The sequence below is a fragment of the Vibrio sp. 10N.222.54.A3 genome, from assembly GCF_041474095.1.
GTDB classification, from domain to species: domain Bacteria; phylum Pseudomonadota; class Gammaproteobacteria; order Enterobacterales; family Vibrionaceae; genus Vibrio; species Vibrio crassostreae_C.
In genome coordinates this window covers 1-57671 of sequence record NZ_JBFRTN010000008.1, presented here as the reverse complement: position 1 = coordinate 57671, position 57671 = coordinate 1, and the positions used below count along the sequence as shown (strand labels likewise).

The window sequence follows — 57671 nt, the reverse complement described above, 5'->3', positions numbered from 1 at the left end:
TGTCATACTGCTCCTTGGTTTATTGATTGGCTTTGACCGCATGTATAGCCTTTGACTGTATAACCTTATGGTTCGACAACCTTAGCGAGACCTCTGCTCCGCCATTTATCCGTTGAATTAGATTCCCTATCACGTTCGTCCCTCACTGTAGGGAATGACGACTACTTTTATTAAGTTAATAATCTCACGACTCCGTCATTCCGCCATTCTGTTGCTTTAGAGGCGAGGAACGAAGTATCTGGAATCCGCTTTTAGTCTCTTCGCATCTCGCTTACTCGAATCCCGCAACTGCTCTTCAAATTATTCGAAGACTTAGCTTTTGGTCCTCCCCCTTGAACACCGGACTATTGTGAGTGGTGATGTTAATAAAAGGGGGAGTTAGAGGGGGTTGCTAGCTAATGCCTAACCAACCCCTCCCAGCCTCCCCTTATATTGATATTTTCTGCCAAGTAACAGTCGTGATAAAGGGGAGGAGCTAAAAGCACCACTCTCACTTTATTTTCCTCACTTTTCGAATCCCGCATCTGCTCTTAAGCTTTTATCTTCAAAACAGGACACGCCTTATTCACGCCCCAATCCTTATGCCCCTTAACATTCTCATCTGAAATCAAAAACTGCTCTTGCAGTGCAGCCATCAAACCAAACAGTGCCTTGCGCTGCGCAAGTGTGAAGTTATCTTCTGGTTGCAGCTCGGCATTACAACCGCCAACCAAACAAACCCCAATATTGCCCTTGTTGTGTCCTTTCACATGCGCGCCAGTTTGCGACAGCGGCCTGCCCAATTGGACATCCCCATTGCGACGAATAACAAAGTGATACCCCACATCGCGCCAGCCTTTCTTTTTATGCCATCGACGAATCTCGGCTACGCCTACATCTTGCTGTGGCGGCGTGGCGCTGCAATGCACAGTAATAAAGGAATATGGCGGGCAATGAGGTAAGCGGAGTAAAACCGAAACCAGGCTGAATGAATAGGATGCTGAAGGTAAACAAGGATCTAACGAAGGGATAAGCTCCATCTTGCTAGCCTGCTCTTCCGAATCAATTCGTTCTTTGGTGTCAGCCCGCTCTGGCAAAACAGACGCTTCTAACGGCTGATTTGGAACTCGATCAGTTGCTGGTGGAGTGTTTGACAAAATAAATCCTCGTGTTGTTGTAAATAGACGATTAAAGACGTTGATAGCGATTCTTTTAAATCAGGGTGCAATGCGATGTGTTGTCGCAGACTGGTGGCTACGGTTTTTGCATAGCCGGGGTGGTGGCTGACATAACGTAAATACATCACGTAATAACCCAGAGGCTGCTTACGCCGTGCTCGGCTGATCATCCAACAAATATCGTCATAGCTGGGGGTGTCACCGCATTCATCCTCATTAAAATAACAACCTTCCAAATGGCTTTCTTTATAACCGTTAACTTCATAGCTCAGTACTTGGCCAAACCCATCACTATCACTAAAAAATAACGGCTGACGTGATTGAGTGAGGGAGTTAGCACGGCACTCGATGCTCGCCATACCGGGTTGATACGCTGAAATAAAAAGAGAAACTATCGCCTTCATTAAGCACCTTATTGCTGCATGGGGAGGGCAATGTACTTCAACGTTCTTGATTGGGGTTGGCGGGAATAACACGAAAACAGAGGAATACAGAAAAATGAGAGGTGCTTCGAAAAGCCATTGCTTAATAAGGTTGATGTTGCATATCTATCCGAGGCGATTAACCAAACATCTTTTCTTACAACTTATCTCATGGGCCTTTCGCCCCTAAAGCGCCAAAAAGTGTTGTTAATGCTTCTGTATATCAATGGATTTCTATACGAATGACTAATTAACAAGGAGCGTTAACCATGTGTGTTTCTCTAATTCTTTCTTTCATCCCATTAAAAACTGGCTCGCCCATCAGCAAGTTGGTGTTATTAAAATTGGCCGATAACGCCGATGCGCGCGGCGTGTGTTTTCCTTCCCTCAATTACTTGGCGCAATATTGCGAAGTGTCGGTAAGAACCGTGAAACGACACGTTAACGAGCTCGAAAAACAAGGGTTTGTGAAGCGGATAAAGCGCTTTGATGATTCAGGACGCCAGCGCAGCAACATATATCAGCTGCGCCTTCCCAGCTACAGCCACATTCAGCAGACCGATCTAGCCCAAGCGAATCAAGAGAACACGAATGTAGAACAAACAGATTTACCGTCAGCTTCGTCGGAATATCCACAGAAGACAGAACATGCGAAGAAAACCGACCATTCAGACACTCCCCTGGGTGACTCAAGATCCAACACGGAGAGTGATCATCCGGCACACATAATCTTTCATAAAGAACATAAAACAGAGTTGATCTTGAAAAACGGAAGTTCAGACGCCGCCGATGTTCTTGCTCCCCCAAGCGGTTCTGAACAACATGAGATCTCGACACCTAAAACCAACGTCACAAACCCCATAAGCCAACAGAATGAAGCCGTGATTCACCTGCTCACCAAAGAGGGCAGCGCGCCGATTTATCATGAGTTCACCACCATATTAGAGCGCACCTAACCAAAGTTAGATGTGCTGCAAGAACTGCATGCCATGCAAGCCTGGCTGTACATCAACCCCGATAAGCGCAAACCCTTTGAGCACATTGGTCACTTTGTGAATGGCTGGCTAAGAAGAAGCGCCCAAGCCAAAGCGAAGCGAGACTCATCGCCAGTCTTTAAGCAGGCTAGAGCGGCTAAGCAAACAAAAGCGGCTAAACCAGCAAGGGCTTCTGCTTCTACATCGACCAAGGAAGCTAAAACCCAACCGGCAGCCAAGCCCATGGTTCACAAACAACCCACGCCCGTCTCTCAGGCCCTAGCGGATTACCAAGCCAAAAGCACCACCAACCCGTTCGAAGCACGTATCAAGGCCCTAGTTCAATCCAAATCGCCCGGCACGGATTCTAAAAAGTGACCATTCAATTTTTCACAGACGAAGCGCTTGTTCACACAGCCAAAGTTATTAAAAAAATAGCTTAGAAAACCAAGATCTTAGGAAACCAAAAGGCTAGGGAAGACCAAGCGCGAATACAGACAAAAAACGTCAAGATACAAAAGTAGAATTAGGGAGAGGGCAAATGGACGATATCAGCCTAAAAAAACTGACAACGGAAGAAAAAGTCACCATTTTAGAAAAAGAGATAGCGCGAGTAGAAGGGCGCATTGGCGAGTTCTTGAAACTGCTTGTTACCCATTACCCACAAGGGCTAACACGTACTGAGATTAAAGCGTTATTGGCGGTAAACAACAACCCAAGCTTCGTCTCGCTGTACAGAAACGGCAATATTTTCATTGATATAGAAAAGCGCTACTGCGACGCAGCACAAGAAAACCGCTACCACATAGGCACTCAGTACCTGCAAGACGTACAATGCTCTCGCTGGTTGAATGCGTGGTGAGTTGTTTGTCATGCCAGAGTCAATTTCAAACTGGTTAATATGCACTTACTTTGCTAGAATGCCCCGCATATTTAAAACCGTATGAAAAACGCATAAAGCGAACAAATTGTCACTATTGCCTTTAGGAGCCAAACCTAAGGGCGGTAGCGTACCCAAATGCGACTGGCTAGCAAGTTTAAAAGTGCGGTAAGCCGAAAGGTTGAAAGCCGTTTTGGCGGCCTATTGGGGCGGTTTTTAGAAAGTCAGCAAAATCTAGGTTTTATAAGGGATTGTCGAGAATAGACTGTCTCAAAATGAATAAAAAGTGTCTCAGTTTGTTTTATACAACTGAGGCATTTTTGTGAGTAAATGACTCACAAAATTAGAATTAAAATATATTAGGAATAGATATGACGTCCATGTTTGAAAATACCAAAGTAGCTATAATTGGCTTGGGTTATGTTGGCTTGCCGCTTGCTGTAGAGTTTGGTAAAAAAATGCCAACGTTAGGCTTTGATATCAACCAATCTCGTGTTGATGAGCTTAAAAGTGGTTCAGATTTTACGCTTGAATGCTCAGAAGAAGAGCTTAAAGAAGCTGAGCTTCTTACATACACGGCAGACCTTAATGAACTTAAAGAAGCCAATGTTTACATTGTTACAGTGCCTACACCAATTGACGAGCATAAGCAGCCTGATCTAACCCCATTGATCAAAGCATCAGAAGCTTTGGGCTCGATTGTAAGTAAGGGCGATGTTCTGATCTATGAATCTACGGTTTATCCTGGCGCTACCGAAGAGACGTGTTTACCTGTTGTAGAGCGTGTTTCAGGTTTAACGTTTAATAAAGATTTCTTTGCTGGTTATTCTCCAGAGCGTATTAACCCGGGTGACAAAGAACATCGGGTGACAAATATCTTAAAGGTCACAAGTGGCTCGAACGATGAGATTGCCGAATTTGTTGATCAACTTTACAAAACCATCATTACAGCAGGCACTCATAAAGCTTCAAGCATCAAAGTAGCAGAAGCGGCAAAGGTAATAGAGAACACTCAACGCGATGTAAACATTGCATTGATTAATGAACTTTCAATTATCTTCAATAAGCTAAATATTGACACCTTAGAAGTATTAGAAGCTGCTGGCACTAAATGGAACTTTTTACCGTTCCGTCCGGGTTTAGTTGGTGGTCACTGTATCGGTGTTGACCCATATTACCTAACACACAAAGCACAGACTGTTGGTTATCATCCTGAAATGATCCTAGCTGGTCGTCGTCTAAACGATGGCATGGGCAAGTATGTTGTGTCTGAATTGGTGAAGAAAATGCTCAAACAACGTATCCATGTTGAAGGAGCAAACGTATTAGTGATGGGGCTTACTTTTAAAGAAAACTGCCCAGATCTACGTAATACGAAAGTGGTTGATATTGTCGCTGAACTAAAAGAGTACAACATCAATGTCGATGTTGTTGATCCTTGGTGTTCAAACGAAGAAGCACAGCATGAGTACGGCTTATCGTTAACCCAGCCAAAATCCAACCATTACGATGCCATCATCATGGCGGTAGGCCACAATGAGTTTAAGCAAATGGGTGCGGCAGAAATTCATGCATTAGGTAAAGAGGCTCACGTACTTTACGACTTGAAATACGTATTGGATAAATCAGATGTAGACATGCGTTTATAGGTTGGTTGATGGGAGGGGAGATGTCTGTTATTTAACAGAATGATTATCCCTCCTTACCTCCTTAAGCACTGAAGTACTGAATCGTTAGTAAAGAGACATCATGACTAAATTCGAACAAATTAAAAGTGAACTTGTTGCCGCTCCCAAAACCTGGTTAGTAACCGGTGTTGCCGGCTTTATTGGCTCCAACCTTCTAGAAACATTATTAAAACTAAACCAAAAAGTGGTTGGTTTAGATAACTTTGCAACCGGCCATCAGCGTAACCTAGATGAAGTAAAAGGCTTAGTTGAGGTTAACCAGTGGGATAATTTTACCTTCATAGAGGGTGATATTCGCAATTATGAAGCCTGTCAGGATGCTGTCAAAGGCGTAGATTACGTTTTACACCAAGCGGCATTAGGCAGTGTGCCCCGTTCTATTGCTGATCCTATTACTACTAATGCAGCGAATATCACGGGTTTTCTTAATATGCTCACTGCTGCCAAAGAAGAGCAAGTAAAAAGCTTTACCTATGCGGCGAGTAGCTCGACTTATGGCGACCACCCAGCGCTGCCTAAGGTTGAAGACAATATCGGTAACCCACTATCTCCTTACGCAGTAACCAAGTATGTCAATGAGCTTTATGCGAATGTGTTTGCTCGTACTTATGGGTTTAAAACTATAGGGTTGCGCTACTTTAACGTATTTGGTCCTCGTCAAGATCCAAACGGTGCTTACGCAGCGGTGATTCCAAAGTGGACGGCATCAATGATTGAAGGCGAGGAGGTATTTATCAATGGTGATGGCGAAACCAGTCGTGATTTTTGTTTCATCGATAATACGGTTCAAATGAATATTCTGGCAGCTACTGCGGAAGATTCTGCCAAGGATGAGGTGTATAACGTGGCACTGGGTGACAGAACCACCCTAAACGAGCTTTATGCTTCAATTCAAAATGCGCTTAATGGGTTAGGGTTTAGTTTAGAGTCAGCTCCAACCTATCGCGATTTCCGTGCGGGTGATGTAAGGCACTCGCAAGCAAATATTGTAAAAGCGCATGACAAGCTCGGCTATGTTCCAGCGTTTCGTATCCAAGATGGTATCAATAAGGCGATGCCTTGGTACAAACAATTTATAGGCTAACAGAATGAAAATACTGGTTACTGGCGGTGCTGGCTTTATAGGTTCTGCTGTGGTTCGACATATTATCGAGAATACACAAGATAGCGTTGTGAATGTCGATTGTTTAACGTATGCAGGGAACTTAGAGTCACTCGTCACTATTGATAAAAATGACCGTTATGCATTCGAACAGGTAGATATTTGTAATCGTTCAGAACTAGATCGAGTATTCAACGAGCACAAGCCTAGCGCCGTGATGCACCTTGCTGCAGAGTCGCATGTCGACCGCTCAATCACAGGCCCGGCCGCGTTCATCGAAACTAATGTTGTCGGCACTTATACATTGTTAGAAGCGACGAGAGCTTATTGGAATAACTTAGATATAGAGGCTAAGGGGTCGTTTCGTTTCCATCATATATCAACAGATGAAGTCTATGGTGATTTACCGCATCCGGATGAAGTAGAAAATGCTACAAAGTTGCCATTATTTACTGAAGAAACTTCATACGAGCCTTCAAGCCCATACTCAGCCTCAAAGGCAAGTTCGGATCACTTAGTGCGTGCATGGCTTCGTACTTACGGATTACCAACAATGGTAACCAACTGCTCAAATAATTACGGGCCATATCATTTTCCTGAAAAGCTAATCCCATTAGTGATTTTAAATGCATTAGAAGGAAAAAAGTTGCCAATTTACGGTAAAGGCGATCAAATCCGTGATTGGTTGTATGTAGAAGATCACGCTCGCGCACTATACAAGGTAGTGACTCAAGGTAAAGTAGGCGAAACCTATAACATCGGTGGCCACAACGAAAAGCAAAACCTCGAAGTCGTGAATACGATTTGCGACATCCTAGATACGTTAGTACCGAAAGGTTCGGCGTATGCAGAACAAATCACTTACGTTCAAGATCGCCCTGGCCACGACCGACGTTACGCGATTGACTCAAGTAAAATGCAGCGTGAACTTGATTGGGTACCAGAAGAAACCTTCGAAACAGGCCTTAAAAAGACCGTTCAATGGTATTTAGACAATTCAACTTGGTGTCAAAATGTACAAGACGGATCATACCAACGTGAACGCTTAGGTGTTCATGTACCTCAAGGTGGTAAAAACGAATGAAAGGAATTGTTTTAGCGGGTGGTTCAGGTACTCGATTATATCCATTGACTCGCGGGGTCTCAAAACAGCTATTGCCTATCTATGATAAGCCAATGGTGTTTTACCCAATCTCGACACTCATGCTTGCGGGTATCAAAGATATTTTGATTATCACTACACCTGAAGATAATGCTGGCTTTCAACGCTTACTGGGTGATGGTTCTGATTTTGGTATTAATCTAGAGTATGCAATTCAACCAAGCCCTGATGGTTTAGCTCAAGCATTTTTGATTGGTGAAGAGTTCATCGGTGATGACAATGTCTGTTTGGTTCTAGGCGATAACATTTTTTACGGGCAATCTTTCTCTCAAACTCTAAAAAATGCAGCGAAGCGCGAGAGTGGAGCGACGGTATTTGGTTATCAAGTCAAAGAGCCGGAGCGTTTCGGCGTCGTTGAATTTGATGAGAATAATAAAGCGATGTCTATTGAAGAGAAGCCAGAATCACCAAAATCCAACTACGCGGTAACAGGGTTGTATTTTTATGACAATCGTGTTGTGGAAATGGCGAAACAAGTGAAACCTTCACATCGTGGTGAGCTAGAAATTACCACGCTGAACGAAATGTACCTTAACGATGATTCTCTAAACGTTGAGTTATTGGGTCGTGGCTTTGCGTGGTTAGATACCGGAACACATGAAAGCCTTCATGAAGCCTCTTCATTTGTGCAAACGATTGAAAATGTACAAGGTTTAAAAGTAGCCTGTTTGGAAGAAATTGCATGGCGCAATGATTGGTTAAGTGACGAGCAAGTGTTGACTCTAGCTAAACCGATGATGAAAAATGATTATGGTCAATATCTCACTCGTTTAGTCAATGATAAACAAGGTATAAAGTAATGCGTGCATTAATCACAGGTTGTCATGGTCAAGTTGGTTCATGTCTTACTCAAAAGCTTAGTGAACGTAAAAATACAGTTGTGCTAGCTCTTGATAAGGAGCAACTCGATATAACAAATAACGATGCTGTTTTTGCAGCAGTTGAAGTATTTCAACCCACGGTGATTATTAATGCTGCAGCGCATACTGCTGTTGATAAAGCAGAAGAACAAATTGAGTTATCGTATGCAATAAATAGAGATGGTCCAAAATACCTTGCTGAAGCTGCTCAGAAAATGAATGCTGCGATACTACACATCTCAACGGACTACGTTTTTGAAGGCAATAAAATTGGCGATTACCTAGAGACTGATGTAACAAATCCACAAGGTGTTTACGGTGCCAGTAAACTTGCTGGTGAAACGGAAGTGGTGAAAGCATGTGAAAAGCACGTCATTATTCGCACCGCATGGGTATTTGGAGAAAATGGCAATAACTTCGTGAAAACCATGCTGCGTTTAGGTGAAAACAGAGACGCCTTGAGTATTGTCGGTGATCAGTTTGGTGGGCCTACATATGCGGGTGATATTGCGGATACATTGATTCAAATCGCGAAGCGCATTACTCAGGGAGATACGGTGGATTACGGTGTTTATCATTACTCAGGTTTGCCTCATGTGAGTTGGTTTGACTTTGCTGATGCCATTTTTGATGTTGCGGTTGAGCAAGGAGTGCTGGCGAAGAAGCCTAGCTTAACAAGCATTACTACCGACCAATACCCAACCCCTGCCAAGCGGCCAAGTAACTCTCGATTGAGCAACGAGAAAATCATCCGAAATTTCTCTATTGAAGCTGGTGATTGGAAGGCGGCATTAAACAATATTCAAGCGTATACAGGATCATAAAATGAAAGTAATCGACACTAGCATTCCTGATGTGAAAATTATAGAACCAACCGTATTTGGTGATGAGCGTGGTTTTTTTATGGAAACTTGGAATCAAAAGCAGTTTGAAGAATTGGTAACCGGCAAGCCAACACTGTTTGTTCAAGACAACCATTCAAAATCGAAGAAAGGCATTCTACGCGGTCTGCATTTTCAAACCAAAAACACGCAAGGTAAATTGGTTCGTGTGGTTTCTGGCAAAGTGTTTGATGTAGCGGTCGATATTCGTAAAGATTCGCCAACTTACGGGCAATGGGTGGGCGAATATCTATCAGCAGAAAATAAACGTCAATTGTGGGTTCCTGAAGGCTTTGCTCATGGTTTTTATGTGACAAGTGATGAGGCAGAGTTTGTTTATAAATGTACAAACTATTATGACCCAATAACTGAAGTATCAATAAAGTGGGATGATGAAGATGTTGGGATTAGATGGCCACTGGTTGAAACTCCAAAATTATCTGAAAAAGATAACAAAGCTATTTTATTGAAACAGTTAAGATTTTAAATTTAGTAAATGTTAATTTAAAAGCTAGCCATTATTACATTTATTTAGATTATTTAGTGGTGAAATTGTCAAACCTTATTTAAGTATTATGGGTAATCTAGCCCTAAAAATGTGGAAATATGAATTTATTATTTAGAATTACAAACTCTTTAAAGATTAGGTATCACGCGTTAGCATTTAAATTTAGATATCGAATAAAAAGGATTTTGTCTAAAAGTTATATTGGTTCATTGAATTTTTCAAAATGTGAGGTAATTACACCTATCAAATGGAAGTACCATGATGAAACGTGGACACATGTCGAAAATAGGTGGTCTAATCGAAATAAAATTATTTCAGGGGATTACGTCGATGTAACTGATGAGCCACAGGAGATGTCAACTGAAATAACATTTTCTAACAACGATATTATTATCGAGGGCGGGAAACCATCGTCCGATAAATGGATATATTTGTATGTAACCGAAGATGAATTTAAGTTGACAAATTATAGTCTAACTACAAAATTAACTTTTAAAAGCTTCTTTAAAGAGTTTCAAGTAGATTTCAGATATAAAGATTTATATAATAGGTTTAGATATAGAATTCAAGATGGTTTTCTATATTTTGATATAGTATATCTAGGAGTATTTTACGCTTCATTGAGCAAGGTGAAGTTGGATCTCGAATTAGGAGTTGAATATTCTTTAGAAGTGGTCGTGAAAGACGATGTTTACGAGTGTTATATAGATAATAAACTACTATCAACAGACCATGGGTGTGGATTTATAAATAAAGGTGGGATCGCAATTATTTTATGGGAGGATGATGGTAAGACAACAATGAACATGTGTTTAAATGAAATAGAAATTACAGAATTAAAGAAAGTTGAGGAAATAATCTAAATGTTAATTGAAATTCACGGTGCCGGCTTCAAAAATAAAGGTGCGGAGTTGATGCTTATTGCAACAATGGAAAAAATAAGACAAGACATTCCAAACGCTGAGTTTTGTATTAATCCAAGTGTTTACGATGACAAACCAGGTTGTGAAAAGTATGGAATATACGAATTTGTCAAAGCTCCAGAACCAAGAGGTGGTCGTCTTTTTTCTCCTAGGTTTGACTTGAATAAATTATTATCCGTATTTTTTAATAAAGATAAATTAAAAAGAAAAGGTTATGTACGTTATCAAGATGTCGATGCGTTAGTAGATGTTTCGGGCGTTAGATTTGGTGATAAGGCTCCTATCATTTCGGGTCATAACTTTTTGAAGCTGGCAAAATACTATCGAAATCGAGGTAAGCCTGTTTTTTTATTACCTCAGATGTTTGGCCCTTTTGACACCGAATTGCAAAGGAAAATAGTGGGTGAGTTAGAGTGTTTAGGTGTAAATTTTATAGCTAGAGATAATGAGTCATTTAAATATCTTGATAAGTTGGTTACCAATAAATTATTGATAAGCGAGGCTCCAGATATAACTATTGCATTAAGAGGGAAATCAAACAATGCCACTCTGCCAACCGAAGATTATGGTTGTATCGTCCCTAATGTTAGGATGTTGGATAGAGGGGATGATAGGTGGAAAATTATTTATCAATCAAGGTTGTTAATGGCAGCTGAAGAGATGCTAAAGGTTGGGATAACACCTTCTATTATTCTGCACAGTGTTGATGGCTCAGAAGATCTACCATTTGCAAAAGAAATAGAAAGTAGATTGAAAGATAAGTGTATTATTAAACATGGGGACGACCCATTGGAGTTAAAAGAGTACATTTCTAAAAGTAAATTATTAGTTGGTTCTCGCTATCATAGTATTGTAAGTGCTTTGTCAAGTGGAGTACCTACTGTAGTTATGGGGTGGGCGCATAAATATGACACAATTTTGGATGATTTTGGTGTACCTCATTTAATACATAGAGCCAATGATACCGAAAAAGATTATAAAATATTATTAGATGAAGTGTTAAAAGTTGAAAGCAGAAATGATTTAATAAAAGTAATATCGCAGCGTAGAGATGAGCTATCGTCAAAGAGTGATCTTATGTGGAAAAAAGTAACAAATTGCTTTAAAGAATAGTTTCGGTTGTCTATGAAATGAAAAATTTATTATGGTTAATTTTAGAAAAAGGTTATTATTTATTTGTTTCTTTGTTTTCTAACTTATTGATTGCAAGATATCTTGGAGTCTCTGACTTCGGGTTAATTAGTTTATCTATGGCTATCATTTCGGTATTTAACCCTTTAGTTTATTTAGGGTTAAATAGTATAGTTGTTAAGGAGTTGGTTGAAAAACCGGCATTAAAAGACAGTATATTGTGTACTGTTTTTTTAATGAAGTTATCTGCTTCATTATTCGTATTAATGTTAGGTTTCTTGCTACTTCCTCTAGTATATGAAAAAGAGGTAGTTAGTATATTAAATATACTAATGTTTAGCCTCGTATTTGATACTTTTTTAATTATTTCATTTTTCTTCATTTCGAAAGAACAGTCAAAGTATTATACATATAGCTCAATGATCGCTTATACACTAGGATTTGTTTTTAAAGTATGTGTCATTTGGTTAGATAAAGGTTTGACATTTCTCATATATGGGATGATATTACAGAATATTTTGCTCTCGCTATCATTGTTTTGTTTTTATTCATTTAGAGAAAGATTTTATTTTTTTTCAAAATTTAAATTGTCTTTGGCCTTGAAGTTTATTAAAAAATCTTGGCCTTTGGCGTTGTCTTCTTTGGTAGCTGTGATCTATTTAAAAATGGATCAAATAATGATTGGGGTTTTTCTAAATGAAGCTCAGTTAGGTTTGTACTCTTCTGCAGTAAAAATATCTGAGGTCTGGTACATCCTCCCTACAGTAGCAGCTACAGCATTCCTTCCTCGATTGGTCAATTATAAAAAAGTAAGTCAAAATAAATATAATAATATAAAATTTGACTTGTATAGAGCTTCGTTTTATTTGGCTATAGTGATAAGCTTTATTGTGTACTATTTTTCAAATGAAATTATAGTTTCTTTATATGGTGTAGAGTTTTCTTCAGCCTCTCATGTTTTACTTATTCACATTTGGGCATGTCCGTTTGTCTATCTAGGAGCTATATTCTCTAAAGTGTTAATAGTGGAAGGCCAAGTCAAATTTACCCTAGTGAGAGATCTAGGAGGTGCATTATTAAATATATTTCTGAACTATTTGTTTATTCCTAAATTTGGTATTGAAGGGGCAGCTATGGCTACAGTAGTATCTTATTTCTTCTGCTTTATTATATTACCATTTTTATGGGGACGGACTTACTCTCTCGCAAAGGAGATGATTTTGGCACTCAACCCATTTCTATTTTTATTAGATAGTGATAAATAGGGAAAAGTATGTGCATAAATAAAAAAAGAATTGCTATATTAGATACTTCAGTGGCACCTACAGGTGCTTTTAATAGTGCATTGGTTTTATATGACTCTTTGAAGTTACAGTATCCTATTGTTATTTTTGTTCCAAATGACTCAGTTATTTTAGAACAAGAACATAGCTGCTATAGCTTTGGTTCTTATTCGTACCCAAGGGTGAAAAAAAACCTTAAATCAGTTTTGACATATCTACCTATGTCACTGTACGCAGCTTATAAGCTTAGTAAGCAATTGAAGGGTTATGACCTTGTTATTTTAAATGATTTTAATAATTTGACAGGATACCTTTTAAAGATATTTCGTCCTTCAATGAAAATTATCACTTTCTTTCGATTGATAACTTCTAAGGCACCTCGGTTATTAACACTGGTTTATTTGTCACTTTGTAGGTTATTTTCAAATCGAAACGTAGCCATTTCAAAATCAGTGGCAAAAGAGCTAACGTCTTTAAAAAATCTTAGATTAATATATAATTCTCTACCTTGTGATATTAATCATAGTATTTCATTTTTTTCTAAAAAAGACAACTCTCAATTAAAAATGGTATATATTGGGAACTATATGCCAGGAAAAGGGCAGAAAGAGGCTTTGGAGGCTTTTTTACAAATAAAAAATACGAACGCAACACTAAGTTTTTATGGTGGAGATATGGGGTTAAGAAAAAATAAGGATTTTAAAGATTCTTTAGTTAAATTAGCTGGTGACAAACTTGATAGGACTGTTTTTTTTAACGGTTTCATGGAAAAACCTTATGTGGAGCTATTAGGTTATAACGTCTTATTAAATTTCTCAAGATCGGAATCTTTCTCTAGAACATGTTTAGAAGGGTCATTTTCGAAGTTGGCTGTTATTGCTACTAAATGTGGGGGGCCAGAAGAAATAGTTGAGGATAAAGTTACAGGATTGCTTGTCGACGTAGGTGATATAACGAAAATGAAAGAGTCTATGCAGATTTTTATTGATGATCCAGACTTAGCAAAGCAGTATGGAATTAATGGGAATAGTCGTGTTAATAAATTATTTTCTTATTCTGTTTTTAGTGAAAACGTACATAAACTAATTCTAAGTTTGCATTGATATTATGATGAAATTATTACTTCTTTCAAAATACTCTCGTATGGGAGCTAGTTCTAGATTACGTACAATGCAATATATCAAGTTTCTTGAAAAGTCTGGGTTTGATATTGAGCAACAAGCACTCTTTAATGATGATTATCTTACTAGGGTTTATACAAAAAAAAAAATACCAAAGAAACTATTGTTAAGGTGTTTTTTACTTCGTTTAGTTACGTTGTTCCGTCTTTATAAGTATGACGTTGTTTGGATTGAATACGAATTGATACCATATTTCCCACCATGGTTTGAAAGGCTCTTAAAACTAATCGGTGTCAAGTTCGTTGTCGACTATGATGATGCTATATTCCATAATTACGATCTATCCTCAAATTCGCTTATCCGTACCTTGCTTGGTGACAAAATTGACAGAGTCATGGAATACGCAACAGCGGTGGTTGTTGGCAATGACTATCTTGCTGATCGTGCTCGTGTTGCTGGGGCAAAGAGCATTGTGACTATACCTACAGTTATCGACTTGCGTCGCTACCCTAAAATGCCGGTTTATAAAAATGATAATTTGGTCATTGGTTGGATCGGCTCGCCAGCTACACAAAACTATATAGTTCGATTCAATAGTGTATTTAGTGAGTTATCAAAAAAACATGACTTTACACTTAGACTTGTCGGAGCAAGCAAAGATATAGTGGAACACCTTATTGATATTAATGTTGAAGTTCTATCATGGAAAGAAGATAGTGAAGTCGATTATATACGTAGTTTTGACATAGGTATCATGCCGTTAAATGATGGACCTTGGGAAAAAGGTAAGTGTGGTTATAAATTGATTCAATACATGGCTTGTAGTGTTCCTGTGGTTGCTTCACCTGTAGGTATTAACTCGACCATAGTCGCAGATAATAATTGTGGACTTTTAGCAAATACACATTCTCAATTTGTATCTTCTTTGGATAACCTCTTAAGAGATGAAAAACAGCGTTCAACTATGGGAAAAGCAGGTCGGAAGGCTGTAGAGGAACACTATTCTGTTCAGGCGCAATTGGATGTGCTTATTTCCCTTTTCGATTCAATTTCAAGTAGTGATAAATAATCATGTGTGGTTTTACTGGTTTTATCTCTTTTTCACAGCATTTGTGCGCAGAATTAGAGACGACAATTAATAATATGAATAATAGTCTTTATCACCGCGGTCCAGACAGTGATGGAGTATGGGTTGATGCTAATGTCGGCTTAGCCTTAGGGCATCGCCGTTTGGCGATTCAGGATTTATCGCCTTCTGGACATCAACCTATGGATGCAAGGTCCGGACGTTATGTGATGGTGTTTAATGGTGAAGTTTATAACCACCTTGAGTTGCGTAAAGAGCTCGGCAGTATTGAATGGCATGGACATTCTGATACCGAAACTATCCTCGCTTGTATCGACAGGTGGGGGTTTGTTGATACTCTTAAAAAACTAACCGGTATGTTTGCTATTGTGCTTTGGGATAAAAAAGAGCAAAAGATTCATTTAGCCCGCGACCGGATGGGTGAGAAACCTCTTTATTATGCTATTCATAATAATGTTCTTATATTTGGCTCTGAACTGAAAGCACTTAAGCAACACCCAAGTTTTAACGCGGATATTGATAGAGATAGCCTTTGTTTGTATATGCGCCATAACTGCATTCCAGCACCGTACTCAATTTATAAAAATACATTTAAACTGATGCCTGCAAGCTATCTTACTATCTATTGCAATTGGCAGATGAAAACCGATACCTACTGGTCTGCAACAGATGTAGTTAATAAAAATAGTGAACAAGCTTTTACGGGTAGTCCAGAGGAAGCAGTGAAAACTCTGACCGATAAGCTATCTAAAGCGGTTAAACAACAAGCTATTTCTGATGTGCCGTTAGGCGCTTTTTTATCTGGTGGTATTGATTCCACAAGTATTGTTGCGCTAATGCAAAACCAGACACAAGGGCAGGTTAAGACTTTTACTATGGGTTTTGATAGTAAAGCCTACAATGAGGCCGAGCATGCCAAAGTGGTTGCTAAACATTTAGGTACTGATCATACCGAGATGTATGTAACACCAAAGGATGCGATGGATGTTATACCATCACTGCATGAGATCTATGACGAACCCTTTGCTGATTCTTCTCAAATTCCAACTTTTTTAGTATCGAAGCTTACTAAGTCTAAGGTAACGGTGGCTTTGTCAGGGGATGGTGGTGACGAGCTATTTGCAGGTTATAACAGACATAAGCTTGCACATACCATGTGGCCAAAAGTGACCAAACTGCCAGGATTTGCCAGAAATATTGCTGCAAAAGGTATTAAAGCATTCAGTCCATCACAACTTGATATGCTAAACCATGCTTTACCACCCAGTTACAAGATGCGCCTTTTAGGGGACAAATTTCATAAAGCTGCAAATGTTATCGGTGCACACGATGAAGCTGGTTTGTACTTAAACTTAGTATCGCAATGGAAAAAACCTGAAAATGTGGTGTTAGGTTCTAAAGAGCCTTCAACTATCATTACATCCAATCAGCTGAGTGATTCTTTGAATACCTCTCATAGAATGATGGCTTTAGATATGATGACTTACATGCCTGATGATATCCTAACTAAAGTGGATAGAGCATCCATGGCAGTATCATTAGAAACTCGAGTACCAATGCTAGATCATAATGTCGTTGAGTTTGCTTGGTCTCTACCTTTAGCAATTAAATTGAAGGATGGAGTTGGTAAATGGCCACTTAGGCAGATGCTGTACCAATATGTACCCAAAAAATTAATAGAAAGACCAAAAATGGGCTTTGGAATACCCTTAGATGAATGGTTGCGTGGCCCATTGAGAGAATGGGCAGAAGAGCTGTTACATCCAGAGCGTTTAAACAAAGAAGGTTATTTCAATCAGAAATTAGTTACTGAGGCATGGTGTTCTCATCTATCGGGTAAAGCAACCTACACTCAGGAACTTTGGTGTGTACTGATGTTTCAACAGTGGCTTAGTGAGGTCTAAATTTGATATTAGTTGATAGTCATTGGGATATATATTCTGCATTTATATTCTTTCTAGCTTCCATTTTTTTTATAGGCTACTTATCAAGAAAAATTGGACTTGGAGACAAGCTAGGGCTTATGTTGTATTGCTATCATACAATTTTTAGTTGTGTTTATTTTGGATATGTGTCGACCTTTGGCGGTGATGCTGCTCAATATATAATACCGGGTAGCGTCTTTCATGGAAGAGAATTTGCTTTAGGGACTATCGCTCTTGTGCACTTTTGTGAATTACTTCAGGAAATTGGTTTTTCAAATTTAGGAATTTGGTTATTATTTAATTCATTTGGAAGTATTGGGTTAGTTTATATTGCTAGTGTGCTGATGGATGTGGCGAATCGAGGTCATTTATCCAGAAATTTAGTATTAGTATTTATATTTTTACCATCTGTGAGTTTCTGGTCTGCGGGAGTAGGAAAGGACGCTATATCCTTTATGGCAATTGGGTTAGCCCTTTACGCAGCTTTGAACTTTGTAAAACGTATTCCATTACTTATATTAGCTATAGCTTTTATGCTACTTGTGCGGCCTCATATGGCGGGAATGATGGTTATTGCTGTGGTTATCTCGGTAGCGCTATCTAAACAAATTAACTTTATTCCTAGGTTGATAGTTGGTGCTATTGGTTTGGGGGTGGCAGCAATTATGATTCCATTTGCACTTAATTATGCAGGTGTGAGCGAGGATGCATCAAATCTAGGCGAGTATATTGATGCTAGAGCTAACTCTAACCAAGATGGTGGCAGTTCACTGGATATTGCTTCGTTGCCACTACCGTTGCAAATGTTTACGTATTTATTCAGGCCATTGCCTTTCGAGGTGCGCTCAATTACACAGTTGTTAGCTTCAATCGATAACATGGTGCTTTTATACCTTTGCTATGTAGCTTTTAAAGCTAGAGCTATAGTAAGAAATTTAACGCTTCCTGGTAATCGTGTATTTATGTGGTGGTATGTATTGATTGCTTGGGTATTACTATCCATGACTACAGCTAACCTTGGCATTGCTATGCGTCAAAAATGGATGTTTGCGCCAATATTAATATTTTTATTAATTTCTATCATTGCCGCATCAGAGAGCAAAAATAAATAATGAAAAAATTTGCATTAATAGCCAGTTACCCTGGCTCAATATTAACCTTCCGTGGTGCGCTTATTACAGCAATTCAAAATCAGGGTTATCAAGTACATGTGCTGTGCCCCGATGCTTCATCCGAACTTAGATTTGAGCTTGAAGCTAATGAGGTAGTAGTACACAACGTACCATTGCAGCGCACAGGCTTAAACCCAGTAAGTGACTTTAAGACTATTATTACCATGGTCAAACTACTTAAGGAAATTAAGCCAGAATATGCCTTAGGTTACACTATTAAACCGGTTATTTACGGATCGTTTTCTGCCAAGTTGGCAGGTGTTAATCATATAGGCTCGCTGATTACTGGCTTAGGATATGCATTTACTGGTGAAGCAGCAGGTAAGCGTAAAGTTATACAGTCTATTTTGCATAAGTTATATAAACTAGCGCTTAGCTTTAACAGCACCATCTTCTTTCAAAATGGAGATGATAAAGCGTTATTTCAAAAACTTAATCTACTACCAAAATCATTAGATCCTATCGTTGTGAATGGTTCGGGTATCAATGTTGAAAAGTTTGTATCGGTCCCGCAACCAGATCAATGTGATTTTCTTTTGATAGCAAGGCTCCTAGGTGATAAAGGCGTTCGTGAGTACGCTGCAGCAGCAAAAAAACTAAAAGCTTCTCACCCCGATTTGACTTGTCGGCTGGTTGGGTGGATTGATGAAAATCCCGATGCGATTAGCCAAGTTGAACTTGATGAGTGGACTTCTGAAGGTTACATTGAGTTCTTAGGGAAACTTAGTGACGTTCAAGAAGCCATCGAGCAAACTTCTGTATATGTTCTACCATCTTATCGTGAAGGTACACCGCGCACAGTGCTAGAAGCGATGGCAATGGCAAGACCAATTATTACAACAGATGCTCCCGGATGCAAAGAAACGGTGGTCGATGGTGTGAATGGTTACTTTGTTCCAGTAAAAGACAGCGATAAGCTTTATCAGCGAATGGTTGAGCTGGTAGAAAGTAAGGTTCTGGTAAAAAAAATGGGCGAAGCTTCACGAAAAATGGCGGAAGAAAAGTTTGATGTGCATAAGGTGAACGATACAATGCTATATGGGTTAGGTATTAAATAATGAAACGATTAATCGATTTTTTATCTTCTTTTATTGCACTGGTTTTGTTATCGCCTATAGTGATTTTAGTCGCTTGGAAGATTCGTAAAAACCTTGGCTCCCCAGTTCTGTTTCGCCAAACTCGCCCAGGGTTGAACGGAAAGCCATTTGAAATGGTGAAGTTTCGCAGCATGAAAGATGCGGTGGATCAACAGGGCAACCCGTTACCTGATGACGAGCGTATGACGCCATTTGGTGATAAGTTACGCTCAAGTAGCCTAGATGAATTACCCGGTCTTTGGAACGTTTTGAAGGGAGACATGAGTTTAGTCGGCCCTCGTCCTTTATTAGTGCAATATCTGCCCCTTTATAACAAAGAGCAAGCTCGCCGCCATGATGTTCGCCCCGGGATAACGGGTTGGGCGCAAATTAACGGGCGCAATGCAATCAGTTGGGAAGAAAAGTTTGAATTTGACGTTTGGTATGTTGATAACCGTACCCTTTGGCTAGATATTAAAATTCTTTTCCTAACGGTAAAAAAAGTCTTCGTTAAAGAGGGGATATCAGCAGAAGGCCATGTCACCATAGAACCTTTCACTGGTTCACAGCATCAGGGTAATAACCAGTCATGAAAAGCTGCGCCATTTTAGGGGCGAGTGGGCATGGAAAAGTAATCGCTGAGATAGCCGAACTTAACGGCTATAAGAATATTGTATTTTTTGATGATCGTTGGCCAAGCTTAAAATCCGTTGAAAATTGGTCTGTGTCTGGTGATACAAGTACGCTTATTTCTAACGTGAAAGAGTATGACCTGACTGTTGTCGCGATCGGTCACAATGCGACTCGCTGTTCCAAACAGCGTGAATTGACTTCTGCGGGAGCAAACTTTGGTGTACTTGTTCACCCAAGTGCAGTAATAAGCAAGTACGCCAATATTGGCAAAGGTTCGGTTGTTATGGCGAATGCGGTCGTGAACCCTTTTAGTCATATTGGTGTGGGCTGCATTATTAATACTGGCTCGACTGTTGATCATGACTGCAAGCTAGCTGAAGGTGTACATGTTAGCCCTGGAGTCAACTTGGCGGGTGGCGTTGAAGTTGGCAAAAATACTTGGATCGGAATCGGAAGCCAAGTTAAACAACTTGTTGTTATTGGATGTGATACCGTCGTTGGCGCAGGTTCAACGGTTATCAATAATGTTCCAAATTTTAAAACCGTCGTGGGCTCTCCAGCTCATGCGCTTATCAAATCATAAAAATTAAAACTGATTAGGTGACATCGTGCTTAATACATCATTTTCCCCATGGCCTTCGTTTACTCAAAAAGAAGCGGACGCCGTAAGTAAGGTTGTACTTTCAAATAAAGTTAACTATTGGACGGGTCAAGAAGGTCGTGAATTCGAAAAAGAGTTTGCGGCTTGGGTTGGCTGTGAATATGCAGTGGCTCTGGGTAACGGTACGCTAGCGTTAGATGTCGCATTAAAGGCATTCGGGGTTGGTCAAGGTGATGAAGTAATCACCACATCGCGAACCTTCTTGGCATCGGCTTCCTCTATTGTAACTGCAGGCGCGACGCCTGTTTTTGCGGATGTCGATTTGAACAGCCAAAACATTACGGCTGAGTCTATTGAGGCGGTATTAACACCAAAAACCAAAGTTGTGATTGTTGTTCACCTTGCAGGCATGCCAGCCGAGATGGATGCAATTATGGCGCTTTCTGAAAAGCATGGTTTAAAGGTTATTGAAGATTGTGCTCAAGCGCATGGTGCGAAATACAAAGGTCGCAGTGTCGGTACTATTGGCCATATTGGTGCTTGGTCCTTCTGCCAAGACAAGATCATGACTACAGGTGGCGAAGGCGGTATGGTAACCACTAACGATAAAGATCTATGGTCGTTTATGTGGTCTTATAAGGATCATGGTAAAAGCTTTGATGCTATTTACAACCGCGAGCACCCACCAGGCTTCCGTTGGCTACATGAAAGCTTTGGTACCAACTGGCGCATGACAGAAATGCAAGCGGTACTTGGTCGTATACAAATTCAACGCATGGCTGAATGGACGCAAAAGCGTCAAGCAAACGCAGCTGTGTTTGAAGCGGCGATTGCTGATCTTACTATTGTTCGCAGTGTCGATATTCCGGAATACATTGAACATGCCGAATATAAGCATTATATGTTTATTCGGCCTGAGCATTTAAAACCAGGTTGGACTCGCGATAAAATTGTTGATGCGATTGTTGAACGCGGTGTCCCTGCATATCAAGGCAGTTGTTCTGAGGTTTACCTTGAAAAAGCATTTGATGGCACAAGTTACAGGCCTGAAACACCGTTAAAGAATGCAGTAGAGTTAGGTGAAACTAGCTTAATGTTTCTAGTGCACCCAACCTTAACGCAGAGCGAGATTGAGAAAACGGCGGAAGTGCTTCGTGCTGTTTTACTTGAAGCGCAAGCTTAATAGCTTTCATGAGTAAAAAGGTTTTTTCTTTTGGTATTTTTGATCTCAACATTATTGGCTTATTTGTTTGAGTTTCCAATACATGAGATGCCAGTTAGTTTAAAATCCTTTCTTAGATAGACCAAAAATGCCCCAATAAGTTAAAGTTGTCGAACTGTTGGGGTGTTTAGGTCAGTAACAAATTTAAGCTCGAAGTAAATGTTTGGGTTGGAGTTTGCACACTCTCCTTGTAAACCCTAACCATGTTCAATACATCCACTAATGCAGTCTCTGTGGTTTATTAAATACCAACAAATAAGAATAACTTTATGCAACGTCTAAACTTCATATGGCACCTTTCTCGTTTTAAAAAGCGGGTTATCAGTGTTTCTATTGATGCTTTACTCATTATATTTGCTCTGCACATTGCGCTGTGGACAAGGCTAGGCGATTTCCAGTTTTTGAATGATGGCGACAACTTATTACTGACAGGCTTAACAGTAATAATGACGGTGCTTATATTTACTAAATTAGGGCTTTATCGCGCAGTACTTAGGTACCTTACCTTTCAAGCGCTGTTTGTGGTAACGGCAGGCGCAATATTGTCGGCAATCTCTTTGGCTCTGTTTGCGTATTATCTGCAAGAACCAGTCCCTCGTACGGTGCCTATTATTTACGGTGCTTATTTAGCTTTGTTATGTGGCGGCTCTCGTTTGGTGGTTCGCAATCTTGTCGCGACGACGTCGAAAGATTCACGTCAAGAAGTATTAATTTATGGTGCGGGCTCAGGCGGTCGACAATTGGCTGTCGCGTTAAGAGCGTCTGAAAACTATCGAGTACGCGCGTTTATTGATGAAGATAAAACGCTCACCAATACGATGATTTTGGGTTTGCCCGTTATTGTATTAGACAAAGCGGAAAGGTTGATTGAGAAGCACGATGTTTCTAAAATCTTGCTCGCGATCCCCAGTGCTTCTCGTGCTCGCCGTAAGCAAGTATTGGATTTACTGGCGCAGCTGCCCGTTGAGATTCAAACCGTTCCTGAAATGGCGGATATTGTGTCAGGTAAAGCAAAGATTGATGAGCTTACCGATGTACCTATCGAAGATTTGCTTGGTCGTGATGCAGTTGCACCTCAGCAAGCTCTGATGGAAGCCAACATCAAAGGCAAAGTGGTGATGGTGACCGGTGCTGGCGGCTCTATTGGTTCTGAACTTTGTCGTCAGATCCTTAAACAACAACCTAAAACATTAGTGTTGTTTGAAGTGTCTGAATTTGGCTTGTACCAAATTGATCGTGAGCTTTCTTTAGTTAAAGAAACCAAAGGTTATGATGTTGAAATCGTTCCACTGTTAGGCTCGGTGCAGCGTTCGCATCGCTTGTTAACCTCAATGCAGTCTTTTGGTGTCCAAACGGTTTATCATGCCGCGGCTTATAAACACGTTCCTCTCGTCGAGTACAACGTTGTCGAAGGCGTGCGTAATAATGTTTACGGGACTTACTATACGGCTAAAGCGGCGATTGAAGCGGGTGTTGAATCATTTGTGCTTATCTCGACAGACAAAGCGGTACGCCCAACTAACGTGATGGGGACAACCAAGCGTATGGCGGAATTAGGCCTGCAAGCTTTGGCTGAGCAAGAGAATCAAAAAGAGCACGGCACACGTTTCTGTATGGTTCGCTTTGGTAATGTACTTGGCTCTTCTGGCTCGGTTATTCCTCTGTTTAAAAGGCAGATTAAAGCCGGTGGCCCACTTACTGTTACCCACCGCGATATTACCCGTTTCTTTATGACCATCCCTGAAGCGGCGCAGCTGGTTATTCAGGCGGGCGCTATGGGTAAAGGCGGTGATGTGTTTGTTCTTGATATGGGCGAATCGGTCAAAATCACAGACCTTGCAGCAAACTTGATCAACCTTTCAGGCCTTTCTGTTAAGAATGAAGAGAACCCTCATGGTGATATTGAAATCCAGTTCTCCGGCCTGCGCCCTGGTGAGAAGCTCTATGAAGAGTTATTGATTGGCGATAATGTATCCCCAACCGCTCATGAGCGAATCATGACGGCACAAGAAGTGTTCTTACCGATTAATGAATATGACACGCTACTTGAATCTTTGGATTTTGCTTGTCATAACCTACAACATGATGCGATTCGCCAGCTTCTTCTCGATGCACCAACCGGGTTTAAGCCGACAGATGGGGTAGGGGATTTGGTTTGGAATGCTGCTCAGAACCAAGAAGAGCTCCTTCTAGAGCCTAGAGCCTAGAACCGATATTGGGTTCGGTTATTTGAATTATGACCTTCCGTTAGCGTGTTTTTTACACAATTCTTGCGAAGGTGTTCTGTTTATTGTCCATAATTACTATGAGCTTTAATAGCGATATGAGGCAGTAATCATGATAATAGATATTTCATCTAATCAAGAAATTGAAGAAAGTTTGGATCAAATATTGTGGGATGATTTTAGCTTTCAATATGTTACCAACAAAACCACAGTGATAGAGCAACCAGCAGTGCATGATCTAAAATCACAGGACGATGATGAAGAGCATGACACTGAGATTAATCTTCTAAACTGAAGAGCCGCGAGGCTACCGTTGTTCCGCTTTTTCAATATGGATGGTGGGGATATAAGTATTCATATCCCTACTTTACTCCCTTCTAAAATGACGCTTTTTTTCACATTCGATCATCCTACCTGCGCCCTTTCTTGATCTTCCACTACAGTTTTGACTGTAAACTGTAGTAAAATTACGCTAATTTGTTTTTATACCGATTTATTTTGAATTGAACGAGGTCAGTCCTATGTCAGCTAAGAAGCCAATGGCTCTAGTGATCCTTGACGGTTACGGTTACCGTGAAGACAACCAAGACAACGCTATCGCGAACGCTAAGACTCCAGTTTTAGACGGTCTTATTGCTAACCAACCTAACACGCTAATCTCGGCTTCTGGCTTAGATGTAGGCCTACCTGATGGCCAAATGGGTAACTCTGAAGTGGGTCACACCAACATTGGTGCGGGTCGCGTGGTATACCAAGATCTTACTCGTATTACTAAGTCAATTTCAGATGGTGAGTTCGGCCAAACTGAAACGCTAGTGAACGCTATCGATAAAGCGGTGAAAGCTGAGAAAGCGGTTCACATCATGGGCCTTATGTCTCCAGGTGGCGTTCACTCTCATGAAGATCACATCTACGCAGCTGTTGAAATGGCAGCAGAGCGTGGCGCAGAGAAAATCTACCTGCATGCATTCCTAGACGGCCGTGATACGCCGCCACGCAGCGCAGAAAACACACTAGCACGCTTCCAAGAACTGTTCGCTAAGCTAGGCAAAGGCCGTGTGGCTTCGCTTATTGGTCGTTACTACGCAATGGACCGTGATAACAACTGGGATCGCGTTCAAGAGTCTTACGACCTGCTGACTCAAGCAAAAGCAGAGTTCACATTCGACACTGCTGTGGCTGGTCTAGAAGCAGCTTACGCTCGTGACGAAAACGATGAGTTCGTTAAAGCGACTGAAATCAAAGCTGAAGGCGAAGAGTCTGCCGCTATCGTTGATGGCGATGCGGTAATCTTCATGAACTACCGTGCTGACCGTGCTCGTGAAATTACACGTGCATTCGTTCCTGATTTCGATGGTTTTGCTCGTAACGTATTCCCAGCGATCGATTTCGTGATGCTGACTCAATACGCAGCAGACATTCCACTTCTATGTGCATTCCCACCGGCTTCTCTAGAGAACACTTACGGTGAATGGCTATCGAAGGAAGGTAAGACGCAGCTACGTATCTCTGAAACAGAGAAATACGCGCACGTTACTTTCTTCTTCAATGGCGGTATCGAAGACGAGTTCGAAGGCGAAGAGCGTCAACTTGTTGCTTCTCCAAAAGTAGCAACTTACGACCTACAGCCAGAAATGAGCGCACCAGAGCTAACTGAAAAGTTGGTTGCAGCAATCAAAGGCGGCAAATACGATGCTATCGTGTGTAACTTCCCTAACTGTGACATGGTTGGCCACACTGGCGTTTACGATGCAGCGGTTAAAGCGGTAGAGTCGCTAGACGAATGTCTGGGTAAAGTAGTTGAAGCAATCAAAGAAGCCGATGGCCAACTGCTTATCACTGCTGACCACGGTAACGCGGAAATGATGGTAAACCCAGAAACGGGCGGCATCCACACTGCACACACTAACCTACCAGTTCCACTTATCTACGTGGGCAGCAAAGACGTTGAGTTCAAAGAGGGCGGTAAGCTGTCTGACTTAGCGCCAACGATGCTTTCTTTATCTGGTATCGCAATCCCGGCTGAGATGTCAGGTGATATTTTAGTTAAGTAGTCACTTAACTTTCATCGAATACTAGAACGGCTGCACGCGAGTGTGGCCGTTTTTTTGTATCTGGAATTTGAGTATAGATGCGAGATACGAGTAAACGGGATTCGAAGAGCCTTAAGAGCAGATGGGTGGTATGGGTAAACGAGATGCGAAGAGCTTAAGGGCTGGTGCATGATGCGAGTAAAAGGGGTTCGAAGAGCTTTAAGGGCAGGTGCGGGATGCGAGTAAACGGAATTCGAAGAGCTTAAGGCAGGTATTGGGTGAGAAAAACATGCAGGATACAGGTAGGGGAGAACATAAGGGCACGACCTTAAACAAAAGACGAAAAGAACAGTCTTGATGAATATCGAAAGAGTGACATTTCTTGAATGATTAGGTAGCTTAAGGCTCATACTATACTTGTCTTTTACCTTATATTTAGGCTGTTTATATGAACTCAAACCCAGACCGTTGGAAGCAACGACTGCAAAACTTAATGAAAGCGCAGCAAAGGCTTGAGAGAGCGTGCTCACAAGATAGCTACAATGAGTTAGAGCTCGCTGGGTTAGTACAAACTTTTGAATTTTCTTTCGAACTGACATGGAAGACCCTTAAAGACTTACTTGAGTTTGAAGGGTTTGATGTGGCTTCGCCGAGGAGCGTTTTTCGTACGGCCTTAGAAGCTAAGCACCTGTCTTCGGAGCAGTGTGAGATTATGCTTGAAGCACTCATAAAACGAAATTTATTGTCCCACACCTATGATGAGGAAAATGTCCTTGAAGCTCAGTCACTGATCTTAGAGTCATTTTCACCAGTGATAGGGCAAGTCACACTCTATTTAAAGCTTAAATGTGATCAAGAGGGTCAATGCGAACAAGAGGTTAAATGTGATCGATAGTTATTTGGTTAAACCAGACTCGGTCGGCCTTAAGCCTCATCAGTATCAGCTGATTGAGGATATTGTTTTGAATCATGCTTTAGTCATTCATGCCTGGGTATTCGGTTCTAGAGCCCTTGGAACTTATAAAGATAACTCCGACATCGATATTGTTATCGAGGGGCATGGGATTTCGTTAAGTGTCGTCGCAGGCTTGCAAGATCGTTTAGAACAGTCGTCGCTTCCATTCAAGGTTGACTTGCTCGTTAAGCATAGAATTACATCAAGCGAGTTACTTGCCCATATTGACACTTATGGGATTAAACTAAAGTAACCGAACGTATTATTATCAGCGTAACGGTGATGTTGATTCTTGAACCGATTGTTTACGTTTTGCCAGTTTATCTCGAATCTGAGTACCTGAATTGACTCGGTCATGTTTTTTATCATCAATAGAAAACGATAATAGTTTCATTAGCGCTATAGCTCCATCTCTACGCTTTCGATCTTCATAAGATTCAATCGTATCAGTGGACATTACCATCACCTCTTTGTATGAAATTTTAAATATAGACTATATGTTGTCTGGTGATAATGGCGCTTCTTGATGGCGAAATTTTATATTATTGATCTAGTGAGATAAGGTTTACTTCTTTTTATTTAAGATCGAACGCTCAAAATCTAACAACCACTCTTTGCGATTCATACCGCCGGTGTAGCCGGTTAATGTTCCATTCGCGCCGATGACTCTATGGCAAGGCACAACAATACTAAATGGGTTCTTGCCATTTGCACCACCCACAGCTCTTACTGCTTTTGGGTTATCCATTATTTTCGCTTGTTCACCGTAACTGATGGTTTCGCCATAAGGAATGGTTGTTAAAGCTTGCCAAGCTACTTTTTGAAAGTCAGTGCCTTTTATCGCTCTTAATGGCAAATCGAATTCTATTCGATGACCTGCGAAGTACTCATCTAACTGTTTCGCTGCCAGTTGGCAAAGGTCATCTGGATTGCTAATCATTAGCTCTTCGTGATTTACATGGTCAATTTCAATAAGCGACACACCATTGCTAACAATGATCATCTTGCCAATTGGTGCGTCATAGAACATTTTGTAAGTGGTGTCTTCCATGTCATCTTCCTTTTTTTAGTCTTTTTCTGCTCTCAAGCTCTTCGAATCTCGTAACTGCTCTTAAGCTCTTAAATCTTTTCGCATCCCGGTTACTCGCATCTCGTATCTGCTCTTATATCTTTTCGCATCCCGTATCTGCTCTTATATCTTTTCGTATCCCGCATCTGCTTTACCCCTTACACGAAGCGCAAACAAGTACCCTGAAATACCGCCGACAATGTTCCCCAAGGCTAAGCCTATAAACAGCCCTTCGACACCATCAATTTGGCTGCCTATCCAAGCGAATGGCAAGGTAAAGACAAACAAACGCATGAAGCTCCATTGAAAGGCTTTGAGTGGTTGATGCATGGCATTCATGCCGCTGATCAACATCATCACAATACCTTGGAATCCATAGCTAAAGGGCACGACTAACAGGTAATGCCACAATATGCCTCGGACGGATTCTTCTTGAGAGAACAGGGCAGCCAAAGGAATGCTCAACGGCACCATCATTAAGAAAATCAAACCTTGGAACATCACAGCAAAACGCATACTCAGAAACAGTGCCTTAAAACTGCGTTGTGGGTTGTTTGCGCCAAAGTTCTGCGCCATGAAAGGCGTAAGCGCCGAAGTAAGAGACATCAACACAATGATAAGAATGGACTCGATACGTTGCGCTGCGCCATACGCCGCCACAGCTTCAGTCCCTTGTTTGGCCAGCATCATCATGATGATAGCGCCGGCAAGTGGGTTCAGAGCGTTAGACAAAGCCGCTGGGGTGCCTATTTTTAAGATCTGTCGCCAGTCACTGACGATGTTTGTCAGCTTAGGCGGCGCAAGCAGTTTTTCTCGCACCATCAATACGTAGAGTGAGCCACACAACGCACCAAACCAACTGAAACCACTGGCAATCGCAGCGCCTTGAATCCCCAGTTCAGGGAAAGGCCCATACCCGAAGATAAGTAGCGGATCTAAAACGCCATTGATAAGGCCAGCCAGTAGCATAATCTTGGCGGGTGTTTTCGTATCACCGGTCGCTCGAATCGCGCTGTTGCCTGCCATGGGGATGACCAACAATGGGATCGCGAGATACCACACCGACATGTATTCCGATATCAGCGGCAGCAACTCTTGCTTTGCTCCTAGCAGGGTAAACATAGGTTCTAAGGCGATAATACCTAATGTAGACGCGCAGCCGACCAGAAGCAGAGCCAGCAATAAGCCATGACAGGTAAAGCGTGCTGCATTTTGTGCGCTGCCTTGGCCAAGCAATCGACCGATACATGTCGATAAGCCAATGCCAATCCCCATGGTGATGCAGTTAATCGCAAAGGTAACTGGAAAGGTAAAGCTCACTGCTGCAAGTGCTTGTGTGCCGAGCAGTGAGATAAAGAAGGTATCGACCAAGTTAAACATCAAGATCGCCACCATACCGAATATGGTCGGTATGGTCATGGTACGCAATGTACTCTCAATTGGGGCAGTTAATAGCCCGTGCTTATCTTGCATGCAAAACGCCGATAGAAACCAAAAGCGTAGGATAAACAGATGCGGGATACGAGTAAACGAAAAGCAGGGAAAGATGAGGGGTGAGAATCTGCACTTTAGCTCACAATTTTTTCGTTCCCCCCTTGGGATCTTTCACATTGTCCCCAACATATTGTTTGACCCACGCTAATCGTGGCAACTATCAAAATTTAAATGGAAATTATCAGGAGATAAGACCGATGAATATCCGTCCTCTACATGACCGAGTTATCGTTGAGCGCCAAGAAGTTGAATCTAAATCTGCTGGTGGCATCGTTCTAACTGGTTCTGCCGCAGAAAAATCGACTCGCGGTATCATTCTAGCTGTCGGCAAAGGCCGCATTCTAGAAAACGGTTCAGTGCAACCGTTGGACGTAAAAGTTGGCGATACCGTTATCTTTGCTGAAGGTTACGGCACGAAAACTGAAAAAATCGACGGCAAAGAAGTTCTGATTATGTCTGAAAACGACATCATGGCGATCGTCGAGTAATCTATTTTTCATTTAACTCTCAGTAAAAGTTATCAGAGCCAGTATTGGATGATTCATATCGTCATTCCAGAAATGAGGAACGAATTATCTGGAATCTAAACAGAGTGCGATTTGAGTAGATTCTGAATCACGTTCGTCCCTCACTGTTCAGAATGACGCGATAACGCTGAGACGCCCCGAAACAAAGAATTTGAAAGGAAATTAAGATGGCTGCTAAAGACGTTAAATTTGGTAATGACGCACGTATTAAAATGCTAGAAGGTGTAAACGTTCTGGCTGACGCAGTAAAAGTAACGCTAGGTCCTAAAGGCCGTAACGTTGTTTTAGACAAATCATTTGGCGCACCGACTATCACTAAAGATGGTGTTTCAGTTGCACGTGAAATCGAACTTGAAGACAAGTTCCAAAACATGGGCGCGCAAATGGTTAAAGAAGTGGCTTCGCAAGCGAATGACGCGGCGGGCGACGGTACGACTACAGCAACAGTTCTTGCTCAAGCAATCATCACTGAAGGCTTAAAAGCCGTTGCTGCTGGCATGAACCCAATGGATCTTAAGCGCGGTATCGACAAAGCAGTTATCGCTGCAGTTGAAGAGCTAAAAGGCCTTTCTGTTCCATGTGCAGATACAAAAGCTATCGCGCAAGTAGGTACTATCTCTGCGAACTCTGATTCGACAGTAGGTAACATCATTGCTGAAGCGATGGAAAAAGTAGGTCGTGATGGCGTAATCACGGTTGAAGAAGGTCAGGCTCTACAAGACGAGCTAGACGTAGTTGAAGGTATGCAGTTCGACCGTGGTTACCTATCTCCTTACTTCATCAACAACCAAGAAGCGGGTTCTGTTGATCTAGAAAGCCCATTCATTCTTCTTATCGACAAGAAAGTTTCGAACATCCGTGAACTTCTTCCGACTCTAGAAGCAGTTGCTAAGGCATCTCGTCCACTTCTTATCATCGCTGAAGATGTAGAAGGCGAAGCGCTTGCAACTCTAGTTGTGAACAACATGCGTGGCATCGTTAAAGTGGCTGCTGTTAAAGCGCCTGGTTTCGGTGACCGTCGTAAGTCTATGCTGCAAGACATCGCTATCCTAACTGGCGGTACGGTTATCTCTGAAGAGATCGGCCTAGACCTAGAGAAAGTAACGCTAGAAGACCTAGGTCAAGCTAAGCGTGTAACTATCACTAAAGAAAACTCAACCATCATCGATGGCGCGGGCGAAGAAACAATGATCCAAGGTCGTGTTTCTCAAATCCGTCAACAAATCGAAGATGCAACGTCTGACTACGACAAAGAGAAACTTCAAGAGCGCGTAGCTAAGCTAGCTGGCGGTGTTGCAGTAATCAAAGTAGGCGCTGCAACTGAAGTTGAGATGAAAGAGAAGAAAGACCGCGTTGAAGATGCACTTCACGCAACTCGCGCTGCCGTTGAAGAAGGTGTGGTTGCTGGTGGTGGTGTTGCACTTATCCGCGCTGCATCTAAAGTTGCTGGCCTTGAAGGCGACAACGAAGAGCAAAACGTCGGTATCCGTGTTGCACTACGTGCAATGGAAGCGCCTATCCGTCAAATCACGAAGAACGCAGGTGATGAAGAATCTGTTGTTGCTAACAACGTTCGTGCTGGCGAAGGTAACTACGGTTACAACGCGGCGACTGGCGAATACGGCGACATGATTGCAATGGGTATCCTAGATCCAACTAAGGTAACTCGCTCTGCACTTCAGTTCGCAGCGTCAGTTGCTGGTCTTATGATCACAACAGAAGCGATGATCACTGATAAGCCACAAGATTCTGGCCCTGCAATGCCTGATATGGGTGGCATGGGCGGTATGGGTGGCATGGGCGGCATGATGTAATCATCCCCCTTTCTCTATAGCAGAGAAAGTCACACATAAGCTTTAGAAAACGGAGACTTCGGTCTCCGTTTTTTTGCTCTTAAGCCTTATTTATTCGCATCCCGTATCTGTATTTCAGCTTCACCATCACTCTTTTTTTCCAAAGCTCCTTGGTCAGCCTGCCTTGTGCGTAAACTGTTGTTCATCAATTTTTTGCAGCATCATGTCACGCTTAAATGGTTTTGGAAGATAATCGTTCATTCCACACTCGAAGCAACGTTTAATATCATCATCGAGCACGGATGCCGTTAAAGCGAGGATATGTGTTGCCTGAAGTTGCAGGTTTTCTTCATAGCGCCTGATTCGCTCTGTTGCCTCAAAGCCATCTACATTCGGCATCATGCAGTCCATCAAGATAAGGCCGATGTCTTGATGATGCTCTTTATATAAATCAATCGCTTCTTGTCCATCATTGGCAACCCAATATTCAATCCCTAACTTATCTAAATTGATACATACCACCTTCTGATTTACGCGGTTATCTTCAACTATGAGGACTTTTTGACGTACAGTCGCTTCTATCGGCTCAGGTTGATGTTGAGGGGGTTGTGGCTGTGACCTTTCAAGCACGGAGTTCAACATGCTACTTAAGCGGGAACCGAGCATAGGAAGAGTCACATAGCCTGAGATAAAATGACACTCACTCATAGGATCACTAAGATTATCTTTCACTATGATGATTTTCACCTCTGGTGCTAAGCGATGCAGTGTTTTGGCTTGGTTAATATCTTCCATCAAAGCGATCTCTGGGAGGTCAGTTGCCGCCAAGTTTGTTTCGATTGATTTTAGTTGTGGTGAGTAACCAAGGCGGAACAAGTCATCGAGTAAAAGTTTCGATGGCGCATCTGAATAATAGACAACGGTTTGTTTACGATTTTTATGTTCAGAATGATCTGATGGCACTACGGTTAATTGGAAATGAAAGCAACTGCCCACGTCCTTCTCTGACTCAACGTTTATCGAGCCTCCCATCATTTCCACCATACGTGACGAAATACTAAGCCCTAATCCGGTCCCCGCAATATTGGAGGTGATGTTGGTATCTTCTTGGCAAAACGCTTTGAAAATGTGCTCTTGTTGGTCTGCTGCGATACCAATACCCGTATCTCGAACAGAAAACTCGACCACACACTCTGTTTCCAATGATGGAAGCCGTTTAGCGGTGAATACGATAGAGCCTTGTTCTGTAAATTTGATCGCATTTGAGGCTAAATTCATCAACACTTGGCGAATTTTATTCCCATCAACATGAATGTACTCTGGGAGCTCGCCATCAATTTCAACTTCCAACTTAATCTGCTTTTGATAAGCTTTAGAAGAAATCAGAGTCACGCTATCAAACAGCAGCTCTCTTAAGTCTGTCGTATGTGGATTAATTTCCAGTTTACCCGATTCAATTTTGGACAGATCGAGAACATCGTTGATCAACATAAGTAAGGTTTGAGAAGAGGTATAGATAGTCCCAAGGCCGTCTTTCTGTTCTGCGGATAGTTTGGTTTCTGCCAGTATTTCTGACATACCAATCACGCCATTAAGCGGTGTCCGTATCTCATGAGACATATTGGCAAGAAAGGCACTTTTTGCACGGTTTGCTTGTCGTGCTTTCTCTTGTGAAACAATCAATTGAGTTTCAAGTTGACTGGCACGCCACACAACATAAAGCAGCACCAGTAACGTCACCCCTCCTAATGCGGCTGTCGATAAGTAGCTGTACGACTTTATCTGCGTCAGGCTCTCTGCGATCTGCTTGGGTGTTTCGGTGAAAAGTAAGTTGAGCTCATCTTCAACATGATAAATACTGCTGGTGAGTTCTCCTTTGAGGCCGCTATCAGAGCTGTACCCGACACTCTTTAACCCTCGCTGCAATCGCCAAAAGTGGCGTTTAAAATTATTAAACGAAGCTAATGCACTGATCGTTCGGGAATTCTGTTCTATTTCATCTTGGATTTTGAATAATGAATCGACAATCTTATCTAATGTTGTCTGATCAAAATCGGTAAAGAACTGATACATGAGATCTTGTGTTTCTAAAGTCAATTCTTCAAGCTGCACATTATTGGATTCATGTACGAAGCGCTCAAGTGTCAACGCTGCATTTTTTAGTTTCTCAATGAGCCCAATTTGGTCCCTCTTGCCATGTATGCTGACTAACTCAAGGGCTAATAATGTAAAGGCGGTGTGGTACTCGTCGAGATACTCGACAACTTTGGCATAATTAAAAGAAATATTGAGGTCGCTTCGTACGATTTTCCCATCGATCTCAGCCAGCTTTTCGATCAGCTGACTTCGCTTTATATTGAGTTGTTCTTGAATCTCTGGTTGCCTTGTGGAAACAAACTGCTGCTCTTGTCGTCTGACAGAGAGCATAACGCTATAAGCTTCAGAAAGACTGAGCTGGAGATTAATCATGTCCTGCTCTTTGTTCTTCAGAGCATGGCTAACATAGATATAGAGGCCTAAAAATAACACGATAGCCAAAAAACCACGCGAAATAATCGCTTTAATGGTCTGTTTATTCGTAGGTTCCTTAACCATGCTATTCCCGCTGTTTCATATCGTTCTATTCCTATATTAGAATTTAGTTTATTTTCAGAATTTTACGAACATTAGTTTTTGAATACCTGAGGTCTGTTGAGCTTTTATCAATAAATTTTTTAGGATGACATCGCTTTAGATGCGGCAATAAGTGTGTGGGCTATAAGCTTGTGAAACATGTTGATTTTCTCGCCTAGATTTTTGTTTGGAATAATAAGCGTTAGAGCGGAGGTTTCGGTCTCTGTTTTTTTTGCTTTTCGCATCTCGTTCACTCGAATCCCGCATCTGCTCTTAACCATTGCTCTTTATGATTTAGCGGCTTATATTCAACAGTACAGTTATTACATTGATTTAACATGGGTAGCTGTTGAATAAAGGACAATAAATGCTTGATTAAAAATGGATTAATCAAGTGAACAATAAGTCAGTGGAGACTCCCCAATGAAAAAACTACTTTCAGTACTTGCTGTGTCGGCAGCAGTAATGGCACCGGCAGCATTTGCTTCTTCGCCTGTTATGTTTTCAACGTTTAACGGTTTCAACGCACCTGATTCAGATGCGGTTGGCGGTGTGCGTTTGGCTCTGCTTCACGGACAAGTAAACGACCTTAAAGGTGTCGATCTTGCCGTTGTTGGTATGTCTGAGACGCAAACGACCACAGGTGTGAACCTTGGTATTTTGGGTGCATCAAAAGTGAACCAAGAAATGACCGGTGCATCTCTGGGTTTCTTCAACTGGAATACGGGTAAAACAACCGGTGTTAACCTTGGTGCTGTGAACATTACTAATGATGTGAAAGGCGCGAACGTGAGTTTTGTAAACTACTCAGAAGGTAACACTATGGTTGATGTTGGTGCAGCGAACCTTTCAGAAGTGTCTACGGTTCAGGTTGGTATCTTCAACAAAACCAACAAAATCGAAGGCGTACAAGTTGGTCTGATCAACTGTGCTGACAACGGTTTCTTCCCGTGCTTCCCGATTGTAAACTTTGCTAAGTAAGGCTTAGTGTTACTATAGTGATTCATAACGCCTAAGTGCATCTGACTTAGGCGTTATTGCAACTCAACATTTTCTTATAGATATCCAAACGCCCCTCCAAAATAGATAAGCATATTGTTTTATATTTTCTATTGCAGTATTTTTACTTATGAGTACAATGTGCGATAAATTCCTAATGATGATTTATATGCTTTGATTAACCACCATACCGTCGATTTTAAAAAGGCTTTCTTAGGCCTGACCGCCAGTTTTTTAGTAGTTTTGAGCTTGTTGCTCGTTGATTCAGCGGAAGAATCAGATAAACAGTATGGAATGGAAAACCAAGGCGTAACACGCTCTTTAGCGGAGCTCACACAGATCATAAATGCGCTTGAGTACAACATCACTGCGCTTTATCCACTGCATGGGGATACCTACGTATTCTCGCATGACAAAAAGATCGAGGGTGAGACGTGTTACTTCACCAGTGAGGAGCAACATGCCCCTCGTTTTGATTTTATGTTCTCTGGCCCTCGCGAGATGTGCAACCCGGAATCGGACCTTTATACCGAAGCGGGCAAGCGCCTGTTCATCGCGCCGACCATGGCTTATTTTGCCAATACCATTGATACCATCTCTGCGATTTATTTCATTTCAAAAGAGAAATTCATTATCTCTTCGCCTTCTGATTTTGCCAGTTACATTAAGGGCGACACCTTTGATTCGGTTGTGAATAGCAGGCCTTATTGGGTGAACACGATTCGCTTTGGCTTAGCTCAAGGGCAAGACCAAGTGGTGTATACCGGCCAATATGATGACTACCTGACAGGTCAGAAAGTGGTGACCTTAACCAAAGGAATCTACGTTAATGGTGAGTTTAAAGGGGTGTTGGGTGTCGATGGTTATGTCTCGAACCTAGTATCGAACCCTACCCATGGCTATAAAGTCACCAGTACTCGAGGCGCAAACAAATACGGGTTTATGGATTTTACGTATTCCAAGCCTCTGTATGTTGATGACATTAACACCCAGCTATATCTGAGTATTGAAGAAGATAAGAGCGAGCACTTTCTGCATGTATTGGAGATGGAGAAGATTCAGCTTTCGATACTGTTGGTTTTGTATCTGCTCTCGGTTTTATGGCTATGGCGCTTCTATACAAGACAAGAGCACCAGCGTTTAAATGAGCTAGCAATGCGCGACCCATTAACGGGCTTGCTGAATCGACGTGGTTTTGAAGCTCGATTACTGGCGCAAGATGAAGAGCCGATTATTGGTGTTGGTGTGTTTGATATCGATGATTTTAAAGTGGTTAATGATCAGTATGGCCACAAAACGGGGGACGAGGTGATTTGCCATGTTGCTCAGTTGATGCTGAACTGCGTTAGGCAGCAAGATATCGTGGCACGGTTTGGCGGTGAAGAGTTTGTTGTCGCGATTACGGGTGAATCGTCTGAGTTGCTTTCATCGATCTTTGAGCGAATTCAAAACGACATTAGCCTACAGAGTTATCGATGCCCTACGGGTGACAAGATTAGTATCTCAGTGTCTGGTGGCGCGACGCTTTACTCTTTGTATAAGTTCGACAGCGTAGGGCACTTGTGGGAAAACCAGAGTATTCGTTCGTCTGATGAGCAGCTCTATAAGGCAAAGGCTGCGGGTAAGAATCAGGTGTGTATTCAAGTGTATTAAGTTCTCCCAAAATAATGCGAAGCCTAGTCGTTTGACTAGGCTTCTTTGTATCATTGGCATTACCACTAAGGCTATCAAGTGCTGCGCTATTTCTTCACGCGACCTTTTCGCATCCACTTTTGGTGAACGCCACGACGTAAGCTTTGGAAGCTGTTTTCCACTTTATCGACACCAAGCAGAATCACTAGCGCCATTAGCGTGATAATGACCGATTGGGAAAGATGCCCTAGTGCGATCATCATACCTAATGCTGCGAGTACCCAGATAATTGCGGCTGAAGTCACGCCATGAATCTTGCCATCCAGTGTCATCATTACACCAGCCCCAAGAAATCCAACACCCGTAATTATCTGACCAAGCACACGAGCTTGATCGAGTGTGTTGGGGGATAGGCTGATCGCCATGGTGAGGAAGAAATAGGTACCACTGATGATCAGAATCGACGTTCGGATTCCGACGGGTTTACCGCGTGTTTGCCTTTCGATTCCGATTAAAGAACCACACAGCATGCATGCAGCGAGGCCTGCCCAGCTAAAGGGGGCAAGGTTGAGAGTTTGTTCTATAAATTGTGACATATCACCCCTCCTAAAAATTTAGAATAGAGCCGAGTATGCTAATAATAGACCGGACGATCGAACAAAAACTTTTTGTCTTAACGATTGATAAAGATTACTTAAAACCTAGCAGCCGCTTGTTGTTAAGGTGAAGGCTGGTGTCGTGGTCTCTGTCGCTTCTTGGTACTCAAGGTAGCAGTTATCAGCCTGTTTTTTTCGGCTAGAAGGCGCATAAAGAATAATGCCATCATTTGCATCTGTGTTGGTAAAGAACCAGTCAGCTCGACCCGTATCCCAAACAGCATCTAGAAAGGTTGATTCGATGAGCTGTGACCAAGTTTGATCGTTCATCGCTGCAGGATAACCATAGACCACTGAGATATTGTCACCCTCAACATTAATCGATGCGCTAGCTGCTTTATCTAAGCCCAATGCTGATGTCTTACCATAAAGCATAGCACTTGCACCCTCCATTCCGCCTTTCAGGCCATTTAATGTCGAGATACGCGCATCAGTTTGTAGGTTGAGGAATTTAGAAGCTGCGGTGACCGACACAATACCTAGAATCACGATTACCACGACCAGCTCGATGATGGTGAAACCTCTTGAGCTGAACCTAAGCGCTGGTTGAGATGTGGTTGCTGGTGGAGCAACTGAGGTATTGTGTTTCATTGATACAACTTCTCTATTCAATGTGTAGGTCGAGTGGTGTCTTGCTGCTGCGCCCGCCAATCTCACGGGTTAACTTCGGTACTAGGTAGCCTGAAACCTCAGAGATTAATCCTTTAAAGTGATGTTTCGCTTCTTCATCTGAAATATAGAAATGAGCGGCGCCCTGAACCTTATCAAGTACATGCATATAGTAAGGTAAAACACCGACGTCGAATAGCTTTTCGCTTAATTCTTTCAATGAGTTAGCGCTGTTATTTACGCCTTTAAGCATCACGCCTTGGTTGAGCAGAGTAGCACCACTTAACTTAAGCTTGTGGAAAGCTTGTTTGAGCTCTAAGTTAATTTCGTTGGCATGGTTAATATGGCTCACCATCACCACATTAAGGCGAGTTTGAGCTAACAATTGGCATAGTTCATCCGTTACTCGAGCGGGAATCACAACCGGTAATCGGCTATGAATTCGAGCGGTCTTTACATGTGGAATCTGTTCGATGGCATTGATCAGCCATTCGAGTTCGCTGTCTTTTGCCATCAGTGGATCACCACCTGACAAGATAACTTCGTTGATCTCTGGGTGAGCCGCCACATAGTCGAGACTGGTTTGCCAAACCGACTTCGAGCCCTTGTTATCTTGATAAGGGAAGTGACGACGGAAGCAGTAGCGGCAGTTAATTGCGCAACCGCCTTTCACAATCATCAGTGCACGGTTCTTGTATTTGTGCAGTAGCCCAGGAATGGCGTTGTCTTGCTCTTCCAGTGGATCAGCGGAATAGCCTTGGTGTACCTCAAACTCTTCGCTTAGCGGTAAAATTTGTCGTAGCAATGGATCGTGTGGGTTGCCTTTTTCCATTCGTTCGACAAAGCTAAGAGGTACCCGAAGTGCAAATAACTCACGAGCAGCGAAGCCTGCTTGCCATGGTGTTGGGTCTATTTCCAATGCCTCAAGCAGTTTTGTCGGGTCAGAGATCGCATTCGATAGTTGTTTGAGCCAGTTTTGCTCAACAGATTCGACTTTTCGGGTTATGATATGCGGCATTGAAATTAACTCAAAGATGTGGAAGAGAAAATCATGGCGTCAGTAAGCACCAATGAATTCAAAGGCGGTTTAAAATTCATGATGGATAACGAGCCTTGCTCAATTATCGAAAATGAATACGTTAAGCCAGGTAAAGGCCAAGCGTTTAACCGTGTTAAACTTCGTAAACTGCTGTCAGGCAAAGTGTTAGAGAAAACATTTAAGTCAGGCGATACAGTAGAACTAGCGGACGTTGTAGACGTTGAACTAGGCTACCTATACAGCGATGGCGAATTCTACCACTTCATGAACAACGAAACATTCGAGCAAATCGCTGCTGATGCAAAAGCAGTAGGCGAGACTTCTAAATGGTTAGTTGAAAACGACGTATGTACTCTAACGTTGTGGAATGATAACCCTATCACAGTAACTCCACCAAACTTTGTTGAGATCGCAGTAACAGAAACCGATCCTGGCCTTAAAGGCGACACACAAGGTACTGGCGGTAAGCCTGCAACTCTAGCAACTGGCGCGGTAGTTCGCGTACCTCTATTCATCGCAATCGGTGAAGTTGTTAAAGTTGATACTCGTACTGGCGAATACGTTGGTCGTGTGAAGTAATTGACTTCAAGTATCTGAAAAAGGTCGCTTAGGCGGCCTTTTTTTGTACCTCAATATTGGGGAAGAGCAGATACGAGTAATACGAGATGCGGGATACGAAGAGCTGGAAAATCAAGAGTGAGTAAGCCAGATGCGATTCACAATGGTCACAAGGTTACATTGTGTGACCAGCATCATATTTTGGTTGTATTCTGGATGAAAATCAAAAATTTTATCTAACTTATAGATTTACAAGGTGTTTTTGGCGTTTATATATCGCAACAAAAATATCTCAATACAATATGTGGCTGTTTAGTATTGATTTTGTGAATGTGTGTGGTGGGAAGGGAAGCTGATTACAATATTGTTAGAATGAGTAGAGTCTACTAGCTTTATACGCGATGTTATTAAGCAACTATGTGGATATTAATATGAGACTTAATGCAATTACGTTGGCTCTTGGTTTGGTTAGTATCGTCGGGCTTTCAGGATGTGATGACGATGATACAACCGTGTCAACCACGACTCCGAGTGAGACTCCCTCGACTCCCAGCTCCCCAGCTGAAACGACTAAATACAGTGTGACTGCAATTGATGGTTATTTACGTCATGCTCGAATTTGGTTAGACCTTAACGGTAACTACGTCTTAGACGACGGTGAGCCTAATGCTATTTCTGGTGATGGCGGAGTTGCAGATTTAGACGTCACCGATGTCGACAACCCTGAACAGTACCCTGTCGTTGTGCAAGCGATCTCCGGGCAGACGATTGATGAAGATGAACCTGATGTTACGGTGTCTGACGACTATATTATGTCAGCCCCTCCAGGTGAAAAAGATGTCACCCCTTTGAGTACGCTAGTTCACGTATTGATCGAGCAAAACACTACAGATTCTGACGATGCTGCTGCGGTTGAAGCAGCAAAGCAAGCTGCCATTCAGCAAGTCGCTGATCAGCTAGGCTTAGATGAAGATGAAATCTTAGGTGATTTTGTTGAGTCAGGTGTTGAGGCTGCCGCTTATGCCGCTGAAAACTTGGTTGATTCAAATGTTTTGCCTTCATCTCCTCAAGAGTTGCAAGAAGTTGCTGAAAGTGAAGATAAAGGGACTAAGTTTATCTCTGTGACTGCATCTGTGAATAATGAAATCAAAAAGAAAATTGAAGAAGTTGCAGGTGATAGCGATAAGACATTTGATAATGTTGGTGGTGCGACAGAGGGTGTCGATTTTTCTAATGACACAGATGATGACGGCGTCCCCAATGACTTAGATGACTTTCCGAATGATCCCGATGAAAGTCTGGACTCCGATGGTGATGAGATCGGTAATAATGCCGACCTAAATGATGATACGGTGGACGGAGAAGATGACATCTACCCTGATGCCAATGATGCGTTTCCAACGGATCGTTCTCGTGCTGGTGACCATGATTCGGATGGGGTAGACAGTATTGATGATGTCTTCCCACAAGATCCAACCGAGTGGGCTGATAATGACTCTGATGGCTATGGTGACAATCAAGATGTATTTGATAATGACCCAACCGAATGGGCAGATACGGACGGTGATGGTGTTGGTAATAATGCCGATAAATTCCCATCGGATCCCAACGAGTCCTTAGATACGGACGGTGATGGCGTTGGTAATAATGCCGATGAATTCCCAACCGATGCGACCGAATGGGCAGATACGGATGATGATGGCTTAGGCGATAACGAGGATGACCCGTATCCAAACGATACGGATAACGACAGTTACAACAATGATGTTGATGAATTCCCAACCGATGCGACCGAATGGGTCGATGTGGACGGTGATGGCGTTGGTAATAATGCCGATGTTCATCCAGAGGATGGAAATAAGTCAATTGCTGATGTTGTGGCCAATGTTAGTGCAACTGATGTAGCAATTTTAAACATAACAGATCGCGATATCATTACACTGGATATTGAGGTCGAAGAAATGGTTGAGACACTGAATAGCGGAGAGATTGTTACCACCATAACTACTCAATATATCACTGCTGATGACGTGGTATATGGCACGACACAAAGTGTCGATCACCTGTTAAATGATGACTTTACTCGTATCCAGACCTTTGCGTACGACTATAACCTCGATGGTACTGCACGTTACGAAGGCATGTCTCTTGAAATTGGTACTAGAACCGAAACAAACGAGACATATTGGCGCTATATCGATGAGGCTGATGCATCTCTTGAGGGCGGTTTCGGCGGTAATGGTCGTGTCTATGAACAAGGCGTAGCCTTAACATCTAGAGTTCACCCAAATGACTTATCTCAAATAGATACAATACATAGTGTATCAGTGGAATTTGAGGACGTCGCAGAGGGCGTTCAAGCGGTCGAAACGTTAACCGAATACACGGTAAATGGCTTTGATATCGACGATGTTCAAACCCATCAAGCTCAATGGGCTCAGACTTTAACCACTGTAACGCAGGATTACGTGCAGAGTTTCGTGGAGTCTAAGCAGGACTGGGGTGCAGACGGTTACATCAATGTTGAACTTCGATTTAATAATATCCCTGATGGTAGCTATGTCTACGAATATTCGACACCAGTATGGGCGAATCCGGAGGATGGTGAGTTCCATGAATACGCCGATTTTAACTTTAACGATGGTAAGTGGGACGAGCTCACCTCGTACTGGAACTATTACCGCAAAGAGGTGCTAATCAATGGTGATGTTCTTGAAAGTGGAGAGCGTTCGGTTCTAAACGAGGAAACGAACACACTACTCATTGTCGATAGTGATCCAATCAATACCTTGTTCCAAGAATGGAATGCCGTGTCTCGTTCTGTCAGTGATGTGGAAAAAAATAAACACATAGAGTGGCAGCACTACCCATTAGCGGATTATTCATTTACGACTGACACTGATAATGTCGGACAGGCCTATCGCGTTTACCAGAAACAATCTAATGGCCTTTGGGTTGCTACCTCATTTGATGAGTGGGGAACACAAGCGGTTGTTGATCTACCACAACAGGTAGAGGATGCCCGTGCTGATGGCACAGAGTTGGAGCTTATTGATGACCAAATCATTCCAGGCCTGAGCCGATACGCTACGCTGTTACCTACAAGCAGCTTCCAATACGATGACAATGGGCCAATTCAATGGCACGTTGTAACGCAAGACTACCTATTGACTTATACGGGTATTCCAACACTGGTTACATTGAACCTTGGTGATAGTGGTGTGGTTTCTGGTTCGTTCACCGGAGTGAATGACGTTGATATGGTGCTTATGGTCCCGGATGTTGAGAATCCTTGGCCTTGGCACAATGCTTACTATCGCAGGGGCATAGACACTTGGAGCATGGACCTAACGGAGGAAGCGTTTAGTTGGCATAACAGTCTAGGAGTGTTCTTCTTAGACGAGACAGCTGCGCAAGATTATCTTGCAGAGTTTTTAAATCAAGATAGCGACGACGATGGCTTTAAAGACTACGAGGATGCTTTCCCTAATGATCCAAATGAATGGGATGATAGTGATGGTGACTATGTTGGCGACAATAGCGATGCCTTCCCTTATGACTCATTAGAGTGGGCGGATTCTGATAGTGATGGTTTAGGCGATAACCATGAGAATGCAACCGAAGGTTTAGATCCGAATAATGCTGATTCAGATGAAGACGGCGTTTATGACGGTGAAGACCTTTATCCAACCGACCCAAATAAGTGGACTATTACCGCCCAAGAGTTTGCGGAGCAAGAGGGGACTCTTTACGGATTCTTCAGCGATTGGAGCGAACTATCGTTCGTAGATATTCTGTTTAAAGAAACCTTGAGTTATGGCGGTGATACGTTAACCCTTACGGAACTCATACAGTACCGTGGTGATCAATCCTTTATCCAGCTACCACTTGAAGCTGAGGGGGACGTACAGCTCACTGAAAACGGCTGGCAAACTCCGGTAGGTTATACGATAGACTTCTCTGGAGAGCAACTTATTGCCTATCCAGAAGACAATTCCAGTTTCTATTATTCAGTAGAATCAGAAGTGGTAAACCTATCGGGTATGGCATTGTATGAAGTCTACTTTGAGTGGTTCGACTTCATGGAAGAGGCGAGGTTCGCTGAAGGCTCACAAGCGGTAATGTTTACCTTCTCTCCAGCCGTAAACCAGTACTTCCTATGGGAGGGTGGTAGTCCGTACGTGAGGTTCTCTGACGTCGGTTATGATACGGATGGTAGCTCTATTACAAGTCTGGACGACATTATTGTGTCGCAGTCGGTCGGTGAGTCGGTTTCCACAGATCTTACTACCTCTGTTGGCCTCTATCTAGACTTTGATATCGAGTTAGTGAGTGATGGCACGGCGCATTATTACTTCTTTGATTGGGACGCAGGAACGGCAAGTCGCGTCGCTACTGCGGATTACTTACGTTACACATTACACGGTGAAGATATCGTCGAATTTACCGTACCAGTTGAGGCTATGCCCTACATGGGAGAGGGGGATACGCCTACCATGATCTTTAGCATGTACAATGGTGAACTTACGGTAGGTGAGATTGAGGCGCCAAGTGCTGAACCGTCGGACGATACTATGTACGCTTTCAATGGTATTGCCGCACAGTCTATAGAAGATGGTGTAGTGTTGAGCGATTACCTATTTACCTGCTACTTGGGTGATAGCGATGATCAGTCAAGCCCAATCATGGCTGACTATGAGCTTGCGATTACGGATTGTGGCGGTCGAACTCACATTACCAGCGAAATGGTCGAGGGTCTAAACTTCCAACGCGTTAAAGGCAATGGAAATACTCGTGACTACTTGTTCAATGCTGATGGCACAGTGCATGTGTTGAAGGGAGAGGGCGGTAACTATACTGACGATTGGGTCATAGAAGATGGCTTGGTTAAGATCAGCTATTCTGATGAATCGGAGAGCTTCACGACTTACTGGGCACTGTTAGATTCGTTGGATGATACGTGGTCAATCAAGTTCTATGAGAACGAAGTTGTGGACGGTCAATCAAGTAGCTATATCTGGATGGATACTATTATTCAACAAGATCGTCCGATTGTGCTTGAAGAGTGCTACATCGGTGATGCAGAACCTGTTGAGGGGCAACCTATCCCGAGTATGAGTGACTACGAAACGGCGATCACGGATTGTGGCGGTCGAACTCACATTACCAGTGAGATGGTCGAGGGTCTAAACTTCCAACGCGTTAAAGGCAATGGAGATACTCGTGATTACTTGTTCAATGCTGATGGTACTGTACATGTATTGAAGAGTGAGGGTGGTGACTATATCGATGACTGGGCCATAGAAGATGGCTTTATTAAGGTTAGCTATTCTGATGAATCGGAGAGCTTCACGACTTACTGGGCGTTATTAGAGTCAATGGAGCAAACTTGGTCAATTAAGTTCTTCGAGGAAGAAACGTTAGGCGGTGTGACTGAAAGTTGGATATGGGCAGATACCGTGGTGCAACAAGATAGAAACGCTCTGCAGTTTGACCCGACTAACTTGGTATTGATGGAGTACGATGGTAACACCCTCTTTTTCCATGATAACGGCAGTATGAGCTATATCGGCAATGATGGCACTGAGACCTATGGGAACAGTTGGATGAAAACTTCAGCTAATACCATGATGATAACTTATGAAGATACCTCAACCGAGCAATGGGTACTTTTATCACAAACTGATGATGAATTAACTATCTCTAGGGATGGTTCAGAGGAGGTGCTTACAAATGTTACCTACGAGGGAACAGTAACGGTCTGTGAGGATGGTGATTCACCGTGGGATGATTTTACGGACCAACCCTCTGACTTTGGCACTCGTTCGGACTATGACAGCGCAGTCGCCAACTGTACCGTTGGTGGTGCTCAGTTTATAGAGTCTGATTTCACAGGTAATGGCAGTGAAAGTTCTCGTTGGGAGCTCATCGATCTTTGGGAGATAAATGGCACCGTCATGGCTGTAGTTGAAGAAGAGGTTGTGTTCCATAGTAACGGTACTGGCTACTTTGACGATGATGAGGGATTGTTCGGGTTCGATTGGGTGATTTTGAATGGTGAGGTGACCTTAACCATAACCGAAGAGGAATTTATAGGAGCCAAAGACACCTGGAATAAGGTTGATCAAGATGGAGAGTATATTACGACTAAATCCTTCTGGAGCGATCCAACCTGGAGCAACCCTGCGCCGGCAGAGGGAGAAGCTGAGATATTCTCGGGTGTGATGCGATTTGTGGGGTTTGAATAGCCGTAACGCATAGACTTATCATCTAACATAGAATAAACGCCTAGGGTCAAACCTAGGCGTTTTCTATTTAACTGTTAAATCATAAAAATGAAGATAATAGACAGTGCGCTGATTAGGCCTGCAACGAAGTAGCAGCCCACTTTACCTGCAACGCCGACGTGGAACTTAAGGTCGTGCATGCCGTGGTGAAGGCGGTGCATTGCGTGCCACATTGGCAGTGCTAGCGTACCGATGATGAATAGCGCACCGATAATGCTGGTGGCAAATTCAGACACACGCTCGTAGCTCATTGCGTCCGCATCGATGATGCCCATTGGCACTAAGATACCTAACACTAGAACCGTGATTGGTGTGATCATCGCGAACCAAGTACCGCCAGCGCCAAATAGGCCCCACCAGATTGGCTCGTCAGAGCGTTGTGGGTTGTGGTTAACAGGTTTTACTTTGTAATTTGTGTTCATAACGAAAGCTCCTTACACCACAACAAGAACGATTAAAGAAATAAAAGCCACCGCTGCCCACTGGGTCAGTACGATGATTTTTTTATCAACCAATTTGCCTTTAAGACGGATTGGCATTACTTGAGGCATCATGCTGAAGAAGGTTTGAGCGTGCAGCAAGCTGCCTAGCAGTGCCACGATGTTGATACCAACGACGATAGGGTTCGCCATAAAGCTCAACCAACCAGCCCAAGCTTCAGGGCCTTTCACTAGTGCACCCAAACCGAAGGTTAGGAACAGAGTGAATAGAATCAAAGGCAGTACAGTCGCTTCACGTAGCATGTAGAAGCGGTAGAACGGATGGTTGCTCCACCACGTTCTCTTCATCTCACGAACATAAGGCTTACGATTGCTCATATTATGCCTCCTCTGCTGTTTTTACTTGCGATCCGTCTGGCTTGAACATCGAGATAACGAAGTCCATTGAAGACTCAACTTTACCTTGGTTTACTGCAGCCGCTGGGTCTACTTTCTTCGGACATACGTCAGAACAGTAACCTACAAACGTACAGCCCCAAGCGCCATTGTCGCCATTGATAAGCTTCATACGTTCAGCTTTACCATTGTCACGGCTATCTAGGTTGTATCGGTGAGCAAGAGCAAGTGCCGCAGGGCCGATGAACTCAGGGTTTAGACCAAACTGAGGACATGCTGCGTAACACAAACCACAGTTGATGCAGCCAGCGAACTGCTTGTATTTCGCCATTTGCTCTGGAGTTTGGATGTTCGTGCCGTCTTCTGGCTTACGGTCGTTACCGATGATGTAAGGCTTGATCGCTTCAAGGCGCTCGATGAACGGCGTCATGTCGACAATCAAATCTTTTTCGATTGGGAAGTTAGCCAAAGGCTCAATTTTGAAGCCGTTTGGATAATCACGTAAGAAGCTCTTACACGCCAGTTTTGGCACGCCATCAACCATGATGCCGCAAGAACCACAAATCGCCATACGACAAGACCAACGGTAAGACAGGTCTTTATCTAGGTTGTCTTTGATGTAACCGATCGCATCAAGTACTGACATGGTTTCATCAAACGGCACTTCAAAGGTTTGAAAGTGAGGTTCTGCATCGTGCTCAGGGTCATAACGCAGGATTTCAATTTTTTGGATTCGATTCGCTGACATTATGCTTGCTCCTCTTCGCTCTTCTTCGCATTCTCTTCTGCTGCTTTTTCAGCGGCAGCGGCTTTCTCTGCAGCTTCACCGTACAGACGAGCTTTAGGTTGAGATTTGGTGATCTTAACGCCGCTGTAGTCGATGGTTGGTGCTGCATCTTCGTTGTAGAAAGATAGAGAGTGTTTCAGGAAGTTCACGTCATCACGTTCTGTGCAGTTGTCGTCTAGACGTTGGTGTGCACCGCGAGACTCTTTACGAAGGATCGCTGAGTGAACCATCGCTTCTGCAACTTCAAGACCGTAACCCACTTCGATAGCGTAAAGTAGGTCAGTGTTGAATACTTTGCCTTTGTCTTTAATGCTGATCTTCTTGTAGCGAGCTTTCAGTTCAGTGAGTTTGTCGATGGTCTTTTGCATCAAGTCTTCTTGACGGTAGATACCACAACCCGCTTCCATGGTGTGACCCATTTCAGTGCGGATATCAGCCCAGTTCTCATCGCCTTCTTGGCTTAGCAGACCTGCGATGCGATCTTCAACCGCTTTCACTTGCTTCGCGATAGACTCTTCATTCCAGCCTTTGAATTCTGCTGCACGTTTCACGGCTTGTTCACCCGCTACGCGACCAAATACAACGAACTCAGCCAGAGAGTTAGAACCTAGGCGGTTTGCACCGTGCAGGCCAACTGAAGCACATTCACCAACGGCGAATAGGCCTTTAATGCGAGTTTCACAGGTACCGTTAGTTTCAATACCACCCATGGTGTAGTGAACGGTTGGACGAATTGGGATTGGCTCTTTTGCTGGGTCGACGTTTACGTACGCTTTTGCTAGCTCACAGATAAACGGTAGGCGTTCTTGCAGGTACTCTTCACCAAGGTGGCGAAGGTCAAGGTGTACGACATCACCAAGCGGGTGCTTGATGGTGTTGCCTTTCTGCTGCTCGTGCCAGAATGCTTGAGAAACTTTGTCACGAGGACCCAGTTCCATGTATTTGTTTTTCGGCTCGCCCACTGGAGTTTCAGGGCCCATGCCGTAATCTTGCAGGTAACGGTAGCCGTTCTTGTTGACGATGATACCGCCTTCACCACGACAACCTTCGGTCATCAAGATGCCAGTGCCCGGTAGGCCTGTTGGGTGGTATTGAACGAACTCCATATCACGCAGTGGTACACCGTGGCGATAAGCCATTGCCATACCGTCGCCCGTTACGATGCCGCCGTTGGTATTACAGTGGTAAACACGACCTGCGCCGCCGGTTGCTAGAACAACAGATTTTGCTTTGATGGTAACAAGCTCACCTTCAGACATGTGAATCGCGATTAGGCCTTGTACTTCGCCATCTTCAACGCCGCTCTGGTTTTCTACGAGAAGGTCCACCACAAAGTACTCATCAAATCGTTTGATTGTGTCGTACTTCATCGAAGTCTGGAACAGAGTATGAAGCATGTGGAAGCCGGTTTTATCCGCTGCGAACCACGTTCTCTCTACCTTCATACCGCCGAATCGGCGTACGTTTACTTCACCGTTTTCTTTACGACTCCATGGGCAGCCCCATTGTTCCATTTGGATCATTTCGCGAGTCGAGTTTTCAACAAAGTATTCAACAACATCCTGTTCACATAGCCAGTCGCCACCGCCAACAGTATCGTTGAAGTGGTTATCTAGGCTATCTTCGTCTTTAATTACCGCTGCTGAACCGCCTTCTGCTGCCACCGTGTGCGAACGCATTGGGTAAACTTTAGAAATCAGTGCTACTTCCAATTCAGGATTAGCTTCAGCTGCTGCAATTGCTGTACGAAGACCAGCGCCGCCTGCGCCGATGACTGCGATATCTGTGGTAATTGTCTTCACAGTTATTCTCCAGTGTGATGCGGAGTATTCCGCTTGTTATTATAAAAAGCATTTAGAGAGTACTTAAACGGCATCAACCGTTTATCACCCCTAAGCCTTAAGTGGTAGGTTCAGTGTAAGAGAGGAAGGTATTCGAAAAGTTGATGCATTTGGGTTTTTAGGTCGGTAGTGCATATGGAGGCATAGAAATTATAGGTTATGTGACTGCAATCACGGCAATGAATTGTTGATAACGATTAACCCACAAGACTTGTGTTAACGGCTTGTTGAGTATGATTTTTGTTATCAATGTGGACGTGAAAGCTGTATTGATAATTGTATTGTAGAACGTAATTTTCTGGCTTCATTAAAGCAACATTTTGCTTCCATCTATAGAAAGATAGAAGCTTACAAAAGAGGCGAAAGGTGGTAATTTCCGTCGCCTAGAATTCAGTAATATGGAACTTAATAATGCACTCAACATGGCAACCAGCCGCAACCATTAAGCAGTTAAAGCAACGTGCTGATATCCTTAATCAAATCCGTCAGTTCTTTGCTGAGCGAAACGTGATGGAAGTGGATACGCCTGCGATGAGCCACGCCACGGTGACGGACGTGCATTTGCATACTTTCAAAACTGAATTCGTAGGGCCGGGTTATGCGCACGGTCAGCCTCTATTCTTTATGACTAGCCCTGAGTTTCATATGAAACGTCTATTAGCGGCCGGCAGTGGCTGTATTTATCAAATTTGTAAGTCTTTCCGGAATGAAGAAAATGGCCGTTACCACAACCCTGAGTTCACCATGTTGGAGTGGTATCGCGTTGGCTTTGATCACCATGACCTGATGGATGAAATGGATTTGCTGTTACAGCAGGTACTTAAAGCAGGCTCAGCACAGCGAATGACTTATCAACAAGCCTTTATTGATGTGTTAGGTGTGTGTCCCCTGGAAGATTCGATGGCTACGCTAAAGCAAGCCGCAGCAAAACTTGGGCTAAGCGACATTGCAGATCCAGAACAAGACCGCGATACCTTGCTGCAGCTGCTGTTTAGTATTGGGGTTGAAGCTAAGATCGGGCAGCAAGTGCCTGCGTTTGTTTATGACTTCCCAGCATCACAAGCTGCACTAGCCAAGATTAACCCGAATGATGCTAGGGTAGCGGATCGCTTTGAGGTGTATTTCAAAGGGATTGAATTGGCAAACGGCTTCCATGAACTCGATAAACCACAAGAACAACTTCAGCGCTTTGAAGGTGACAATGCCAAACGTATTGAGATGGGCTTATCGCCTCAACCGATTGACCATCACTTGATTGAGGCATTAAAAGCGGGCTTACCAGACTGTGCGGGTGTTGCTTTAGGTATCGACAGGCTAATCATGCTGGCGCTGGGCTACGACCACATCGATGATGTGACGGCTTTCCCGTTCCCACGTTCTTAACTTTTTGCTTTTGTTTTACTGAGAGTTAATAGTCCTTAGCTAGTAACGGTTAACTATTAACTCTCAGCTTTCAATCCGCTTCGCTAGCTAACCAGAATACCTGTGCTCTATCTGACCAAAATGCCGGTGCCTACTAGCTGACCAGAATCCCAGTACCCACCACGGCAACAATGGCACCTATCCAAGCGTAGGCATTTGGCCTCTGTTTGGTGTACAGCCAGAGTATTGGTAACAACATGATGGGCGTGGTTGAAGATAACAGAGCGACCATGCCGACATTACCTTCCTGAAGCGCATACAAGATCAGCGTCATTCCCACCGCCATCGCTAAAAATCCGTTCACTGCGGTAATCGCAAATATTTGACCATTCATCGGGTTGATTGCGCGTGAGAGCTTAGCGCCAGTTAGACGAAATGCGGAGTGAGCAACAAAAGCGGTGATCATACGAATCGCTGAAGCGGCAACAGGGTCTATGCTGGTTTGCATCACGGGTTTTGCAATAATACCGCCCAAGGCTTGGCAAATAGCGGCAGTGATTCCGAGAGCTACACCAATCCACACGGTGCCCTTGATGGTTTCGAGTTGGTTGTTGGCTTGTCCTCGACGACCAAAGAATATCGCGGTTAAAACGCCGCTAAACACCAAAGCCGAGCCAATCAGCTCCACCGAAGTCATGCTTTCGCTAAATAGGAAGTAACCAAGAATTGCCGAGAACACGGCGTGACAAGAGAACAGCAAACCTGCTTGGCGCGGTCCCATTCTGTTCAAACAAGCAAATAGGGCGGTATCACCAATGAAGATGCCAATTAGCCCAGACAGCATCATCGGCGTGACTAGGTCTGCTTCGACCGTTGACCAGCCACCAGTAAACCAAGCCATGCTCGATAAGATGATAGCAGTGCAACCCATGCGCCAACGGCTATAGGCGAAAGAACCTAAGTGTTGAGCAGGCTTTACTGACATCAGGCTCGCGATAGCCCAAAGAAAAGCGGCAGCAAGAGCCAGCCATTCGAATCCCATTGAAGTGTACGTCCGTGTCAAAATGTAGAAGTGGGGGATTCAATATGCACTAAACCTTCCAGATAGCAAAGACGTGATTACTATCTGGAAGGGCATTAGTAGGGATTAACGTACTAGGTGATGATAAACAGGGCGAGGTAAACCATCAGCAAGCCCACAATACCTAAGATGATGCCCATCTTCGCCATGTCTTTGCTTTCGATAAGCCCGGTCGAGTAGGCCAGTGAGTTTGGTGGTGTCGATACGGGCAGAATCATGCCAAGTGACGCAGAGAAGGCGACCACAACCAGCAAGCCTTGCAGACCACCAATCGCAACTAGGCTTTCCATGGAAGCACCAATTGCAGCGGCTATCGGCATCAGCAAGTTGGCCGTCGCAGTGTTTGACATGAAGTTCGCCATTAACCAACACACGATAGACAATGTCAGTACCACAGCTGCAGGTGACAGCGATTCATAGTCAATTGCGTGTGCGAGTGCAGCGGCTAAGCCTGTTTTATCTAAGCCAATACCAATCGCAATACCACCTGCGACCAGCCACAACACATCCCAGTTAATCAGCTTGAGTTCTTCTTTGCCCATGATGCCAGTGAGCGTAAACACAGCCAGTGGAATGATAGACACGACATAGGTGTTCATGCCGTGCAGTTTGGTGGTCATCCACAATAAGATTGTCGCAGCGAAGGTGATGTAAACCACAATCGCTCGCCAGCTCTTTCTAAATTGTCCATCAAGCTTGAGCACCATGTTTCTTTCTTTAGAAGGGAAGAGTTTTTGTAGAAGAAACCAAGCGATGGTGAGTTGGATGATCACAAAGGGTAAGCCCATCATCATCCAGCTGAGGAAGTCGATGGTATTTTCACCCGTTAGGTATTGCAGCGCGATGGCATTGGGCGGTGTACCGATTGGGGTTGCGATACCGCCAGTATTGGCAGCAATTGGAATACACAACACGAGCGCTTTGATACCCATATCGCCTTTTGGTGCAGATGCGACGATCGGGCCTAACAGCGCAAGCATCATTACCGTCGTTGCGGTATTTGACATGAACATTGAGAACACGGCGGTGATCAGCATTAAGCCGAGCATAATGAAGCGCGGTTCTGTACCAAATGGTTTAAGTAGCACTCGAGCTAGGTTGTTATCGAGTTCGTACTTGGATGCGGATATCGCAAGAGCAAAGCCACCCATGAAAAGGATGATGATTGGTGATGAAAATGCACCGAAGATGTCGGTATATTTGATTAACTCACCGAGATCGTGCCCCGCTGGTGGATTTCTGAACAGGTGTAAACCTTTGTCAGATATCATCACCAGTTCAAGCGCAATGATCAAAATGGAAGTGGCGAATACCGGAACAGGTTCAAGCACCCACAGCAGGGCTGCTAATAAGAATATCGCCAACAGGCGGTGTTGAATCAGCGTGAGATCATCGATTGGTATTGAATCTATCGGCATGAATAACACGCCTAAGGGAATCGCAAAACAAATCAACAGCTTGACCAGAACGCCAACATTGAGTTTAGGCATGTACAAAGACCCTATAAATAAAATATCTTCAAATAGAGTAAGTTATCTGGATTTCTGGTACTTGGAGACGGGTTGGAAAATCAAAAAGTTGTTTAAGGCTTCGACAGTTGTTTTGTTTTTGGTCAATCTTTTATCTGGGCAATTAGAGACAAGAGTGAGAAGCAGCAGGTGGCTGGGCAGGGTTTGAAAGATTGAGTTGTTAGAGCTTGAGTAGCAAATGAATCGGTAGAGTTAAGAAAAAGGCGCGTTCTTCTCTGAAATAGAAAAAGTAACGCGCCTTGAAAGCTTAAATGAGTTAACTCAAATTGTTAAGCTTGGTCAGTGTTTTCAGCAGAATCGGTAACAACATCGTCATTTGCTTGCGCTTCTTTGCCAGCAATGTGCGCGAAAGGTGTACCAAGAACCGTTTTCTCGCCATTTTGCATAGTGTCGTCAAACTTGATCGCATCTTTAGCGAACAGGTTGATAACGGTTGAACCAAGCTTAAAGCGGCCCATCTCTTCGCCTTTCTTCAAGATGATTGCTTTGTCACCTTGTGCAGGGTAATCCCATTTGTAAACCGAGTTACCACGAGGTGGGGTGATGGTACCTGCCCATACTTGCTCGATGCTACCTACGATCGTTGCGCCAACCAGCACTTGTGCCATTGGGCCAAATTCCGTATCGAAGATACAAACGACACGCTCATTACGTGCGAATAGGTTTGGAACGTTTTCTGCCGTTAACGGGTTAACTGAGAAAAGGTCACCTGGAACGTAGATCATCTGGCGCAGTGTGCCGTCGCATGGCATGTGCACGCGGTGGTAATCACTTGGAGACAGGTAAAGCGTTGCGAATTCACCGTCTTTAAATTCATCCGCTAGCGCAGCATCACCACCCAATAGCTCGCGAGCTGAGTAGTTATGGCCTTTCGCTTGAATCAGTTGACCGTCAGTAATTGGGCCAAATTGGCTCACACGTGCATCTGCAGGGTGAACAATAACAGACTCACCTTCAGCGATAGGACGCATGCCTTCTTTCAATTCACGCACGAAGAATTCATTGAATGTTTTAAAGTGTTTTGGATCGCTATGCAGAGCTTCATCCATGTTCACTTTGTATTGCTTGATGAACCAGTTGATGATCGCTGTCGTTAAGCCGCCCGCTTTAGCAGACGCAAGTTTGCCGACTAGGCGAGTTAATCCATGTTGTGGAATCCAGTACTGCAATCCAACTTTAATCTTATCCATTGTATTAATTTTCCAATGCTAATTGTTTTTCAATTAAATCTGTCGATGACGGTTTAGGGCGCGAGATGTTACTTAAATTCGCGCCAATTGTCAGTAAATGCACACATTTGTTCACAAAAACGCGATTAGAGATCGGCTTTTTTGTTGCGTGAATACTGACGGTTATCTTTGTTACTCGCCATGCTTTCAATGATGCGGTGGTAGTTGTCGAAACGTAATCGACTGATCTTTCCGTTTTCTACCGCTTCGCGCAGGATGCAGCCTGGGTCATCAATGTGTTTACAGTCACGGAACTTACAACCGCCAAGGTAAGGCTTGAACTCGATAAAGGCTTCAGTGATTTCGTCGGCCTCTAGGTGCCATAGGCCGAATTCACGCACTCCTGGTGAATCAATCAGATCACCACCAGAAGGGAAGTGGTATAAACGAGCTGCCGTGGTTGTGTGCTGACCAAGACCTGAGTTCTCAGAGACTTCGCCTTCTTCAATGTCTAGCGTAGGCATTAATGCATTCACTAGGCTTGATTTACCCACACCCGATTGACCAACAAAGATGTTGATACGGTCTTTGAGTTCAGCTTCCAGCTCTTTGATGCCGTAGCCAGACTCTTTACTCACGAACATCACTTTATAGCCGATCTTCTCGTACTCTTTAAGTGTTTCACGGTATTCAGCAATCTGCTCATCAGTCAGTAGATCGACCTTGTTCAGTACAACAAGCGGCGCGATGTTTACCGTTTCTGAAGCAATTAGGTAACGGTCGATAATATTAAGTGATAGCTCTGGTAGCACAGCCGATACGATAACCATTTGGTCGACGTTCGCAGCTACTGGCTTTAGGCCATCGTAGTAATCAGGGCGAGTCAGCATTGAAGTTCTCGGCTCAACCGCTTCCACAACGCCAGAAATACCGGCCATTGATTCTAAGCCTGCGCGCCAAGTCACTCGGTCACCAGAAACTAAAGTCTCGATACTACGGCGTAAGTTACAACGATGAACTTCGTTAGTTTCAAGATCTTCGATATCAGCATGTTGGCCAAAGCGCGTAATCACGAGTCCGCTTTTGGTTCCGCCAAGCATGTTCTCATCCCATTGGATAGAATCTTCTTTCTTGAGTCGCTTGTTCTGGTTGCTACGTACACGACGTACTTGACCTTTGGTTAACTTCTTTTTTTTAGCCACAATTTTTCACTTAACACATCTAACTTGATGATTGGGGACTCAAACAGGATGTTGCTGGTACCACGTGATTTCGATGGTCCTAAAGCTAGTTTGAGTATAGTTATTTGGGTATAGTACCTCTTTTACACATAAACAAATAGGCGACGCCTTATGTCCTTTAGCGATCAGAACCTTATTTGGGTTGATCTAGAGATGACAGGACTTGATCCTGAAACTCATAAAATCATTGAAATTGCTACTATCGTTACTGATAGTGAGCTTAACATCCTGGCTGAAGGACCTGTTTTGGCTATTCACCAACCTCAGAGTGAATTGGACAAGATGGACGAGTGGTGTACAACGACTCACACTGGCAGCGGCCTCGTGAAGCGAATTCAAGAAAGCACGGTTTCAGAGCAAGATGCCATCCAACAAACCATTGAGTTTCTTGAAAAATGGGTACCAAAAGGTAAGTCACCAATTTGTGGCAACAGCATTGGTCAAGACCGTCGTTTCCTATACAAGCACATGCCAGAGTTAGAAGAGTACTTCCACTACCGCTATGTTGACGTAAGCACTCTGAAAGAGCTGACTCGTCGTTGGAAACCTGAAGTGTTAGATGGTTTTTCTAAGTCGGGAAGTCACCTTGCGTTAGACGATATTCGAGAGTCGATCGCCGAGCTGCAGTACTACCGAAAAACGATTATTAACATCTAGTCGAATAAAATGATCACGTTTATCTAACTTTTCAGGGACATAAGAGCCGTTTTTTTTGCAAATCTGTGTGCTTTTACAGCAGTTGAGTAAAAAGTTTCGTAATTTTGCATTAAGGACTTGCATCACAAAAAAATGCTCTTATAATTCGCAGCCCTGAACGGAGAAAGACGTTTTCAGATTGCGATACTAGCTCAGTTGGTAGAGCGCAACCTTGCCAAGGTTGAGGTCATCGGTTCGAACCCGATGTATCGCTCCAATTTGTAGGTTACGGCGAAAGCGGTAATCGAAAGGTGAAAGACCTTTTATAATGCGATACTAGCTCAGTTGGTAGAGCGCAACCTTGCCAAGGTTGAGGTCATCGGTTCGAACCCGATGTATCGCTCCAAATTCTATTCTTAGAGCTTTGCTCAGAATGAAAATGGTTTAGTCTCATTGTCTTAAACAATGCATTCGGACGCGGGATGGAGCAGTTTGGTAGCTCGTCGGGCTCATAACCCGAAGGTCGTCGGTTCAAATCCGGCTCCCGCAACCACATTACAGTTAGGCGCTATCTGTTGCCCAAGGCGGTAAGAGCTGCCCAAGGCAGTATGAGCAGCGAATAACTAATGCGATACTAGCTCAGTTGGTAGAGCGCAACCTTGCCAAGGTTGAGGTCATCGGTTCGAACCCGATGTATCGCTCCAATTTAAAGAATCATCAACTTAATTGATGCATCCGGACGCGGGATGGAGCAGTTTGGTAGCTCGTCGGGCTCATAACCCGAAGGTCGTCGGTTCAAATCCGGCTCCCGCAACCACATTACAGTTAAGCGCTATCTGTTGCCCAAGGCAGTATGAGCAGCGAATAACGAATGCGATACTAGCTCAGTTGG

At 43.2% G+C, this 57671-nt stretch carries 49 protein-coding genes, 5 tRNA genes and 1 pseudogene (1 of these 55 running past the window's edge); 37 read left to right on the top strand and 18 right to left on the bottom strand.

Going from position 1 to position 57671, the window contains the following annotated elements; genetic code table 11:
* From AB4507_RS02445 to AB4507_RS02435, 3 genes are all read right to left on the bottom strand, one after another.
* Positions 1–6, bottom strand: the beginning of a protein-coding gene (locus AB4507_RS02445; protein WP_372182167.1) for a hypothetical protein. 348 nt of this gene lie to the left of the window's left edge; the window shows 6 of its 354 coding nt (coding positions 1–6); the start codon lies at positions 4–6; its stop codon lies beyond the left edge, outside the window.
* 524 nt (positions 7–530) lie between these two features.
* Positions 531–1076, bottom strand: coding sequence for an N-acetylmuramoyl-L-alanine amidase (locus AB4507_RS02440; RefSeq protein ID WP_102320644.1), 546 nt, complete (start codon positions 1074–1076; stop codon positions 531–533).
* An 11-nt stretch (positions 1077–1087) separates the two neighbouring features.
* Entirely contained in the window at positions 1088–1561 is a 474-nt protein-coding gene (locus AB4507_RS02435) for a hypothetical protein (RefSeq protein WP_017069279.1), read from the bottom strand.
* Between the two features lie 287 nt (positions 1562–1848).
* On the opposite strand from AB4507_RS02435, the pseudogene AB4507_RS02430 reads away from it, so the two are divergent.
* The 24 genes and pseudogenes from AB4507_RS02430 (at position 1849) to AB4507_RS02315 (ending at position 27274) form a co-directional block, all read left to right on the top strand.
* A pseudogene (locus AB4507_RS02430) lies at positions 1849–2931 on the top strand (helix-turn-helix domain-containing protein).
* Between the two features lie 163 nt (positions 2932–3094).
* Positions 3095–3415 (top strand): hypothetical protein, encoded by a 321-nt coding sequence (locus tag AB4507_RS02425; RefSeq protein ID WP_102398552.1) that lies wholly within the window; start codon positions 3095–3097, stop codon positions 3413–3415.
* 389 nt (positions 3416–3804) lie between these two features.
* Positions 3805–5082 (top strand): Vi polysaccharide biosynthesis UDP-N-acetylglucosamine C-6 dehydrogenase TviB, encoded by a 1278-nt coding sequence (gene tviB / locus AB4507_RS02420; RefSeq protein WP_372127667.1) that lies wholly within the window; start codon positions 3805–3807, stop codon positions 5080–5082.
* Between the two features lie 100 nt (positions 5083–5182).
* The gene (locus tag AB4507_RS02415; protein WP_372127664.1) at positions 5183–6205 is read left to right on the top strand and encodes an SDR family oxidoreductase; all 1023 of its coding nucleotides are present in this window, start codon (positions 5183–5185) and stop codon (positions 6203–6205) included.
* A 4-nt stretch (positions 6206–6209) separates the two neighbouring features.
* Positions 6210–7307 (top strand): dTDP-glucose 4,6-dehydratase, encoded by a 1098-nt coding sequence (gene rfbB, locus AB4507_RS02410; protein WP_372127663.1) that lies wholly within the window; start codon positions 6210–6212, stop codon positions 7305–7307.
* The gene (rfbA, locus tag AB4507_RS02405) at positions 7304–8185 is read left to right on the top strand and encodes a glucose-1-phosphate thymidylyltransferase RfbA (protein WP_372127662.1); all 882 of its coding nucleotides are present in this window, start codon (positions 7304–7306) and stop codon (positions 8183–8185) included. Before rfbB ends, rfbA begins: the two co-directional genes overlap by 4 nt.
* On the top strand, positions 8185–9069 hold the full coding sequence (gene rfbD, locus AB4507_RS02400) for a dTDP-4-dehydrorhamnose reductase (RefSeq protein ID WP_372127660.1): 885 nt from the start codon (positions 8185–8187) through the stop codon (positions 9067–9069). Before rfbA ends, rfbD begins: the two co-directional genes overlap by 1 nt.
* Position 9070: 1 nt before the next feature.
* Positions 9071–9613 carry a dTDP-4-dehydrorhamnose 3,5-epimerase gene (rfbC, locus tag AB4507_RS02395; RefSeq protein WP_372127659.1) on the top strand — a complete coding sequence of 181 codons (543 nt, stop codon included), beginning with the start codon at positions 9071–9073 and terminating at the stop codon, positions 9611–9613.
* A gap of 119 nt (positions 9614–9732) precedes the next feature.
* Positions 9733–10497, top strand: coding sequence for a hypothetical protein (locus AB4507_RS02390; RefSeq protein WP_372127658.1), 765 nt, complete (start codon positions 9733–9735; stop codon positions 10495–10497).
* A complete protein-coding gene (locus AB4507_RS02385; protein WP_372182166.1) occupies positions 10498–11670 on the top strand; it encodes a polysaccharide pyruvyl transferase family protein in 1173 nt (390 codons plus the stop codon).
* Positions 11671–11687: 17 nt separating this feature from the next.
* Positions 11688–12953 (top strand): flippase, encoded by a 1266-nt coding sequence (locus AB4507_RS02380; RefSeq protein WP_372127656.1) that lies wholly within the window; start codon positions 11688–11690, stop codon positions 12951–12953.
* An 8-nt stretch (positions 12954–12961) separates the two neighbouring features.
* On the top strand, positions 12962–14074 hold the full coding sequence (locus AB4507_RS02375; RefSeq protein ID WP_372127654.1) for a glycosyltransferase family 4 protein: 1113 nt from the start codon (positions 12962–12964) through the stop codon (positions 14072–14074).
* Positions 14075–14081: 7 nt separating this feature from the next.
* Positions 14082–15161: a glycosyltransferase family 4 protein gene (locus AB4507_RS02370; protein ID WP_372182164.1), complete on the top strand. Its 1080-nt coding sequence runs from the start codon at positions 14082–14084 to the stop codon at positions 15159–15161.
* A gap of 2 nt (positions 15162–15163) precedes the next feature.
* The gene (gene asnB / locus AB4507_RS02365; RefSeq protein WP_372182162.1) at positions 15164–17083 is read left to right on the top strand and encodes an asparagine synthase (glutamine-hydrolyzing); all 1920 of its coding nucleotides are present in this window, start codon (positions 15164–15166) and stop codon (positions 17081–17083) included.
* 2 nt (positions 17084–17085) lie between these two features.
* On the top strand, positions 17086–18216 hold the full coding sequence (locus tag AB4507_RS02360) for a hypothetical protein (protein WP_372127648.1): 1131 nt from the start codon (positions 17086–17088) through the stop codon (positions 18214–18216).
* Positions 18216–19334 carry a glycosyltransferase family 4 protein gene (locus AB4507_RS02355; RefSeq protein ID WP_372127647.1) on the top strand — a complete coding sequence of 373 codons (1119 nt, stop codon included), beginning with the start codon at positions 18216–18218 and terminating at the stop codon, positions 19332–19334. The genes AB4507_RS02360 and AB4507_RS02355 overlap by 1 nt, the downstream gene beginning before the upstream one ends.
* Complete coding sequence (locus tag AB4507_RS02350) at positions 19334–19945, top strand: sugar transferase (protein ID WP_372127645.1); 612 nt, start codon at positions 19334–19336, stop codon at positions 19943–19945. The genes AB4507_RS02355 and AB4507_RS02350 overlap by 1 nt, the downstream gene beginning before the upstream one ends.
* On the top strand, positions 19942–20568 hold the full coding sequence (locus tag AB4507_RS02345; RefSeq protein ID WP_371960186.1) for an acetyltransferase: 627 nt from the start codon (positions 19942–19944) through the stop codon (positions 20566–20568). Before AB4507_RS02350 ends, AB4507_RS02345 begins: the two co-directional genes overlap by 4 nt.
* 25 nt (positions 20569–20593) lie before the next feature.
* A complete protein-coding gene (locus AB4507_RS02340) occupies positions 20594–21769 on the top strand; it encodes a DegT/DnrJ/EryC1/StrS family aminotransferase (RefSeq protein WP_372182161.1) in 1176 nt (391 codons plus the stop codon).
* Between the two features lie 308 nt (positions 21770–22077).
* Positions 22078–24015, top strand: coding sequence for a polysaccharide biosynthesis protein (locus tag AB4507_RS02335; protein ID WP_372182160.1), 1938 nt, complete (start codon positions 22078–22080; stop codon positions 24013–24015).
* A gap of 130 nt (positions 24016–24145) precedes the next feature.
* Positions 24146–24328, top strand: a complete 183-nt coding sequence (locus AB4507_RS02330; protein WP_017063154.1) for a hypothetical protein — start codon at positions 24146–24148, stop codon at positions 24326–24328.
* Positions 24329–24554: 226 nt separating this feature from the next.
* Positions 24555–26087, top strand: coding sequence for a 2,3-bisphosphoglycerate-independent phosphoglycerate mutase (gene gpmM / locus AB4507_RS02325; RefSeq protein WP_372182159.1), 1533 nt, complete (start codon positions 24555–24557; stop codon positions 26085–26087).
* 427 nt (positions 26088–26514) lie between these two features.
* Positions 26515–26961 carry an HI0074 family nucleotidyltransferase substrate-binding subunit gene (locus AB4507_RS02320; RefSeq protein WP_017093683.1) on the top strand — a complete coding sequence of 149 codons (447 nt, stop codon included), beginning with the start codon at positions 26515–26517 and terminating at the stop codon, positions 26959–26961.
* Positions 26951–27274, top strand: coding sequence for a nucleotidyltransferase family protein (locus AB4507_RS02315; protein ID WP_017071101.1), 324 nt, complete (start codon positions 26951–26953; stop codon positions 27272–27274). Before AB4507_RS02320 ends, AB4507_RS02315 begins: the two co-directional genes overlap by 11 nt.
* 15 nt (positions 27275–27289) lie before the next feature.
* Here AB4507_RS02315 and AB4507_RS02310 read toward each other — a convergent pair whose 3' ends face one another.
* The 3 genes from AB4507_RS02310 to AB4507_RS02300 form a co-directional block, all read right to left on the bottom strand.
* Positions 27290–27415, bottom strand: a complete 126-nt coding sequence (locus AB4507_RS02310) for a hypothetical protein (protein ID WP_260302023.1) — start codon at positions 27413–27415, stop codon at positions 27290–27292.
* Positions 27416–27586: 171 nt separating this feature from the next.
* Positions 27587–28072 (bottom strand): methylated-DNA--[protein]-cysteine S-methyltransferase, encoded by a 486-nt coding sequence (locus tag AB4507_RS02305; protein ID WP_017063159.1) that lies wholly within the window; start codon positions 28070–28072, stop codon positions 27587–27589.
* A gap of 141 nt (positions 28073–28213) precedes the next feature.
* On the bottom strand, positions 28214–29563 hold the full coding sequence (locus tag AB4507_RS02300) for an MATE family efflux transporter (protein ID WP_372137270.1): 1350 nt from the start codon (positions 29561–29563) through the stop codon (positions 28214–28216).
* Between the two features lie 218 nt (positions 29564–29781).
* On the opposite strand from AB4507_RS02300, the gene AB4507_RS02295 reads away from it, so the two are divergent.
* Both AB4507_RS02295 and groL read left to right on the top strand, forming a co-directional pair.
* Positions 29782–30072, top strand: coding sequence for a co-chaperone GroES (locus AB4507_RS02295; protein WP_010433998.1), 291 nt, complete (start codon positions 29782–29784; stop codon positions 30070–30072).
* Between the two features lie 206 nt (positions 30073–30278).
* On the top strand, positions 30279–31925 hold the full coding sequence (groL, locus tag AB4507_RS02290) for a chaperonin GroEL (protein WP_017061290.1): 1647 nt from the start codon (positions 30279–30281) through the stop codon (positions 31923–31925).
* A 153-nt stretch (positions 31926–32078) separates the two neighbouring features.
* Here the strand turns inward: groL and AB4507_RS02285 are convergent, their stop codons facing one another.
* Positions 32079–34499: an ATP-binding protein gene (locus tag AB4507_RS02285; protein WP_136979130.1), complete on the bottom strand. Its 2421-nt coding sequence runs from the start codon at positions 34497–34499 to the stop codon at positions 32079–32081.
* 441 nt (positions 34500–34940) lie between these two features.
* Here AB4507_RS02285 and AB4507_RS02280 point away from each other — a divergent pair, with 441 nt between their 5' ends.
* Positions 34941–35498 (top strand): VC2662 family protein, encoded by a 558-nt coding sequence (locus AB4507_RS02280; RefSeq protein WP_372182158.1) that lies wholly within the window; start codon positions 34941–34943, stop codon positions 35496–35498.
* Between the two features lie 192 nt (positions 35499–35690).
* Positions 35691–37169 (top strand): diguanylate cyclase, encoded by a 1479-nt coding sequence (locus AB4507_RS02275; RefSeq protein WP_372182157.1) that lies wholly within the window; start codon positions 35691–35693, stop codon positions 37167–37169.
* A gap of 86 nt (positions 37170–37255) precedes the next feature.
* Here the strand turns inward: AB4507_RS02275 and AB4507_RS02270 are convergent, their stop codons facing one another.
* From AB4507_RS02270 to epmB, 3 genes are all read right to left on the bottom strand, one after another.
* Positions 37256–37744, bottom strand: coding sequence for an MgtC/SapB family protein (locus AB4507_RS02270; RefSeq protein ID WP_004733333.1), 489 nt, complete (start codon positions 37742–37744; stop codon positions 37256–37258).
* A 105-nt stretch (positions 37745–37849) separates the two neighbouring features.
* On the bottom strand, positions 37850–38395 hold the full coding sequence (locus tag AB4507_RS02265; RefSeq protein ID WP_017067163.1) for a prepilin-type N-terminal cleavage/methylation domain-containing protein: 546 nt from the start codon (positions 38393–38395) through the stop codon (positions 37850–37852).
* 13 nt (positions 38396–38408) lie between these two features.
* The gene (epmB, locus tag AB4507_RS02260; protein ID WP_372182156.1) at positions 38409–39431 is read right to left on the bottom strand and encodes an EF-P beta-lysylation protein EpmB; all 1023 of its coding nucleotides are present in this window, start codon (positions 39429–39431) and stop codon (positions 38409–38411) included.
* A 33-nt stretch (positions 39432–39464) separates the two neighbouring features.
* Between epmB and efp the strand changes: the two genes are divergently transcribed.
* Positions 39465–40031 (top strand): elongation factor P, encoded by a 567-nt coding sequence (gene efp, locus AB4507_RS02255; protein ID WP_017067165.1) that lies wholly within the window; start codon positions 39465–39467, stop codon positions 40029–40031.
* A 410-nt stretch (positions 40032–40441) separates the two neighbouring features.
* Positions 40442–46258 (top strand): hypothetical protein, encoded by a 5817-nt coding sequence (locus tag AB4507_RS02250; RefSeq protein WP_372182155.1) that lies wholly within the window; start codon positions 40442–40444, stop codon positions 46256–46258.
* 74 nt (positions 46259–46332) lie between these two features.
* Here AB4507_RS02250 and frdD read toward each other — a convergent pair whose 3' ends face one another.
* Genes frdD through frdA form a run of 4 tightly spaced genes read right to left on the bottom strand, consistent with a single transcriptional unit; the run spans position 46333 to position 49722 of the window.
* Positions 46333–46719, bottom strand: a complete 387-nt coding sequence (gene frdD / locus AB4507_RS02245; RefSeq protein ID WP_065584500.1) for a fumarate reductase subunit FrdD — start codon at positions 46717–46719, stop codon at positions 46333–46335.
* 12 nt (positions 46720–46731) lie between these two features.
* Positions 46732–47115 (bottom strand): fumarate reductase subunit FrdC, encoded by a 384-nt coding sequence (frdC, locus tag AB4507_RS02240; RefSeq protein ID WP_017061300.1) that lies wholly within the window; start codon positions 47113–47115, stop codon positions 46732–46734.
* 1 nt (position 47116) lies between these two features.
* The gene (locus tag AB4507_RS02235; protein WP_009847917.1) at positions 47117–47881 is read right to left on the bottom strand and encodes a succinate dehydrogenase/fumarate reductase iron-sulfur subunit; all 765 of its coding nucleotides are present in this window, start codon (positions 47879–47881) and stop codon (positions 47117–47119) included.
* On the bottom strand, positions 47881–49722 hold the full coding sequence (gene frdA, locus AB4507_RS02230) for a fumarate reductase (quinol) flavoprotein subunit (protein ID WP_372182153.1): 1842 nt from the start codon (positions 49720–49722) through the stop codon (positions 47881–47883). The genes AB4507_RS02235 and frdA overlap by 1 nt, the downstream gene beginning before the upstream one ends.
* Positions 49723–50172: 450 nt before the next feature.
* Between frdA and epmA the strand changes: the two genes are divergently transcribed.
* Complete coding sequence (gene epmA, locus AB4507_RS02225) at positions 50173–51144, top strand: elongation factor P--(R)-beta-lysine ligase (RefSeq protein ID WP_372182152.1); 972 nt, start codon at positions 50173–50175, stop codon at positions 51142–51144.
* Positions 51145–51277: 133 nt separating this feature from the next.
* Here epmA and AB4507_RS02220 read toward each other — a convergent pair whose 3' ends face one another.
* The 4 genes from AB4507_RS02220 to rsgA all read right to left on the bottom strand — a co-directional run bounded on the left by AB4507_RS02220 (position 51278) and on the right by rsgA (position 56104).
* On the bottom strand, positions 51278–52165 hold the full coding sequence (locus AB4507_RS02220; protein ID WP_017071213.1) for a DMT family transporter: 888 nt from the start codon (positions 52163–52165) through the stop codon (positions 51278–51280).
* A 113-nt stretch (positions 52166–52278) separates the two neighbouring features.
* Complete coding sequence (locus tag AB4507_RS02215) at positions 52279–53694, bottom strand: DASS family sodium-coupled anion symporter (RefSeq protein ID WP_017061303.1); 1416 nt, start codon at positions 53692–53694, stop codon at positions 52279–52281.
* Between the two features lie 308 nt (positions 53695–54002).
* A complete protein-coding gene (gene asd, locus AB4507_RS02210) occupies positions 54003–54923 on the bottom strand; it encodes an archaetidylserine decarboxylase (protein WP_017063172.1) in 921 nt (306 codons plus the stop codon).
* A 125-nt stretch (positions 54924–55048) separates the two neighbouring features.
* Positions 55049–56104, bottom strand: coding sequence for a small ribosomal subunit biogenesis GTPase RsgA (gene rsgA, locus AB4507_RS02205; RefSeq protein WP_017061306.1), 1056 nt, complete (start codon positions 56102–56104; stop codon positions 55049–55051).
* Between the two features lie 150 nt (positions 56105–56254).
* Here rsgA and orn point away from each other — a divergent pair, with 150 nt between their 5' ends.
* The 6 genes from orn (at position 56255) to AB4507_RS02175 (ending at position 57596) form a co-directional block, all read left to right on the top strand.
* Positions 56255–56800, top strand: a complete 546-nt coding sequence (gene orn / locus AB4507_RS02200) for an oligoribonuclease (RefSeq protein WP_010434065.1) — start codon at positions 56255–56257, stop codon at positions 56798–56800.
* Between the two features lie 180 nt (positions 56801–56980).
* Positions 56981–57056 (top strand) — tRNA-Gly (locus AB4507_RS02195).
* Between the two features lie 53 nt (positions 57057–57109).
* A tRNA-Gly gene (locus AB4507_RS02190) sits at positions 57110–57185 on the top strand.
* Between the two features lie 70 nt (positions 57186–57255).
* Positions 57256–57332, top strand: a tRNA-Met gene (locus AB4507_RS02185).
* 75 nt (positions 57333–57407) lie between these two features.
* Positions 57408–57483: transfer RNA gene (locus AB4507_RS02180), tRNA-Gly, on the top strand.
* Positions 57484–57519: 36 nt separating this feature from the next.
* A tRNA-Met gene (locus AB4507_RS02175) sits at positions 57520–57596 on the top strand.
* Positions 57597–57671 lie beyond the last annotated feature (75 nt).

Coding starts and splice junctions, on each gene's coding strand:
- AB4507_RS02435 (WP_017069279.1), bottom strand. CDS start 1,561: ATGAAGGCGATAGTTTCTCTTTTTATTTCAGCGTATCAACCCGGTATG.
- AB4507_RS02425 (WP_102398552.1), top strand. CDS start 3,095: ATGGACGATATCAGCCTAAAAAAACTGACAACGGAAGAAAAAGTCACC.
- tviB (WP_372127667.1), top strand. CDS start 3,805: ATGACGTCCATGTTTGAAAATACCAAAGTAGCTATAATTGGCTTGGGT.
- AB4507_RS02415 (WP_372127664.1), top strand. CDS start 5,183: ATGACTAAATTCGAACAAATTAAAAGTGAACTTGTTGCCGCTCCCAAA.
- rfbB (WP_372127663.1), top strand. CDS start 6,210: ATGAAAATACTGGTTACTGGCGGTGCTGGCTTTATAGGTTCTGCTGTG.
- rfbA (WP_372127662.1), top strand. CDS start 7,304: ATGAAAGGAATTGTTTTAGCGGGTGGTTCAGGTACTCGATTATATCCA.
- rfbD (WP_372127660.1), top strand. CDS start 8,185: ATGCGTGCATTAATCACAGGTTGTCATGGTCAAGTTGGTTCATGTCTT.
- rfbC (WP_372127659.1), top strand. CDS start 9,071: ATGAAAGTAATCGACACTAGCATTCCTGATGTGAAAATTATAGAACCA.
- AB4507_RS02390 (WP_372127658.1), top strand. CDS start 9,733: ATGAATTTATTATTTAGAATTACAAACTCTTTAAAGATTAGGTATCAC.
- AB4507_RS02385 (WP_372182166.1), top strand. CDS start 10,498: ATGTTAATTGAAATTCACGGTGCCGGCTTCAAAAATAAAGGTGCGGAG.
- AB4507_RS02380 (WP_372127656.1), top strand. CDS start 11,688: ATGAAAAATTTATTATGGTTAATTTTAGAAAAAGGTTATTATTTATTT.
- AB4507_RS02375 (WP_372127654.1), top strand. CDS start 12,962: ATGTGCATAAATAAAAAAAGAATTGCTATATTAGATACTTCAGTGGCA.
- AB4507_RS02370 (WP_372182164.1), top strand. CDS start 14,082: ATGAAATTATTACTTCTTTCAAAATACTCTCGTATGGGAGCTAGTTCT.
- asnB (WP_372182162.1), top strand. CDS start 15,164: ATGTGTGGTTTTACTGGTTTTATCTCTTTTTCACAGCATTTGTGCGCA.
- AB4507_RS02355 (WP_372127647.1), top strand. CDS start 18,216: ATGAAAAAATTTGCATTAATAGCCAGTTACCCTGGCTCAATATTAACC.
- AB4507_RS02350 (WP_372127645.1), top strand. CDS start 19,334: ATGAAACGATTAATCGATTTTTTATCTTCTTTTATTGCACTGGTTTTG.
- AB4507_RS02345 (WP_371960186.1), top strand. CDS start 19,942: ATGAAAAGCTGCGCCATTTTAGGGGCGAGTGGGCATGGAAAAGTAATC.
- AB4507_RS02335 (WP_372182160.1), top strand. CDS start 22,078: ATGCAACGTCTAAACTTCATATGGCACCTTTCTCGTTTTAAAAAGCGG.
- AB4507_RS02330 (WP_017063154.1), top strand. CDS start 24,146: ATGATAATAGATATTTCATCTAATCAAGAAATTGAAGAAAGTTTGGAT.
- gpmM (WP_372182159.1), top strand. CDS start 24,555: ATGTCAGCTAAGAAGCCAATGGCTCTAGTGATCCTTGACGGTTACGGT.
- AB4507_RS02320 (WP_017093683.1), top strand. CDS start 26,515: ATGAACTCAAACCCAGACCGTTGGAAGCAACGACTGCAAAACTTAATG.
- AB4507_RS02310 (WP_260302023.1), bottom strand. CDS start 27,415: ATGAAACTATTATCGTTTTCTATTGATGATAAAAAACATGACCGAGTC.
- AB4507_RS02305 (WP_017063159.1), bottom strand. CDS start 28,072: ATGGAAGACACCACTTACAAAATGTTCTATGACGCACCAATTGGCAAG.
- AB4507_RS02300 (WP_372137270.1), bottom strand. CDS start 29,563: ATGCAAGATAAGCACGGGCTATTAACTGCCCCAATTGAGAGTACATTG.
- AB4507_RS02295 (WP_010433998.1), top strand. CDS start 29,782: ATGAATATCCGTCCTCTACATGACCGAGTTATCGTTGAGCGCCAAGAA.
- groL (WP_017061290.1), top strand. CDS start 30,279: ATGGCTGCTAAAGACGTTAAATTTGGTAATGACGCACGTATTAAAATG.
- AB4507_RS02285 (WP_136979130.1), bottom strand. CDS start 34,499: ATGGTTAAGGAACCTACGAATAAACAGACCATTAAAGCGATTATTTCG.
- AB4507_RS02280 (WP_372182158.1), top strand. CDS start 34,941: ATGAAAAAACTACTTTCAGTACTTGCTGTGTCGGCAGCAGTAATGGCA.
- AB4507_RS02270 (WP_004733333.1), bottom strand. CDS start 37,744: ATGTCACAATTTATAGAACAAACTCTCAACCTTGCCCCCTTTAGCTGG.
- AB4507_RS02265 (WP_017067163.1), bottom strand. CDS start 38,395: ATGAAACACAATACCTCAGTTGCTCCACCAGCAACCACATCTCAACCA.
- epmB (WP_372182156.1), bottom strand. CDS start 39,431: ATGCCGCATATCATAACCCGAAAAGTCGAATCTGTTGAGCAAAACTGG.
- efp (WP_017067165.1), top strand. CDS start 39,465: ATGGCGTCAGTAAGCACCAATGAATTCAAAGGCGGTTTAAAATTCATG.
- AB4507_RS02250 (WP_372182155.1), top strand. CDS start 40,442: ATGAGACTTAATGCAATTACGTTGGCTCTTGGTTTGGTTAGTATCGTC.
- frdD (WP_065584500.1), bottom strand. CDS start 46,719: ATGAACACAAATTACAAAGTAAAACCTGTTAACCACAACCCACAACGC.
- frdC (WP_017061300.1), bottom strand. CDS start 47,115: ATGAGCAATCGTAAGCCTTATGTTCGTGAGATGAAGAGAACGTGGTGG.
- AB4507_RS02235 (WP_009847917.1), bottom strand. CDS start 47,881: ATGTCAGCGAATCGAATCCAAAAAATTGAAATCCTGCGTTATGACCCT.
- epmA (WP_372182152.1), top strand. CDS start 50,173: ATGCACTCAACATGGCAACCAGCCGCAACCATTAAGCAGTTAAAGCAA.
- AB4507_RS02220 (WP_017071213.1), bottom strand. CDS start 52,165: ATGGGATTCGAATGGCTGGCTCTTGCTGCCGCTTTTCTTTGGGCTATC.
- AB4507_RS02215 (WP_017061303.1), bottom strand. CDS start 53,694: ATGCCTAAACTCAATGTTGGCGTTCTGGTCAAGCTGTTGATTTGTTTT.
- asd (WP_017063172.1), bottom strand. CDS start 54,923: ATGGATAAGATTAAAGTTGGATTGCAGTACTGGATTCCACAACATGGA.
- orn (WP_010434065.1), top strand. CDS start 56,255: ATGTCCTTTAGCGATCAGAACCTTATTTGGGTTGATCTAGAGATGACA.